The following is a 43066-nucleotide window of genomic DNA, read 5'->3' on the forward strand; positions in this document are numbered from 1 at the left end:
ATCGCTGCGCTCGATCGCAGCTGAGAAGCCCGGCGCATAGCCCAGCCGGAACCGTTCGATCGCCGCCCGGTCGAGCCCGCGCTGGTCCAGGTAGGCGCGCGCCGCAGCGCCGCCCTGGCTGTCGAGCTGGGCCTGGAAGAACCCGGCCGCGGCCTCCATGACCTCGACCAGGGTCTTCTGCTTGAAGACCCGCTCGCGCTCCTGCGGCGTGGCCCGCGGCACTTCCAGACCCGCCTCGCCGGCCAGCGCCTCGACCGCTTCGAGAAAGCCCAGGTTCTGCGACTGCATGACATAGCCGATGACGTCGCCATGGGCGCCGCAGCCGAAGCAGTGGAAGAAACCCTTCTCGTCGTTCACCGTGAAGGACGGCGACTTCTCGTTATGGAACGGGCAGAGGCCGCTGTATTCCCGGCCTTTCTTGACCAGCCGGACCTTGCGGCCGATCACGTCGGGCAACGAGACGCGGATGCGGATCTCGTCGAGGAAGCCGGGCGGGAAGGCCATGTCGTCGGGCGGTCTGGCGGTGGATCAGGCGGCGGTCAGCGCTTCCTTGACGAGGGCGCTCGCCTTCTGGAAATCCATCTCGCCGGCATGGCGTTCCTTGAGCGCCGCCATGGTGCGGCCCATGTCCTTGATCCCGCCGGCGCCGATCTCGCCGATCACGGTCTTGATCGCGGCTTTGGTCGTGGCTTCGTCCATCTGCTGCGGCAGGAAACGTTCGATGACGGCGATCTCGGCCGCTTCCTGGTCCACCAGGTCGGGACGGTTGCCTTGCTTGTAAAGCTCGATGCTCTCGCGGCGCTGCTTGATCATGCCTTGCAGGACGGACAGCACGGCCGGGTCATCGATTCCATCGGGATTGCCGTTGCCCCGCGCCTCGATGTCCTTGTCCTTGAGCTTGGCCTGGACCATGCGCAGGGTGGAGGTCGCCCGCTGGTCGCGCGCCTTCATGGCCTCTTTCACCGCATCGGTCAGGGATTGGCGGATCATCGGCATCGTCCTCAATTAATAAGCGGGGCGGCATTCTATCGTCTTTTGCGGCGATTGGCAGAACCGATTCGGCAAATCTCGTCCGTGCCATTCGGGCGACACCCCGGTATGCGCCGGTTGCGTTGCAATGCTGCCCCCAGCCGCAAAACCGGACGTCGCGCTTGACGCCATTTGCCTCAGGGACTACTCGAAAAGCTCGCCGGGCCATGTTCCCCCGGTGACCCTTAAGAGGTCGGTTTTGCCGCGAGATGCGGTGTCCTCCCTGTCGGCTTTGCCCACGGGGGGTCGACGCGCATCTAAAGGTAAGCACGACCTTTTCGATCGAGGAGCCGTCCCATGTCCGAGACCGTCAGCGCGACGTCGCGCCCACCGCGCCCACCCGGCGCCACCGCCGCCTTGGTGTTGAATGATGGAACGGTCTATTGGGGACGCGGCGTCGGCGCCGTGGGCACCCAGGTGGGCGAGGTCTGCTTCAACACCTCGATCACCGGCTACCAGGAGATCATGACCGATCCGTCCTACGCCGGTCAGATCATCACCTTCACCTTCCCGCACATCGGCAACGTTGGCGCCAATCCCGAGGATACCGAGACCACGACCGCCGCCGCCCGCGGCCTCGTCATCCGCACCGACATCACCGACCCGGCCAACTGGCGCGCCGTACAGGGCTTCGACAACTGGCTGAAGAAGAACAACCTGATCGGCCTCGCCGGCATCGACACCCGCGCGCTGACCCGGCGCATCCGCGACAAGGGTCCGCCGAACGGCGCCATCGTCCATGCGCCCGACGGCAACATCGACATCGACGCGCTGCTGGCCCAGGCCCAGGGCTGGCCGGGGCTCGAAGGCATGGACCTGGCACTGGAAGTCAGCTGCCGGCAGACCTATGCCTGGGAGCAGACGCGCTGGAGCCTCGACGGCGGCTACGGCACACTGGAGGCGCCCAAGCGCCATGTCGTCGCCGTCGACTACGGCGCCAAACACAACATCCTGCGCACCTTGGCGGCGAACGGCTGCCGGGTCACGGTCGTGCCGGCCACCGCCACGGCCGACGAGATCCTGCGCCACGAGCCCGACGGCATCTTCCTGTCGAACGGCCCGGGCGATCCGGCCGCGACCGGCGAATATGCCGTGCCGGTGCTGAAGACCCTGATCGAGACCGGCAAGCCGATCTTCGGCATCTGCCTCGGCCATCAGCTGCTGAGCCTCGCCATCGGCGGCACGACCACCAAGATGTCCAACGGCCATCGCGGCGCCAACCACCCGGTCAAGGACCTGGAGACCGGCAAGGTCGAGATCACCAGCCAGAACCACGGGTTCCGCGTCGTGCCCGAGAGCCTGCCGGTCAACACGGTCGTCACCCACGTCTCGCTGTTCGACGGCACGAACGAGGGTTTCCGCATGACCGACAGGCCGGTCTTCTCGGTACAGCACCATCCCGAGGCCTCGCCGGGGCCTCAGGACAGCAACTACCTGTTCGAGCGCTTCGTGCGCCTGATCGACGACCACTCCGCCGAAACGGGAGCGAAGAAGCATGGCTAAGCGGACCGATATCAAGTCGATCCTGATCATCGGCGCCGGCCCGATCGTCATCGGCCAGGCCTGCGAGTTCGACTATTCCGGCGCCCAGGCGTGCAAGGCGCTGCGCGCCGAGGGCTACCGGATCATCCTGGTCAATTCCAATCCGGCGACGATCATGACCGATCCGGACCTGGCGGACGCAACCTACATCGAGCCGATCACGCCCGAGATGGTCGCCAAGGTGATTGCGGCCGAGCGGCCCGACGCCCTGTTGCCGACCATGGGCGGCCAGACCGCGCTCAACACCGCGCTGGCGCTGGCCAAGGACGGCACCTTGGAACGTTACGGTGTCGAACTGATCGGCGCCAAGGAAGAGGCCATCGCCAAGGCCGAGGATCGCCAGCTGTTCCGCGACGCCATGGACAAGATCGGCCTGAAGTCGCCGAAGTCCCGCGCCGTGAAGACGATCGACGACGCGCGCCTGGTGATGGACGAGATCGGCCTGCCCGCCATCATCCGACCGTCCTTCACGATGGGCGGCACCGGCGGCGGCATCGCCTACAACACCGAAGAATACGAGGACATCGTCAAGGGCGGCCTGCGCGCATCGCCGACCAGCGAAGTGCTGATCGAGGAATCGGTGCTGGGCTGGAAGGAATACGAGATGGAGGTGGTCCGCGACCGCGCGGACAATTGCATCATCATCTGCTCGATCGAGAACATCGATCCGATGGGCGTGCATACCGGCGACAGCATCACGGTCGCCCCCGCTCTGACCTTGACCGACAAAGAATACCAGATGATGCGCGACGCCTCGATCGCGGTGCTGCGCGAGATCGGCGTCGACACCGGCGGCTCGAACGTGCAGTTCGCGGTCAATCCGGCCGACGGGCGCCTGGTCGTCATCGAGATGAACCCCCGCGTCAGCCGGTCCTCGGCGCTCGCGTCGAAGGCGACCGGCTTCCCGATCGCCAAGGTCGCGGCCCTGCTCGCGGTCGGCTACACGCTGGACGAGCTCAGGAACGAGATCACCAAGGTCACCCCGGCCTCGTTCGAGCCGACCATCGACTATGTCGTGACCAAGATCCCGCGCTTCGCCTTCGAGAAGTTCCCGGGCACGGCACCGCTGCTGTCGACCTCGATGAAGTCGGTCGGCGAATGCATGGCGATCGGTCGCAGCTTTGCCGAAAGCGTCCAGAAGGCGCTGCGCTCGCTCGAGACCGGCCTCACCGGCTTCAACGAGATCGTCATCGCCGGCGGCGAGAACAAGGATGCGGTGCGCGCCGCTCTCGCCCAGCCGACGCCGGACCGGTTGCTGGTCATCGCCCAGGCGTTCCGCCACGGCCTGACGGTCGAAGAGATCCACGCCGCCTGCAAGTACGAGCCGTGGTTCCTGCGCCAGATCCAGGCGATCGTCGCGACCGAAGCGACGGTCCGCCAGCATGGCCTGCCCCAGAACGCGTTCGAGTTCCATGCGCTCAAAAAGCAGGGCTTCGGCGATGCGCGCCTGGCCGAGCTGGCCGGCACGACCGAGGCGCACGTGACGGCGCTGCGGCACAAGCTGAACATCCGCCCGGTCTACAAGCGCATAGACACCTGCGCCGCGGAGTTCGCGTCCAACACGCCCTACATGTATTCGACTTACGAGGGCGACGGCCTGTCGCCGGCCGAGAACGAGTCGGATCCGACGGACCGCAAGAAGGTCGTGATCCTGGGCGGCGGTCCGAACCGCATCGGCCAGGGCATCGAGTTCGACTATTGCTGCGTCCATGCCGCCTACAGCCTGCGCGAGGCCGGCATCGAGACCATCATGGTCAATTGCAACCCCGAGACCGTCTCGACCGATTACGACACGTCGGACCGGCTGTATTTCGAGCCGCTTACCGCCGAGGACGTGATCGAGCTGGTGCGGGTCGAGCAATCCAAGGGCACCGTCTTGGGCTGCATCGTGCAGTTCGGCGGCCAGACCCCGCTGAAGCTGGCGGCAGCCCTCGAAGCCGCGGAAATCCCGATCCTTGGGACCTCGCCCGACGCGATCGATCTGGCCGAGGATCGCCGGCGCTTCCAGCATTTCCTGGAGGACCTGCACCTGCTGCAGCCGGAAAACGGCACGGCCTATTCGTCCGACGAAGCCGTGGGCGTGGCCGAGAAGCTGGGCTTCCCGCTGGTGATGCGCCCGTCCTACGTGCTGGGCGGCCGCGCCATGGAGATCGTCCATGGCATGCCGCAGTTGAAGCGCTACATGGAAAATGCCGCCAAGATCTCGTCGACCGGCCCCATCCTGCTCGACCGCTACCTGTCGGACGCGATCGAGGTCGACGTCGATGCACTGTCGGACGGCACGGACGTCTATGTCGCCGGCATCATGGAGCATATCGAAGAGGCCGGCATCCATTCGGGCGACAGCGCCTGCTCGCTGCCGCCCTATTCCCTGTCGGCCGAGATCATCGCCGAGATCGAACGCCAGACCAGCGCCATGGCGCTGAAGCTGGGCGTGGTCGGGCTGATGAACGTCCAATACGCGATCAAGGACGGCACGGTCTTCGTGCTGGAAGTGAACCCGCGCGCGTCCCGCACCGTGCCGTTCGTCGCCAAGGCGACCGGCGTGCAGATCGCCAAGATCGCGGCGCGCGTGATGGCCGGCGAGGCACTGCGCAGCCTGGTCCCGGCGATGCGGCCCGACATCCGCCACGTGGCGGTCAAGGAAGCGGTCTTCCCATTCAACCGCTTCCCCGGCGTCGACCTGTTGCTGGGACCGGAAATGAAGTCGACCGGCGAGGTCATGGGCCTCGATTTCGACTTCGGCCGGGCCTTTGCCAAGTCGCAGCTCGGCTCCGGCGTGTCGCTACCGCTCGCGGGCACCGTGTTCGTCTCGGTGCGCGACCGTGACAAGGCGGGCGTGATCGAACCGTGCCGCAAACTGGTCGAGATGGGCTTCAAGCTGGTCGCGACCAGCGGCACCGGCGCGCTGCTCAAGGACGCAGGACTTCCGGTCGACATCGTCAACAAGGTGCTGGAAGGCCGGCCGCACATCGTCGACCGGATGGTGTCCGGCGGCGTTCAGCTGATCTTCAACACGACCGAGGGCAGCCAGGCGATCAGCGACAGCTTCAGCCTGCGCCGCACCGCGCTGACCCACACCATTCCGTACTACACGACTCTGGCCGGTGCGAAGGCCTCGGTTCATGCGATTCAGGCCTTGAAGAGCGGCAGCCTTGAAGTTGCCGCCCTTCAATCCTATTTTGGTGGGCCGTCCGAGCGGGGTGGGACCCCCGCGTAAGGACGGTTTCTTATTCCCGCATCGCCGAAATTCAGGTCAGGCCGTCGAAGAAATGCAAAGAGTTCCTATGACCGTGGGCGGTTTCAGCCGGATGCAGGATGAACTGCGCCGCCTGAAGACCATTGACCGACCGGCCGTGATCCGGGCGATCGCCGAGGCGCGCGAACATGGCGATCTTTCCGAGAACGCCGAATATCACGCGGCACGCGAACGGCAGTCCTTCATCGAGGGCCGCGTCCTCGAGCTTGAGGACAAGATCTCCCGGGCCGAGGTGATCGACGTGAGCAAGCTGTCGGGCGCCGCCGTCAAGTTCGGCGCGACCGTCGTGCTGGCCGACGAAGAAACCGACGAAGAGACGAAGTACCAGATCGTCGGCGAGGACGAGGCCGACATCAAGCAGGGGCTTCTCTCGGTCACGTCGCCGCTCGGTCGGGCGCTCATCGGCAAGCAGGCCAAGGAGAGCGTCGAGGTGACCACGCCGCGCGGCGCCAAATCCTACGAGATCGTCAAGGTCCTGTTCTGAGACGGGCCGCCCTGCTCCGGCCACTCCCGCCCTGGCGGGAATCCAGGGGCTCGGGCTTGCATCGCTTGCGGCCATGACGGGTCGAACCGGCCTCAAAGAGAGAAGGGGCGCGGACATCGGTCCGCGCCCCCGTCGTCTTGCCCGCCTTCGGCGATCAGTTCTCGTCGATCGCGTCCACGTCGATCGGCACGCCGACCGCGTATTTGCTCGACCGGATGGCGAGCGCCGATTTCACGTGGCTGACGTTGGGTGCGGTCGTAAGCTTGGTGGTGAGGAACTTGTGGTAGTTGTCCCAGTCCGTCGCCACGACCTTCAGCAGGAAATCGGTTTCGCCGGCCAGCATGTGCGCCTCGCGCACTTCCGGCCAGCCGCCGACGAGGTCTTCGAATGCCTTCAGGTCGCCTTCGGCCTGGCTGACCAGCCCGACATGGGCGAACACCGTGACGCCATAGCCCAGCGCGTCGGGTTCGATCGCCGCGTGATAGCCCTTGATGTAGCCCGCCTCTTCCAAAGCCCGGACGCGACGCAGGCAAGGCGGTGCCGAAATCCCGGCGCGCCGCGCCAGTTCCACGTTGGTCATCCGGCCGTCATCCTGCAAATCCCGCAGGATCCGCCGATCGATCCTGTCGAGCTTAATTCGACGCATGTATTGAGCCCCCAAAAAAATTTGGGCAACTATCTTACAAATTGTGCGGCCAAATCAACACATCTGAACCGTGCGCATGGGAGATCGGCGGGGAAAATATCGTGAGCGCGGATGTCTGGCTCCTCTATGACGGCAAGGTCGGGCTGCGCAGCCAATTGGTCGGAGTCGCCGAATCCGTTGGCCTGCCGTTCGAGGAAAAGAAGCTCACGATTCGCTACCCCTGGAAGGGTCTGCCCCCGCTTTTATGGTGGAACGGCACGGCCGCGGCCAGCCGCGCGGGCGACCGCCTGTCCCCACCGTGGCCGCGGCTGGTGATTGCAGCCGGCGGACGCTCGGCCGCCCCGGCGCTGGCGATCCGGCGCAAGAACCAGGGGCGGACCGTGGTCGTGCAGATCCAGGATCCGAAGATCCCGCCGGCCCGCTTCGACCTGATGATCGTGTCCGATCACGACAAGGTGCGCGGGCCGAACGTCATGGTCTCGCTGGGCGCGGTCCATCCGGTGACGCCGGCCAAGCTCGCGGCCGCGGCGGCGCTCTGGGCCCCGCGCCTCGGCCATCTGCCCCATCCGCGCATCGCCGTGGTGATCGGCGGCGACAACGGCGTCTATCGCCTGACGCCGGAAATCATGAACGGCATCGCCGACCAGTTGGAGACCCTGGTCGCGAGCGGGGCCGGGCTGATGATCACGACATCGCGCCGCACCGGGGCTGCAGCCGAGTCGATCCTGCGCGCGCGCGTCCAAGGGCCACAGGTCGAGATCTGGTCCGGCACCGGCGAGAATCCCTATTTCGGCTTTCTGGGCTTGGCCGACCACATCCTGGTGACCGCCGACTCGGTTTCGATGATCACCGAGGCGAGCGCATCGGGCAAACCGGTCCATGTGCTGCCGCTGGAAGGCGGCTCGAAGAAGTTCGAGCGATTCCATCAAGCCATGCGCGTCGCCGGTATCACCCGGCCTTTCGACGGGCGCCTGGACAGCTGGCGCTACACGCCGCAGGACGATACCGGCGCCGCCGGCGCGCGGATCCGCCAGATCATGCAGGACCGTGGGTTATGGCCGACCTGACCCGCCTGCCGGTCCCGCTGCTGCTGCTCGCCGGCACCGTCCTCGCCGGGTTGCTGTTCATGACGTTTCCCGGGCTCGACCTGTGGGTCAGCGGGCTGTTCTGGCGCCCGGACGGCGGCTTTTTCCTGCGCGACTGGGCGCCGTTCCGCGCGATCTACGATACGGTGCCGATCGTCACCTGGGCCTTGGTCATAGGCTTGTTGCTGCTGGCGCTCATCGGCTGGATCCTGGGACGCGCGATCGGCCCGTTCGACCGGCGCACCATCCCGTTCCTGCTGCTCAGCATCGCGATCGGGCCGGGCCTCTTGACCAACACGGTGCTGAAGGACCATTGGGGCCGGGCGCGGCCGAACCAGGTCGTACAGTTCGGCGGCACCAAGCAATTCACGCCCGTCCTGCAGCCGAGCGACCAGTGCGGTCATAATTGCTCGTTTCCATCGGGACACGGCGCCATGGCTTTTTCGCTGGTCGGCCTGGGCTTCCTGCCCGCGACCCGGCGCCGGCGACAATGGGTGACCGGCACCGCGCTCGGCTTCGGGACGCTCGTCGCCCTGGTGCGGATCGGCCAGGGCGGGCATTTCCTGTCGGACAACGTCTTCGCCGCCCTGCTGGTCGGCGCGGTCACCTGGGGCCTGCACCGCTGGGTCGTCGAGGCCGACGGGCTGGACCGGCTCTGGACGCGTCGGCTCGCGCGCCGCCTGACCGCGACGCTGACCGGCACGGTCGACCAACTGCACAACCTGCCCCCCTCGCCGCGCCGGGGCTGGCTCATCGGCGGCAGCGCGGCCCTGGTCGCGATCGTCGTGTCCGTCGCCTGGATCGATCGGCCCTTGGCGCTCTATTTCAAGGCCGACGACGACCGGCTGGTGCTGTGGTTTCGCTGGATCACCCAGTTCGGGCTCGGCTGGGGCTGGCTGGTGATTTCGGCCGTGCTGGGGTTCGGGCTCTGGGCGGCGTCCCGGGCCCCGCGCGCCGGCGCCCTGCGCGAGCGCCTGGTCGCCTGGTCGCTGGTCCCGACGTTCGTATTCCTGTCCGTGCTGGTCAGCGGCCTGGTCGCCGATATCGTCAAGATCATCCTGGGCCGAACGCGGCCGAAGCTGTTGTTCTTGGACGGCAGCTTCGGCCTGACCGGCCTGTCGTTCCGCAGCGACCATTGGTCGTTCCCGTCGGGCCACGTGACCAACGTGGCCGCCCTCGCCGCCGCCCTGACCATGCTGTGGCCACGCCACGTCGCGGCCTATGCGCTGTTCGTGGCGCTGATCGCCTTGAGCCGGATCGCCACGACCCAGCATTTCCTCAGCGACACGATCGGTGCCGCCTTTCTGGCGATTCTGGTGACCGCCTATATCCGCGGCGTCTTCACCCGGTCCGGCTTGGCACTCGCCGATCTCAAGGCCGGGGTGCTGCAGGTTCGATCCGCGGTGTCGTGGCGCCAGCGATTGCTGGGCCGCTAGTCCAAAGCCCGGAACAGGCGCATCATCCGGCCACGCGGCGGAACAGACCGGAAGGACGATGATGCGCCTGCTCGGATTGGGCATCCTTCTCGCCATGATGCTTCCTGGGCCGGCAGCGGCGGATCCTCTGCGCATCGCGCTGATCGAGGATTATGCCGACGCGGCCCGATCGGCGGCGATACAAGGCGAGGAGGGGTTTCGGCTCGGCCTCGACTATGCGACCCACGGCACCCGTGCGGTTGGCGGCCATCCTCTCGCGGTCACCATCGTCCAGAGCCATGGCGCCGAGGATGCGGCGAGCCAACTCGCAGCATCCTATCGGGATGGCAAGGCCGACATCGCCGTGGCCTCGGGGCCATCGGAAGACGTCATCGCGATGTTGTCCGTCGCCGCGTCGTCCAAGCATATCCTGCTCGTCGCCACGGCGCGCGCGGACCTGATCACGGGCGGCAATCGCTACGTCTTCCGCACGGCTGCCAGTGCCGGCCAGCAGGCACTCGCCGAAGCGCTGGCGCTGGCCCGCCCGGAACTCAACCTGTTCGTCGCGGCCGAGGACACACGCGACGGCGCGGACGCGGTGGCGGCGCTCAAGACCCTGTGGGGCGACCATGGCGACGGAGGGTTCCTGATCGGATCCCGGCTGGTTCCGCCGGGCACGACGGACGTCGGCACCCTTCTGAGTGCCGAATTCGACGGGCTGCACGACCTCCATGGCGGCAGGACGCTGCTCACGATCTGGTCCAGCTCACCGCCGATCCAGTCGATCGCCGCGACCGACCCCGGCCGGTTCGGCGTCCGGCTCGCGTTCGGCGGCGACATCGATCCGAATGCGCCGCTGCCGCAGACCCCGATCGAGGGGATCACGTCCTATTTCCACACCATGCCGCACAACCGCGAGAACGACTGGCTGGTCGCGGCTTGGCGGCGCCGCCACCGGACCTATCCCGACGGTGCCGTCGCCGACGGCATGACGGCCGCCCTGGCGCTGGTCTCGGCCCTGCGGGCGGCATCGACCCCGGATGCCGACGCGCTGGTCGCGAGCCTGGAGGGCCTGCATTTCGCGACGCCCAAAGGCGGCATGATCTTCCGCAAGGAAGACCATCAGGCGATGCAGGTCATGTACCAGTTCCGCAGTGCGCCCCATGCCCCGACCGGCGCGCCGGTGCTGGCGCACGAATTCACGATCGCGGAGCTGGCGTCCGCGAGCCCGCTCAGGAGCCCGGATCGGCATAGCCCTTGAAGCCGGTCAGCTTGTAGACCGTCACGTCGCGCGTCGGTCCGCCGGCCGGCACCACCACATGGGCGACCGGGACATGGGCGTCGAACCGGTTGAAGACCTCGTCGAGCGCCGGGCCGGTGCGCTGGGTGATCCACAGATAGTCGCCGCCCGGTGCGGCCGCCAGGCTATCGTCCATCTCGAAGCCGTTCTTCACGTGCCCGGCCGGATTCCACATGCGCATGTCGAACGGATGCGGCTGCATGTAGTAGATCAGCGCCGCCATCAGCTCACGCTGGTCGGCCAGCAGCGGCAGCTCCAGGTGCTGCAGGCGGATCTGCGACAGGCTGGTGCCGAGCGTCTGCCAGCCGCGCACCCGATGCAGCGGATCCTGCTTACCGGACAGCGGGTGGCCGACCGCCGACGCGATGTCGCGCGCGCCCAGCAGCAGCACGCACAGCGTCACATGCAGCACGACGGACCATTGCACCAGGCCGTCGCGGCCCTTCTGGTTCAGATAGGCCACGACCAGGATGGTGGCGGTCAGATAGGTCGGTGCCGACCAGTTCGGCTGGGCGCGCGACAGCATCGCCTCGACCAGCATGATGGCGAGCGTCGGCAGCGCGAAACTCATCAGCAGCAGCGCCCGCCGATCGGCGCCGACCTGTCGCGCCCGGACCGCGATGACGATCAGGGTCGCGAGGAAGATCGGCCCGAACACGGCGAACTGTGCCCCGGCAAACTCGGCGAAAGCCCCCGGGTGCAGGCCGTAGTCGCGTACGTTGGCATTGTCGCGGGTGTGCAGATAGCTGACGAAGCCATTGCTCGCGTTCCAGATGAAATTGGGCGAATAGACCGCGACGGTCAGCAGCAGGCTGAGCAGGAACGGCTTCACGTGGCGCCGTTCGTCCGGCACCAGCACCAGGAAGCCCAGCGCCGACCCCAGCCAGAAGCCCATGGCGTATTTCGACAGCAGGCCCAAGCCGCCGGCGACGCCGACCAGGATCCACCAGCGCCCGCCGTCCGGCTCGCGCGCCCGCACGAAGCCATAGGTCGCGGCCGCCCAGCACAACAGCAGCGGCACGTCGGTCGACACGATCAGCGCCGACAGCGAGACCGCCGGCAAGGTGATGAAGGCGATGGTCGACCAGCCGGCGATACGCGCGTCATAGAGGCGCTTGGCGATGCCATGGACGAACAGGCTGGTGGCGACATAGAGCAGCGGTGCCGAGATCTTGACTGCCAGGTCGGTCGTGCCGAACAGATAGGTCGTCGCCCAGATCAGCCAGGCGATCATCGGCGGCTTGGAATAATAGCCGAACTGGAATTTCTGCGCCCAGACCCAGTATTGCGCCTCGTCGGGATAGAGGTCGATCGGCTGGCCGGCGAGCCAGAGCAGGCGCAGGAACGTGACCGCGCCGACGAGCAGCAGCGCGATACGGAAATTGGGGTCGAGTTCGCGGCGCGGGATGATCGCGGGCTTCGGCTTGGCTGCGACCGCAGGGGCCGTAGCGCTCGGGGATTTTCTGGTTCTCATGGCGGGGCGACCCTACCCGAAAGCGCCGATGTGGCGCCAGCCGGTCCGAAGGTCGCAGCCGCGAGCCCGCCGGCCATAGACCCAGCCTATCGCCCCGATCGCTTCCCCCATGCTAAGAGAGGGGTTTCGGGCCGGCCGGATCATCGCCATATCGCTATGTCCAGGCGACCCAAGCCCTTTTCCAGCAAGCCGGACCTCATGGCGCTCAAGATCGAAACATTCTCGTCGCTCAAGGGCGGCAACAGCTTTTTCAAGGCCGTGACCCATCCGGCGGTCGCGGACCAGACGGCGCGCCTGATCCAACGCCTGGCGGAGGCTCCTTCGGTCGCGATTTACGATCCGCTGGGGTTCGCGACCGGCTTTGCGGCGCTGCGCGATCTGAGCGCGACCAGGATCGGCGGCGTCTTCGTCCAGGCGGTGACCGATCTGGGCCAGGAGCGGCTGGGCCTCGCAACGCAGCCGGTGACCGACCTTGCGCGCTCGAACGCCGATCTGGTGTTCGTGGCCGCATTCGACGCCGAGCGGCTGATCCAGCAGATCGCCCATCTGCTGCCGCCCGGTGCCGAGGTCACGAGCCTGGACGCGCTGCGGCTCGAAGCCGATCTAGTGACCAATCCGCGCAGCTATCTGGATCCGCTGAATTTCGCGACGAATTTCGCCTTCTTCCGCGATCGCGATGGCAGCCATACCCGGATCGTCACCGCGAACTACTGGTCGAACTATGGTGCCAAGCAGACGTCCCTGGCGCTGACCCTGTTCGATGCCGCAGGTCAAGTGCTGGCGCGCTGGCGCGAGCCGCTGGCGCCGGGCCAGTCGGCCGTGGTGATCGACAGCCGCACGGTGCGGGCCCGCTTCGATCTGCCGGCGTTCGAGGGGCAGCTGTTCATCCACGCGATCGGCGGTGCCGGCCACGACGTGGTGAAATACGCGCTCGACACGTTCGAGGAAGACGGCCCGTCGCTGTCGTGCACCCATGACGCCAATGCGTGGCCTGCAGATTTCTACGCCGGCCTGCCGGCGCCGCGCGCCGACGAGCGGGTCGTGCTTTGGGTGCAGAACAGCCTGCCGATCGCCATTCCCGCCGGCGGCATCGCACTCAACCTCATGGGCCATAACGAGGTGGTGACGTTCGACGACGAGGTCGCGCCATTTGCGACCGTGCCGCTCGACGTCGCCAGCCTGCTGCCGGATGCGCGCTGGCCGCAGCAGATCGAGATCGCCGCCGGCAAGTATGTCGTGCGCCCGCGCTACGAAGTGACCCGGGCCGGCCGCACCCGCGTGGCGCACCCGAACGTCGAGCGCACGGACCTGAAGCCCGATCCCAGGATCGCCGAGTTGGGTCCGCTGTTCGGCAAGGGCTTCATCCTGCCCGCCCCGATCCTGCCGCCCGGCCAATGGTCGAGCCACGTGCTGCCGACACCGATGGCACTGACCCAGGCGACCCTGCCGGTCGAGGCGACGCTCTACGACCCGGCCGGCCGGGCAATCGGCACGCACCGGTTCGGCAGCCTGGGGCGCCACGAGTCGGTCGCCCTGGAGCTGGACGGGCTGCTGGCCGGCGGGGGCGACCTGCCGTGGGGCCATGTCGAGCTGACCTATGATTTCGCTGCCGGCAAGGAAGTCGACGGCTGGCTGCATGCCTTGTTCCGCTATCAGGACCGGGCGAGCGGCCATGCCGCTGAAACCAGCTTCGGCGCCCACATCTTCAACACGGTGCTGACCTACAAGGACGAGCCGCAGAGCTATGCCGGCCGGCCGCCCGGGCTGAGCACGCGGCTGTTCCTGCGCCTGGGCCAGGCACCGCTCGACACGATCTGCCATCTGGTCTATCCGGCCTCGACCCCGTGGCATCCGCTGTCCCAGACCGACCTCGCGCTGTTGGACGCGACCGGCCGCGAAGTTGCGCGCCGGCGGGTCGAGATCCCCTGCGGCGGGTCGCTGTTCTGGCGGTACCACGAGACATTCCCGGCGGACGAGCGTACCGCCGCCGGGCCCGAGGCCTATGTCGTGATCCGCGACACGACCTGCCGGCTGTTCGGCTACCATGGGCTTGCCGGCGCGGGCGGGCGGTTCAGTTTGGACCATATGTTTGGGTTCTGATGCGCCCGACCCACAAGACTTAGGCTTTCTGAGCCTTAGTTCTTGCGTTTCAGGCGCAACATTCAATACTCTCCAGAGCGTAGTGGCCTTCGAGAGGCCCCGGAGTTCTCATGTCTGAGCGTCATCACACCAAGGTCCTGATCATCGGCGCCGGCCCCGCTGGCTATACCGCCGCGATCTACGCGGCGCGTGCGAACCTGCAACCGATCATGGTGCAGGGCATGCAGCCCGGCGGACAATTGACGATCACGACCGACGTCGAGAATTACCCGGGCTTCGCCGACGTGATCCAGGGTCCCTGGCTCATGGAGCAGATGCAGAAACAGGCCGAGCATGTCGGCACCAGGATGGTGTTCGACCTCATCACCTCGGTCGATTTCTCCCAGCGCCCGTTCGTCTGCACCGCCGACAGCGGCGACGTGTTCGTGGCCGAGACCGTGGTGATCGCGACCGGCGCCCAGGCGCGCTGGCTGGGTCTGGAGAGCGAGGAGCGCTATCGGGGCTTCGGCGTTTCGGCCTGCGCCACCTGCGACGGGTTCTTCTTCCGCAACAAGAACATCGCCATCGTCGGCGGCGGCAATACCGCGGTCGAGGAAGCGATCTACCTGACCAACCACGCCGACACCGTGACCCTGATCCATCGCCGCGATTCGCTGCGTGCGGAGCGGATCATGCAGGACCGGCTGTTCGCCAATCCGAAGATCCGCGTGATCTGGAACAGTTCCGTCGAGGAAATCGTTGGCGAGCAGAACCCGCCGCGCGTTACGGGCCTGAAGCTGAAGGACACGGTGACCGGAGCGGAAAGCGCCCTGGCCGTCGACGGCTTCTTCGTCGCGATCGGCCATACGCCGGTCACCGACATCTTCAAGGACCAGATCACTCTGGACGCCGACGGCTATATCGTGACCAGGCCGGATTCGACCGCGACCAACATTCCAGGGGTGTTCGCCGCCGGCGACGTCAAGGACAAGATCTATCGTCAGGCGGTCACGGCCGCCGGCATGGGATGCATGGCGGCTCTCGAAGCCGAGAAATTCATCGCGGCTCATGAGTCTCACGGGCACCAGGCCCTCGAGGCGAAGGGCAAGACGGCGCTGCGCGCTGCCGAGTGAATGCGCGCGCGGGGTTGGGAAGCGGGAGGCGTCGGACCGGGGGGTTTTCCGATTTAGCCCGTGCAACTGACGCCAGTTTCGACAGGGGACGGGAATGGATTGGGACAAGCTGCGGGTCTTTCATGCGGTCGCGGAGGCTGGCAGCTTCACCCATGCGGGTGATGCGCTGAACCTCAGCCAGTCGGCGGTCAGCCGGCAGATCAGCGGGCTGGAAGAAAGCCTGCAGGTTCCGTTGTTTCATCGGCACGCGCGCGGCCTGATCCTGACCGAGCAGGGCGAGCTGCTGTACCGCACGGCGCGCGACGTGTTCGCGAAGCTGTCGATGACCGAAGCCATGCTGTCGGAAAGCAAGGACCGGCCCAAGGGTCCGCTCAAGGTGACGACGACGGTCGCCTTCGGTTCGGCCTGGTTGACGCCGCGCATCCGCGAATTCCTGGAGCTCTACCCGGAAATCACCTTGAGCCTGCTGGTCGACGACGGCGAGCTCGATCTGTCGATGCGCGAGGCGGACGTCGCGATCCGCATGGCGCCGCCGCGCCAGCCCGACTTGGTGCAGCGGCACCTGATGACCGTGCGCTCGCACGCCTACGCATCGCCGGACTATCTGAAGAAGCACGGCACGCCGACCCGGCCGGAAGACCTGGACGAGCATCGCGTCGTGATCTACGGCGACGATTCGCGCCCGCCGACGCCCAGCATCAACTGGCTGTCGGAAGTGGGCGCCAAGCCCGGGGCGGAACGCCGGCCGATCCTCAAGGTCAACAACATCTACGGCATCTACCGCGCCGTGCAGAGCGGCCTCGGCATCGGCTCCCTGCCCAATTACATGGGCCAGGAGACGAGCGACCTCATCCGCGTGCTGCCGGAACTGTCGGGACCGACGGTCGAGGCCTATTTCGTCTATCCGGAAGAGCTGCGCCCGTCGAAGCGGATCGCCGTATTCCGCGACTTCCTGATCCGCAAGGTCCAGGAATCCCGCCTGACCTGACGGAATAGCGATGGCCTGATCCATGAAACGCCCGCCCCCTCCGGCGGGTGTTTTCATGTTTGTGGCAAGAGTTCGTCATGAAAGCGTCAAATAACCATCAGGGCGATGCGTTATCCGCAGGGGTGACTTGCCCAATTTAAGGGTGGTTTCCGTAAGCAGACTGCCCAATTATTGCACTGCGGGAACGGCGCGGCGCGACACCAACGCGACACACTTCCCAAGGATTTCGCCGATGGCTCCGGTCGTCGGCACCGAGTTCCCAGGCCCAGCGCTTGGGAAAAGGGTCTTCGGATCCTACGTCTCCCAGACGTGAAGCCTCCCTGTTGACTTACGCCCGGAACCCTAGGGTTTCCGGGCGTATTTTTTTATGCCCGCGTCGACGCTCATTCCCGGTGCCTATCGTCACCCACTTGCGACCACAACCGAAGAATGCGAAACGATCCAGGGACATCACCGCAATTCGTGGATCGAAGCAAACTAGAGGTATCGAATGTCGCAAACTCCGCCGGACGGCCTACCGTGCTATCGCCTGATCACGGGCAAGGATGACGCTGCCTTCTGCCGCCGGATCTCTGAGTTGTTGGCACTGGGGTATGAACTGCACGGCTCCCCGGCCGCCACTTTCAATGGCGACCATGTCATCGTGGCCCAAGCGGTGCTCTGGCCCAAAGCCGGCGGTAACTGAAATCTTTCCGGAGCGCCGCCCGAACGCGCCCCGCGCGCGACGGCCTTTCGATAAAGCGGAAAGGTCATCCTGTCGCGGCTGAAATGTCGAGAAATCTGACACCTCAAATAACACTCGTAAAAAAGTCACCCCCATCACAACAGCTTGGTTAAAGGCGCGATATTTGCTTAACAGATTGTTAATTCATCTGTTTGAGGGAAACATCATGGGTTTCGTCAGGAAGCGGGCTTTCAGTGCGCTGTCTGTCGCGAGCCTCGGCATGCTCGCCGCGTCCAATGCTCACGCTGAATACATCGGCTATGTCTATCAAGACGGCACCAATGTCGTGGCGAGTGGTTCCGGCTCCCTCAACACATCCAGCCTGACTTTTACAGTACAAACGGCCGGCGCCACGACATCCGTCTATACTTCGATAGGATTTCAGACATTCGGCGACGTCTATCATGGCATCAATGTCTACGGGGGGTTTACCGGCCCGACGTCCTTCGGCACCGGCGGCCCGAAGCAGGCGGACAGCTATACGGGGTTCGGCACCGACATTCTGGCGGCGAACAACGAGATCGTCGTGGCACTGGGCTACGTTTCCGGCGAGCAGATTGCGGGCACGGCGGCTTTCGACAACACGACATTGTCCGCTCTCGGCTTCAACAACGGCACCTCCACCTGGACTTGGGGACGCGGCGACGGTGCGGACAGCATGGTTATAGAGGTCGGCACCGCACCTCCGGCCAGCGTCCCCGAACCCGCAAGCCTGGCCCTCCTCGGCGCCGGCTTCGCCGGCCTCGGTCTGTTGCGCAGGCGCCGCAAGACTGCATGACACGTCGCGGTCAGGGCATCGCTAGGCTATGATGCGGAATCGAATCTGCTCGCGAGCGAAGCGATGTCGACATTTCTCTATGACCTCAGCGTGCCGACCTTCCTGCAGACGATACGGTCCATCGGCGGCTTCCTTGGGCGTGCGGCTACGCATTTCGCAGACACGGGTGTCGATCCCGATAGCGTCGTGAACACCCGCCTCTTCGACGACATGGCCCCCTTCCATTTCCAGATCGAAGCGGCATGGCATCACTCCGTGTGGAGGGTCGAGGCTCTGAGGACCGGCACGTTCACCCCTCCCGCCCTGGTTGGACCTGCCCGCTTCGCCGACCTGCAGGCCATGATCGGCAAAGCGGAAATGGCGCTGGAGGCGTTCACTCCCAACGAAATTAACGGGTACGCAGGCAGGCACCTGGACCTTCAGATCGGCCCGCGGAGGCTTGCCTTCACGTCGGAGAGCTTCATCCTCTCCTTCTCACTGCCAAACTTCCATTTCCACGCGGTCACCGCTTACGACATCCTGCGCTCGCGCGGCGTGCCGCTCGGTAAGCGTGACTACGAGGGTCGGCTGCGCACCAGACCACCCTGAGATGGAAATCGGCCTCCGACGACGGTTCACGACCCGGCGTCACGGTCCGGATGCATCGCCCCCGCGACCGGCAGGATCGTGCGGGTGACATAATCGGCGCCCCCGAGCGTCACCAGCACCAGGATCCAGCACAGGCCGCTGATCGCGAAGATCGCGGCCAGCCGGGGCGCCGACGCGAGGCGCATGCAGGTGAGCGCGATCATGGCCGCCATGGCGAAGGCGACGATCAGGGCCGCCGGCATGGCCGCGGGTCCCAGCGGCAGATAGGCGAGCCCGAGCGTCGCGGCCAGCAGGGCCAGGAGCAGCAGCCAGCGCAGGGCGAGCGCTTTCATCCGCCTCTCCCGACCAGGTAGATCAGCGGATAGAGAAACAGCCAGACGATGTCGACGAAGCTCCAATAGAGCCCGACGACCTCGGCCGGCGTATGGTAGCGGGCCGAGAAATCCCCCCGTCGCGTGCGCCTGACGATATAGGCGACGAGCCCGATGCCGATGGCCAGATGGACCAGATGAATGCCGGTGGCGCTGTAATAGAACAGGTAGAAGATCTGGGCACCCGGCGTTTCGGCCAGCGCGAACCCGGCGCCGGGCACCAGATGCTCGTGGAAATCCTCGACATACTCGACCGCCTTCAGCCCAATGAAAGCCAGCCCGAGCGCCATGGTCGCGAGGCAGGCCCAGACCAGGCGCCGCATGTCGCCGACCCGGGCGAGCAGCAGGCCCGCCGTCAGGGTGAAGCTGCTGGTCAGCAGGATGGCCGTGTTGATCGTGCCGATCAGCACGTTGGCATGGCGCACCGCCGCCACGAACCCGGCCGGATACCACAGGCGATAGACCATGTAGGCGAACAACAGCGCGCCGAAGAACAGGATTTCCGTTGCCAAAAACAGCCACATGCCGACGAGGGCGGTGTCGGACTGGTGCCGCAGGTCCTCGTACTGCATGCCGACGGCAGGATGGCCCGCGCGGATCTCAGCCATGCTGCTGTGCGACCTCCGGCGGGGGATAGTTGTATGCCTCCTCGGTCACGGTCGGGATCTCGGCGAAATTCTCGGTCGGCGGCGGCGAGGGCGTGCGCCACTCCAGCCCGGTCGCCCGCCACGGGTTGGCCGGCGCCCGTTCCCCCCAGACCAGCGACCAGGTGAGATAGCCCAGCGGCAGCAGATAGGCCGCGGCCAGGATCGTGCTGCCGGCGGTCGACAGGATGTTCAGGATCTGGAATTCCGGCGCATAGGAATGATAGCGCCGCGGCATGCCCAGGTAGCCGAGGATGAATTGCGGAAAGAAGGTCAGGTTGAAGCCGAAGAAGATCAGGATCGCCGCGACCCGGCCCCACATCTCCGGATAGATCCGGCCGGTGATCTTGGGCCACCAGTAATGCAGCCCGCCGAAGAAGGCCGAGACCATGCCGCCCACCATGATGTAGTGGAAATGGGCGACGATGAAATAGGTCTGGGTCACATGGACGTCGACCACCAGCGACGCCAGGAACAGGCCGGTCAGCCCGCCGATGGTGAAGAGGCCGATGAAACCCAGCGCATATAGCATCGGGGCGTCGAACCGGATCGTGCCCTTGTGCAGCGTGCCCAGCCAGTTGAACACCTTGATCGCCGAAGGCACGGCGACGAGGTAGGACAGGATCGAGAACACCAGGCTGGCATAGAGCGACTGGCCGGCCACGAACATGTGGTGCCCCCAGACGAAGAAGCCGATGACCGCGATCGCGATCGAGGCCCAGGCGATGAACTTGTAGCCGAACACCTTCTTGCGGGCGAAGGTCGTCACGATCTCGCTGACCACGCCCATGCCCGGCAGGATCATGATGTAGACCGCCGGGTGCGAGTAGAACCAGAACAGGTGCTGGAACAGCAGCGGGTCGCCGCCCAGCGCCGGATCGAAGATACCGATGCCGAACAGCCGTTCCAGGCTCAACAGGATCAGGGTCATGGCCAGCACCGGCGTCGCCAGCACCATGATCACGCTGGTCGCGTAGAGCGACCAGAGGAACAGCGGCATGCGAAACCAGGTCATGCCGGGCGCGCGCAGCCGATGGATCGTGATCATGAAGTTGAGCCCGGTCGCGATCGACGAGAAGCCGGAGATGAAGATACCGACCACGGCCGCCACGACATGGCCCTTGGCATAGCTGGTCGAGAGCGGCGTATAGAGCGTCCAGCCGGTATCGACGCCGCCGAAGAACAGCGCATAGAGCGCCACCAGCCCGCCGATCATGAACAGGTACCAGCTGAACAGGTTGAGCCGCGGAAAGGCCAGGTCGCGCGCGCCGATCATCAGCGGCACGATGAAATTGCCCAAGGTGACCGGCACGGCCGGTACGAGGAAGAACCACACCATGATGATGCCGTGCATGGTGAACAGGCGGTTGTAGGTCTCGGCCGAGACCAGCGCCCCTTCGGGCGTCAGCAGGTTGAACCGGATCAGCGCCGCCGCCGCCCCGCCCAGGAAGAAGAAGCCGGTGATCGACGCCAGGTACAACAGGCCGATCCGCTTGTGGTCGTGGGTCAGCAGCCAGGACCGGATCGTCCAGCCGTCGGTCAGGTAGTTTACCGGTTCGGCCACCAGGCGTTCGGCGCTCATGGCTGCTCCTTGGCGGGTGCGCGCGATTTCAGGTAGGCGATCAGTTCGAACAGATCCTCTTCGCCGATCTGTCCGGCATAGGACGGCATCAGCGGCGCGAAGCCCGCGACCCGCTCGCCGTCCGGCTGGATGATCGCGTCACGCAGATAGCGATCGTCGGCCGTCACCATCCGGCCATCCTCGAGCGGCACCGGGCTGCCGTAGAGCCCGTCGAGCACCGGCGCCTTGGCGGTGCTGCCGCCCTCGTGGCAACCGGAACAGCCATAGCGGCGGAACAGCTCGGCCCCGGCGGCCGCCAGCGTCTCGGCCGGCGCCTCGGCGTCGAGCCAATGCTGATAGTCCGGCTGAGTCATGACATCGACCTCCCCGATCATGGCGGCATGGTCGGTGCCGCAGAACTGGGTGCAAAACAGGTGGAAATCGCCGGTCCGGGTCGCCTGGAACCACAGGGTCTCGTAGCGCCCGGGCAGCACGTCGTGCTTGACGCGAAATGCCGGGATCGCGAAATCGTGGATGACGTCCTCCGACGTCATGATCAGCTCGATCGGCGTATCGACCGGAATATGCAGCGCGTTGATCTCGCGCTGGCCGGCTGGATGCTCGATCTTCCACATCCATTGCTTGCCGACGACGTTGAGCTTGAGCGCGCCGCCTGGTGGCTGGTAGAGCCGGACATAGAGGTCGGCGCCCCAGACGAACAGGCCCAGAAACACCAGCAGGGTGGCACTGGTCCAGGCGATCTCGAAGACCCAGCTCTTCTCGGCCAGCGATCCCCGGTCGATCGGGCTGCCGGCGCGGTAGCGCACCACATAGAGCGCCATCAGGCCGAACACGAGCGCCATGACCGCGGTGCTGATGGCGAGCAGCGCCCAGAACAGGTGATCGACCTCGATGCCGCTCGAACTGGCGGCGGGCACGAACCAGCCGCTCATCGCGCCCTGCCCTCGCGCCGGAACGCCAGATAGAGCACGCCGCCGATCGTCGCCACGGTCAGCACGGCCGCCAGGCGCAACAGGTTTAGGATCGCCAGGCTGTAGCGGCCGGTCGTGGGGTCGTAGTGCCAGCAGGTCAGCAGGATCGCCCGGGTCATCGTCGCGACCGCACCGGTCGAGGCATCAAGCAACCCCAGCTTCAGGTCGTTCGCCCGATAACCTACGCCCAGCAGATAGCGCGCGACCCGTCCGTCGGGCGTCACCACGACCACGCCGGCCGGATGGATGAACTGCTTGAAGGACGGATCGAATCGGGCGCGATAGCCCACGGCCTGCTCCAGGCTCGCCAGCGCCGTTTCGGAGCCGGTCAGGAAATGCCAGCCTTCGGCGGCACCCGGGGTCGGGAACTCCATCAGATGCTGGTTCTTCGCCGCGGAGGCATCGGCCGGGGTCTCGGACGGATCGATGCTGACGGCGAGCAGATCATAGTCCTGCCCCGGCACCACGCCCGTCGCCTGGAGCCCGGTCAGCAGATCGCCCAGCACCACGCCGCACAGGTTCGGGCAATGGAAATAGACCAGCGCCAGCAGGGTCGGCCGACCGCGGATGAAATCGCCCAGGCGCACCGGCTCGCCGGCCTCGTCGGCGAGCCTCAGATCGAGCGGCAAGGTCGCACCCGGCTTCTGGTCGTAGGCGATGCCCAGCACGTCGCTCGGATCGGTCGAGGCGAGCGCCGGGCGGGCCAGCAGCAACGCCAGCAGGAGGAGCAGAACCGGCCTCATCGCGGCGCTCCGCCCGCGGGCCATCCGGGAATTCCATCGGCCGCGAGCCTGGCCATCGCGGCCCGGATCGGCACATGCACCACGCCATGGACCCGGTCGACCCAGCCGTAGCCGTCGAGCGCCTTCGCCTCTTCGGCGCGGAACGCCGCCATGTCCCTGGGCGGGCTGGTCTGCAGTTGCGGGTCGGCGAAGACGGGCAGCGGCCCGCCCAGCGAATGGTCCTTGAGCGTCCCGGGAAAGATCCACAACACGGCCAGCAGCGCGAAACCCAGCATGGCCAGCGTGGCGCCGCCCAGGATCAGGACGACGCGCGGCTCCATGTCGCTCGCCTCGCGGCGGGCCGGCGGCAGGACGGGCTCAGACATCGCGCAGCACCTCCCGCGCCTGGCCCATCCGATGGGCGAGCCAGCCCAGCGACAGGCCGGCGAACCCGATCATCGCCGCGAGGTCGATCCACCCGAAGCCGCCGCCGAGCGAGGGCAGCACCAGCCACCAGGCGCGCAACACCTCGACACCGATCAGCAGGGCCGCCGTTCCGGCGACGATACCCCGGCGCCGCTGGGCCGCCGCGGTCAGCAGCAGGAAGAAGGGGAGCAGGAAATGTCCGATCGCGATCAGGCCCGCGACCCAGCCCCATAGGCCTTGGCTGCGGCGCAGGTACCACGGGATCTCCGACGTCAGGTCGGACTGCCACACGATCAGGAACTGCATGAAATCGAGATAGGCCCAGAACACCACCAGGCCGATCAGCAGCCGGCCGAGGTCGGACCATTCGCCAGGGGTCGGGCGTGTCAGGAGTGCTGTCGCCAGCACGGCGATACTCAACCCCAGCAGCCCCTCGCCCGCCATGGTCAGCAGGCCATAGACGCTGGAATTGAACTGCGGATCGAGCGCCATGGTGGTGTCGATGGCGGCAAAGGTCACCGTGAAGGCGAGTAGCGCCAGACCTGGCGGCGCCAGCCGCCGCAGGGAAGCCTCGGCCGTAGCCCCGCGCAAGACGCGCAACGTCAACGCGCCCAGGCCGCACCAGAGGGTCAGATAGACCACGGCCCGGACCGCGAAGAACGGCGCGTTCAGATAGAAGCCCTTGCCGGCCGGCGCCGCATGGGTCAGCCAGGGATAGAGCCGTGCGGCCGTGAACAAGAGCGGCAGCGCCAGCGGCACGATCAGGAACAGCGCCGTCACGCCGGCGATCAGCGCCGGCCGCAGCACATCGCCCCAGCGCCCGCCGGTCAGGCTGTGGATCAGCAGCAAAGCCAGCGAGCCGAGCGGCCAACCGATGAACCAGCTGAATGCCGCGAGCCAGGCGCCGGCGAACGCGCCAGGCGCGATCGTCCAGCCCGCAAGCGCGGCCCCGAGACCCAGCGCACCGAGGACGAATGCAAGGAACCTGGCTGGGGACAGCGTCATTCGAGCGCGCCCCGGGCATCGGGCGGCACGTCGGCCATCGCGGCGTTCCGGCTCGCCTGCAGCGCCTTGACGTAGGCCGCGATGGCCCAGCGATCGGGCGGCCCGATGCGTCCAGCGAAGCCATACATCACGCCATGCCCCCCGGTGACGACGTCATAGAGATGTTGCGGCGACGCCTGGCGCAGCCGGTCGAGATCGAACGAGGGCGGCATCGGAAAACCGCGCTGGACGATCATGCCGTTTCCGGTGCCGGTCGCGCCGTGACAGGCGCTGCAATAGATGTCGTACCGCTCGCGCCCCCGCGTCAGCAGGGACAGGGTGACCGGCGGTGCCGCCACCGGGGCTTCCACGACGGCGACGATCCCGGCCGGCGGTGTCGCCGGGCTGCCGTCGCGCCGCGTGTAATGCTTCTCCTTGGGCTGGTTCGTCATGTCGTCGCACCCGGCGAGCCCGGCGGCCAGCACGAGCAGCAGGGCGAGCGGGCGCCTCATGCCTGCCACTCCGTGATGCGGACGACGTCGAGCGTCGCCAGCACCGGGCGCAGGCGGGCGGCATCGTCGGTCCGGATGGTCACCAGGTAGCCGTCGCGCGACCCGTTGCGAAAGATCGGCGCCGCCGTTCCTGGCACATGGAGGGCCGGCAGCCGGTTCGCGATCAGGAACCCGAAGAAGCCCGCCGCGATCGCCAGCAGCACGCCGATCTCGAAGGCGATCGGCACGAAGGCCGGCCAGGAATTGAGCGGTCGCCCGCCGATATCGATCGGGTATGAGACCGTGCTGGCATAGACCTCCATGCCGAAGCCGCCGATCACGCCGACGAGTGCCGCGATCAGGATGACCAGCGGGATCGCCGACGGCGGACCGGACAGCTTGCCGTCGAGTTCCGGGATCGCATGGGGCGTCACGGCATCGAGCGTCGCGAAGCCTTCGACCTGCAGATGGTCGACCGCGCGCACCAGCGCCGCCTCGCTGGCGAATTCGGCGATCAGCCCGATCATGGCCGCCCCCGACGCTTGGCGATCAACTCGCGCATCTCGAACATCGACAGCACCGGCAGCAGGCGCACGAACAGCAGGAACCCCGCGAAGAACAGCGCGACGGTGCCCGCCAGCGTCGCCCAGTCCCAGAAGGTCGCGTGATAGACACCCCAGGCCGACGGCAGGTTGGTGCGATGCAGGCTGGTGACGACGATCTCGTAGCGCTCCAGCCACATGCCGACGATGACGGCCAGGCTGATGGCCATGACCAGGGGCTGGCTGAGCCGCGCACGGCGCGACCAGAGCAGCTGCGGCGCCAGGATGTTGAACAGGATCGTGGTCCAATAGACCGGCGCGTAGAGGCCGAACGCGCGCTCCATGAACATGGTCACCTCGGCCGGCTCGGCGCCGTAGAACACCGAGAATGCGTCCATCGCATAGGCATAGGCGACGCACAGACTGCTGGTCAGCAGCAGCTTGCCCAGCACGTCCAGGTGGCGCTCGGTGATATAGGCCTCGAGCCGCAGCAGCCGGCGCAGAGGGATGGCCAGGAACAGCACGCTAGCGAAGCCGGACAACACGGCGCCGAACACGAAGAACGGCGGAAACTGCGTCGAGTGCCAGCCCGGCGTCTGGGCGCCCGCGAAATCCAGCCCCACGATGCTGTGCACCGAGACGACGAGCGGTGCCATGATCGCCGCCATCACGCCATAGGCGGCGCGATGATGCTTCCATTGCCGGGCGGTGCCGCGGAAGCCCAGGGCGAGCGAGCCATAGACGATCTGCCCCGTCCGGCCCGCTGCCCGGTCGCGCAGGCTCGCCAGATCCGGCAGCAGTCCCAGGTACCAGAACAGCACCGACGAGACGACATAGGCCAGGATCGCGAAGAAGTCCCATAGCAGCGGGCTGCGGAACTGCGGCCACAGCCCCATGCTGTTCGGGTACGGGAACAGCCAATAGAAGAACCAGGGCCGGCCCAGGTGCAGGATCGGGAAGATGCCGGCGCAGGCGGCCGCGAACAGGGTCATGGATTCGGCGATGCGGTTCAGCGCCGTGCGCCATTCGACCCGCATCAGGAAGAAGAACGCCGAGATGAAGGTGCCGCCGCTGGCGATGCCGATCCACCAGACGTAGTTGATGATGGCGAGGCCCCAAACCACCGGCCAGTCGATGCCCCAGATGCCGATGCCGGCATAGAACAGCCAGCCGACCGCGGCCCCCAGCAGGCCGAGCCCGCCCAGCGCCACGACGAAGCAGGGCAACCACCAGCGCAGCCGCCGGGTCAGCACGATGTCGCAGATCTCGTCGGTCATGCCGGCGGCGGTGACCTCGGGCGCCAGGATTTCCATCGTCATGCCGAGGGCTCCACGATCGCCGGGTTGGCATTGCGGACGCGACCTTCGTAAGTGACGCGCGGCTTGGTATTGAGCTCCCCCAGCAACGCGTAGGCGAGCGGGCTCGCCTTGCGCCGAGCGACGGCGCTCGCCTGGTCGCGGATGTTGCCGAAGCTGATCGCCTGGGTCGGGCAGGCGGCCTGACAGGCAGTCACGACCTCGCCGTCGCGGATCGCCCGATCCTCCTTGTCGGCGTCGATCCGCGCGGCGGCGATGCGCTGGATGCAGAAGCTGCATTTCTCCATGACGCCGCGGGCCCGGACCGAGACCTCCTGGTTGCGTGCCTGGATCGAGCGGACCTCGTCGCGCGCGAAGGCGAAATAGTTGAAGCGGCGGACCTTGTAGGGACAGTTGTTGGAGCAGAACCGCGTGCCGACGCACCGGTTGTAGACCATGACGTTGAGCCCTTCGGCATCATGCACGGTAGCGCCGACCGGGCAGACGACCTCGCACGGTGCCTCCTCGCAATGCATGCACAGCATCGGCTGCAGCAGGACCCGGGGCGCCTCGACCGAGCCTTCGAAATAGCGGTCGATGCGCAGCCAATGCATCTCGCGCTCGCGCAGCACCTCGTCCTTGCCGACGACCGGGACGTTGTTCTCGGCCTGACAGGCGATGACGCAGGCATTGCAGCCGATGCAGGCGTTGAGATCGATGCTCATGCCCCAAGCCATCGTGCCGGCGGGCTGTGGGGGATAGAGGGAGGCCTGCGGGTCGGGCGTCTGCAGGAATTGGCGATCGGCGGTGAAACCCGCAAGCGTGCCGTGGCGCACCACGCCGTCCGGCGCTGCATCGAGCGGGTTGTGATGCTCGGTCGTGGCCAGCGCGTAGGTGCCGCCGGCCTTCTCGACCGACAGCGGCCCGTCGCCGAGGGCCAGGAAATCGAACCCGGCGTTCTTGCCGACAGCGCCGACCTGGCGGCGGCCCCATCCCCGATGGGCCGTGACGCAATCCTCGGCCTGCCCCGGCTGGATCCAGACCGGCACGGTCAACGTGGCACCGCCGGCCGAGAGTTTTACCAGGTCGCCATTGCCGACGCCCAGCCGGCGGGCCAGCGCCGATGCCACCAGCAGCGGGTTGTCCCAGACCAGCTTCGTCAGCGGCCGAGGCAGCTCCTGCAACCAGGCGCTGTTGGCAAAGCGCCCGTCCCAGAGATACGGATCCGGACGCAGCAACAGCGTGATCTGCCGATCCGGCGGCGCCGGCAAGACCGTGGCGCCGGAGCGGAGTGGCGGATCGACGGGCCTGCCCGCGGTGCCCGAAACCACGCCCGACGAGAGCGCTCCGTGCCACGCGTCGTCGCTCAGTTTCGCCCAGGTCGCACGGACGATCGCATACCCGTCCGGCGCCCGGTCGCCGGCCAGCAGGGCCAGAACCTCGTGCGCGCTATGGGCGCCGAACAGCGGCTGGACCTGCGGCTGCAGGATGGTGACCGTGCCGTCATAGGCCCGGGCATCGCTCCAGGCTTCCAGCGGATGGGCTTCGGGCAGATGCCAGGTCGTAGCCTGCGCCGTCTCGTCGAGCTCGACGCCCAGCGACACGCTGAACGGCACCTGCTTCAGCGCTTCGGCGAAGGCGGGCGGCGCCGTGAATACCGGGTTCTCGCCGAGGATCAGCAGGTCCTGGATCCGGCCATCGGCCATGTCGGCGATCAGGTCTCCGAGCGAAGTCGCCTGGTCGATCGGCGCCGCCTCGACCGGTTCGATCAGGTCGAACGTCCGGCCTCGGCCACCCAGCGCCTCGTTCAAGGCATGGACCAGCGCATGGTACTCCGCCGGCTGCTGCGGCCCGATATGGATCAGCGCGCGCCCGGGATGGGCTGCCAGGTCCTGGGCGACGGCGGCCAACCAGGCCGGGGCGCCGGGCTGCGGCGAGCCCTGGCGTAGGATCGCGGCGGCGAGCGCGGTCAGTGCTTGGTGGATCTCGCGCGGTCCCGCGACGAAGCGATGATCGGCCATCACGCCGATGAGGTCGGGTGTGCTCTCGACCGCATAGACCCGGCTCATCGGCCCGGCGACGGGATTGCGCCGACCCGCGACGTCACGCGCATGGCGCAGGTGGCCGGGGGCGGTGCTCAACAGGTCGCTGTCGATCGCCAGGATCACGTCGGCCCGGTCGAGCCGGTAGACCGCTTCGACCGGACGGCCATAGGCCAGGCGCGCGCCCAGACGCACCGCGTCGCGCGACACGGCCTGGCATTGATGCCAGCGCATAAGGGGATATCGACCCTGCAGTGCTGCCAGCTGGGCCACCAAGGTCGGCGAAGTCACAGTGCCGGTCAGAATGCGCAGGCCGTCGCCCTTGCGCTGGTCGATCGCCGTGCGGCGCCGCTCGAATGCCTCCCGGAACGATGCCCAGCCAGCCTGCTGGTTGCCGTGGGACACGCCGTGGGACCGGTCGGGATCATAGAGGCTGAGGATCCTGGCCTGGGCGATCGGATCGACCGCGCCCAGGCTGGCCGGATGCGCCGGATTGCCCACGACCTGCATCGGCCGCCCCGCCTGATGGCGCACGCGGATGCCCGTCGCATAGCCATCCAGCACCGAGGCGGTGGCATATTCGTTCTCGATCCCCGGCACGATGCCGGGTGGCGCCTTGATGCCCGGAATGATCCGGCCCTTGGGATCGCCCGGATCGCAGCCGCCGAGGCCGAGCGCCAGGCTCGCTCCCATCAGCTTCAGTACCTGGCGGCGGTCCGGTCCCTCGGCCAGCACACGGGCGAGGCCGGGAAATTCCGCGGCGACGCGTGCGATGAAGGCTGGATCGCCCTCATGCTCGGCCAGGCTGCGCCAGGTCGGCGTGCGGGCGCTCATCGGTGGCAGATCGAGCAATCGGTCAGGCCGCGCCCGCCGATGTGATATTGCGCCATCAGCGCGTCGGGCGGCGGCGTCGCCGCCGTACGGTGCCAATCGGTATCGAACAGCGCTTCCTTCGGCCGCAGGTTGGGGCCGGGGTCGCGATGGCAATTCACGCAGAATTGCATCTCGAACGTCTGGGCCTTTTCAGTCAGCGCCATCTTGCCGACGTTGCCATGGCAGCTCTGGCACCCGACGCCCTTGGCGATATGGATGCTGTGATTGAAATAGACGTAGTCGGGCAGCGCGTTGACCCGGTTCCACACGATCGGCTGATGCCTGGCGAAGCTGGCGCGCACCGGTTCCAGCAGCTTGGCGCTGGTCCAGATCTGCGAATGGCAGGTCATGCAGGTTTCGGTCGCCGGCATGCCCGCGGTGGCCGACAGCTCGACGCTGGTATGGCAGAATCGGCAATCGAGCCCGAGGCCGGACACATGGTGCTCATGGCTGAACGGCACGGGCTGGTCCAGGACCCAGCCGACTGCGGAGGCATAGTCGGTGCGCGGTGCGAAGAACCACCAGCCCAATCCCGCCAACAGCACCTCCAGGAATACCAGCAGGGCCGCCTTCGCGATCAGGTTGGCGCTCGGCTCGAACACGCCCGCCATCGATAGCCACCCCTACCCCCTTGCCCACCGGCAGAGGCGGGTCGTGCGTTTCACTAACCGGCGAAACGCCTTGGGGGTTCCGGCCGCTGGATCAGTCGGCGACCTGAAGCACGATCTTGCCGCGCGGATGGCCGGTCGCCTGGTATTCCTGGGCGCGCCGCGCCTGGTCGAGATCGAAGATCGTGTCGACCGCGACCTCCACCTTGCCGTCGTCGATCAGGCGGCCGATCTCGGTCAGCTGTCGTCCGTCGGGCTGGGTCATGTAGCGGGCGGTGCGAACCTGCAGCTCCGCCGCCCGCTCCTTCGACGGCTCGGTCAGGGTCGAGATCAGCGCGCCGCCCCGCTTGAGGGCCGACCAGCTGCGCTCCTGCGTCTCGCCACCGATCAGGTCGAGGATCAGATCGAACGGGCCGGCGCTCTCGAAACGCTCCTTCTGATAATCGATCGCCCGTTCCGCCCCCAGTTCACGCACGAAGGCGAGATCGGCCTCCGATGCGGTCGCCGACACGTGGGCACCCACCGCGCGGGCGAACTGGATGGCGAAATGGCCGACGCCACCGCTGCCGCCATGGATCAGCACCTTCTGGCCGGCCTTCAGGTGGCCGTGATTGAACAGACCCTGCCAGGCGGTCAGCGCCGCGAGCGGCACGGCCGCCGCCTCGGTCGGCCCGAGCTTACGGGGCGGATGGGCGGCCTCGCTCTCGGCGACCAGGGCATATTCGGCATAGCCGCCATGGAACAGGCCCAGCATGGCGTACACATGGTCGCCGACCGCGAAACTGTCGACGCCTTCGCCCAGCGCTTCCACCTCGCCATAGATGTCGCGCCCCGGCGTGATCGGCAGCTTTTCAGCCGGGATCGGTGGGAATTTACCTTCGCGGGTCTTGAAGTCGACCGGGTTGACGCTGGCGGCCTGGACGCGGACCAGCAGTTCGCCCCGGCCCGGAACCGGCCGCTCGATGGTCTCGAGTTCCAGCTGCTCGACGCCGCCGAACCCGTGAATGCGGATCGCTTTCATGGTCGCCATGCGATTCTCCTGAATGATCAACGAGGATAGTCCAGAGGCGCCAGCCGCCGGCAGGGCATCTTTTGGCCATGCCGGTCCACGGCGGCGCCGGTAACGGCGCGCCCCTCATGAGACAATGCGCGACAACGCTCCCGGTTCCCCCCGCGGCGAAGGCGGCAAGGCCCCGCGCAGCGAAGCACGGGGCCTCGGGGCCTCATCGGTCGGACATCAGGATGGCGATCAACCGATCGAGGGCTTCCCGTTTGAGGGTGCTATCGGCACCCGCCTTTTTTGCCGGCCTCCGATGCTTTCTCGCGATCGTCGGCGACGTTGCCACTTGGCTTTCCGCTGCCCTGCTGGGGCGAGGACGGCTGGTGGCTGCTGGCTTGGCTATGGCCGCCATGGCTGTGCTCCCCGCCTTTCCTGCCGGCTTCGGAGGCACGTTGCGGATCATCGGCGAATTTGCCGCTGCCGCCGCGGTTCGTACCGGAGCCTTTGCTGATTGCTTGCCATTTCGATCTCTCCTTTTCGGGATGGACGATCCGGTCGCAAGCGATGACCGGATCCCGGACTCAAGGATTGGGATCCGAGATCCGTTCCACCATATTTCACCGTTCAACAAATTGACTGTATAAGAAGAAATACAGACGAATCCGTATCGCAAATATTGTTGATACTTCCGTGTATTCAACCAGAATACGAATCACGCAACCAAATGAATGCCGGCCGGTTCGATGAGAGATATCAAGCGCGGGGGAATCCATGTCTTTGTCCTACGCCCGAACCGACATTCTCGAGATCGTCTATGAAGCCGGCGGTCCGGTCGACGGGCTGCCGGTCATGCTGTTGCACGGCTGGCCTGATGCGCCGCGCGCCTGGAACGGCATTCTGCCGGATCTGCACAAGGCAGGCTTCCGCACCATCGTGCCGTTCCTGCGCGGCAGCGGGCCGACGCGGTTTCTATCGGGCGAAACGGTGCGGTTCGGCCATGGCGTGGCCTTGGCCCAAGACGCGATCGACCTGGCCGACCGGCTGGGCATCGACCGGTTCGCCGTGATCGGCCACGACTGGGGTGCCCGCGCCGCCTATACTCTGGCGGCGCTGTTTTCCGATCGGATCAGCCGCATCGCGGCACTGGCCCTGGCGTTTCAGCCACGCGGCGCGTTCGGCCTGCCGCAATTTCCCCAGGCGCGCCGGTTCTGGTACCAGTGGTTCATGGCGCTCGATCAGGGTGCGGCGGCGGTGCGGGCCGATCCGAAAGGCTTTGCACGTATCCAATGGGACACCTGGAGCCCGCCGGGCTGGTTCGACGAAGCGGAATTCGCCGCCACGGCCGAAAGCTTCGAGAACCCCGATTGGGTCGCGATCACGCTGAACGCCTATCGGGCCCGCTGGCGGCCGGAGGCGACCGACCTTCGCTATGCCGGCCTGCTGCGCCGGCTGGCGACGATCGAGCGCCTGTCGACGCCGACCCTGATGATCCAGGGCGGCGCCGACTGCTGCGACGAGCCAGCCTCGTCGGAGGGTTGGGAACCGTGTTTCGAGGGCGGCTACAAGCGGCTGGTACTCGACGGCGTCGGGCATTTTCCGCAGCGCGAGGCACCGGGCGCTGTCGCCGCCGCAGTGCTCGCCCATCTGATGGTCAACTAGCCCGCTAAGTCGACAGCCCCTCGATCAGCTTGTCCGGGCGGATCGGCAGGTCGCGGATGCGCTGGCCGGTCGCGTGATAGACCGCATTGGCGATGGCCGCCGCCGTGCCGACCATCGGCAATTCGCCGATGCCCTTGGCGCCGAGCGGGTTCACCTCGTCGTCCTGCTCGGCCACCATGATCACCTCGATCTCCGGCACGTCGAGATGCACCGGCACGAGATAGTCGGCGATGGTGGCATTGGTCACCCGGCCGGACCGGGCATCGATCTCGGTCGCCTCGGTCAGTGCCATGCCCACGCCGAACACGATGCCGCCGATCATCTGGCTGCGCGCGGTCTTGGCATTCATGATCCGGCCGGCGGCGAATGCGCCGACATGGCGGCGCACCCGTACCTCGCCCAGGTCCGGGTCGACGCTGACCTCCACGAACTGCGCGCCGAAGGAATGCATGGAGAATTGCTTCTTCTCTTCCCCCGGCTTGGTCGAGCCGGCGCCGTCGAGCGAGGCGCGGCCCTGGCGTCCGAGCAGCGCCTGATAGCTCTCGCCACGCGTCGTGTCCGTAGCGTGGATGATCCTGCCGTCCGCAATGTCCAGGTCCTTGACGTCGATTCCGCTGAGCGGCGAGGACGGATCCTGGCTGGCGAGTTGCAGCGCCTGGGCTCGCACGGCGAGGCAGGCCTCGCGGATCGCTGGGGCGATCGAGGCGATACTCTGCGACCCGCCGGAAACCGGCGCCTGGGGCAGGCTGGTGTCGCCCAGCTCTGCCCGGACCCGCTCGAGCGGCAGGCCCAGGTATTCGGCACCCAGCTGCGCCATCACCGTGTAGGTGCCGGTGCCGATGTCCTGCGACCCGCATTGCACGACCGCCGTCCCGTCCGCATGGAGCCGGACCTTGGCCGCGGCCTCGGACCGGTTGGCCGGATAGGTCGCCGTCGCCATGCCGAAGCCGATCAGAAGCCGACCGTCGCGCATCGAGCGCGGCTTGGCGACCCGGCGATGCCAGTCGAATGCCGCCGCCCCCTGCTCGTAGCAGGCGCGCAGGGTCTTCGACGAGAAGGGCTTGTCCTCGTGCTCGTCCCGCTCGGCGTAGTTCTTCAGTCGAAGCTCGACCGGGTCCATGCCGAGCGCCCAGGCCAGTTCGTCCATGGCGGATTCGAGCGCATAGACGCCGCTGGCCTCGCCGGGCGCGCGCATGAAGGTCGGCAGGCCTTGGTTGACCTTCGACAGACGATGGCTGACCGCGACGTTCGGGCAGGAATAGAGCATCTCGGACGCGAGCGCGACCGGCTCGCTGAACTCCCCGTAGCAGGAGTTCTGCGAGATGCCGTCGTGCAGGACGGCCGTCAGCCGCCCGTCCCGGCCGGCACCCAGCCGCACATGCTGCACCGTCTTTGGCCGGTAACCGTTCGAGGTGAACATCTGCCGGCGGGTCAGCACCAGCTTGACCGGCTTTCCGGTCATTTTCGCGGCCATGGCAGCGAGCGTGATGTGAGGCCAGCTCGATCCCTTGGTGCCGAAGCCGCCACCGACGAACGGGTTGACGACGCGCACCTGATCTTCGGCCAGGCCGAAGAAGCCGGCGACCGCCTTGCGATTGCCGAACACGGACTGGCTGGCGTTGTGCAGGAGCAATTGCCCGCCCTGCCATTCGGCCATGGTCGCGTGCGGCTCCATCGGATTGTGATGCTCGACCGGCGTACGATAGGTCTGGTCGATCTTGACGGCTGCTGCGTCGAAACTCGCCTGCGGGGTCCCGCGCGAGGAATCCGGCGGACGCATGCCGTTGCGGAAGCGCTGCGGCACGGTGGTGCCGGCCGGTGCGTCGCTCATCAGCGGCACGGCCTCATCGCGATTGTAGTGGATCTCGACCAGGACGGCCGCCTGCTGCGCGGCTTCGAACGTGTCGGCGATCACCACGGCCAGATGCTGGCCGTTGAACAGCACCTTGTCGTCCTGCAGCAGCGGAAAGCCCGGCGCCATGTCGCCCGCCTTGGCCAGGTCGAGCCGGGGTGCGTTCTCGTGGGTCATGATCTCGACCACGCCCGGCACGCGGCGCGCCCTGGCGGTATCGATGCTGGCGACTCCCCCGGCCGCGATCGTGCTCTGCACAAGGGCCGCGTAGAGCACCTGTCCCTGGTCGGGCTGGAATTCCGCGGCATAGCGGGCGCCGCCCGTGACCTTCAGCCGGCCATCGACCCGGTTGGCTGTGGTGATCGGGGTCATGTCTGGCCTCCCGCCTGTTCGAGCGCGCAGGCCACAGTGTTCTGCAACAGCCGTACCTTGAACCGATTTTCCGTGAGCGGCGATGCTTCGGCCGTCGACAGCTGGCCCGCGCGGGCCCAGGTGTCGGCCGTGGCCGGGGCGCCGACCAGTGCCTGCTCGACCGCCGGGAGGCGCCAGGGCTTGGTGCCGACGCCGCCGGCAGCGACCCGGGCGGCGCGGATGGTGCCGCCCTGGATGTCGAGCGCAACGGCGGCAGAGGTCAGCGCAAATTCGAACGACGCGCGGTCACGGACCTTGAGATAGTGGGACCGCCGGGTCCAGGCGCCTGCCGGCACCGTGACAGCCAGGATCAGCTCGCCCGGATGCAGCATGGTCTCGATGTCCGGATGGTCGCTCGGCACGAGATGCAGTTCCGTCACCTTGAGGTCCCGCTCGCCGTTCGGGCCGTGCAGATGGACCGTCGCGTCGAGCGCGGCCAGCGCCACGGCTAGGTCGGAGGCGTGGGTCGCGATGCAGTGGCGGCTGCCGCCGAAGATCGCGTGGGTTCGGTGATTGCCCTCGATCGCGGCACAGCCGGTGCCCGGCGCCCGCTTGTTGCAAGGCGAGGCCGTGTCGCGGAAATAGGTGCAGCGCGTCCGCTGCAACAGGTTGCCGCCGATCGTGCCCAGATTGCGGATCTGCGGGGCGGCGCTGGCCAGCAGCGCTTCGGAAATGACCGGATAGTCGCGCAGGACCGCCGGATGGTCGGCAACCTCGCCCATGCGTGCCATGGCGCCGAGGCGCAAGCCCTGGGCCGTGACCAAGATGCCGCCGAGATCGAGCCCTTCCAGGTCGATGAGCGCGCTCGGCCGGCGCACGTCGTCCTTCAGCAGTTGCATCAGGTCGGTTCCGCCGGCGATGTAGTCGGCACCGGGCGCGCGGCCGCGCGCGATGGTGTCGGTGATGCCGCGGCCTTGTTCCAGCGTGAAGGGCTGCATGTTCATGCCCTCCCGCTGGCTTGGCGGATTGCGGTCACGATGTTCGGATAGGCGCCACAGCGACAGATGTTGCCGCTCATCCATTCGCGGATGGAGCGTTCGTCCGTCGGTCGTCCTTCGTTCAGCAGGCCGGCCGCCGACATGATCTGGCCGGGCGTACAATAGCCGCATTGGAAGCCGTCATGCTCGATGAAGGCGGCCTGCAGGGGGTGCAGTTCCTCGCCATTGGCCAAGCCCTCGATGGTCTGCACCTCGCGATGGTCGAGCCGCGCCGCCAACAGCAGGCAGGCGTTCACCCGCTTGCCGTCGAGCAGCACGGTGCAGGCACCGCACGCGCCCATGTCGCAGCCCTTCTTGGTGCCGGTCAGGTGCAAGTGCTCGCGCAGCAGGTCCAGCAGGGTCGTGCGCGGGTCGATGCGGAGTTGCTGGTCCGTGCCGTTCAGCCGGATCGTCACCTGATGGAGTTCCGGCTTTCGGTCCGCGACGGGCGGTGGGGCGGCCAGCGCGTCTCCCAGGCTGGCCTGGCCGGCGACGGCAACCGCCCCGCCCGTGGCTGCCGTGTCGCGCAGGAACTCGCGGCGCGTCAAATTGCGGATCGTCATGCCGATCTCCCATGGTCCCGAAGCGGGTTCGGCATTCAACCCGTCAGACCGCGCCCGGTTCACCGGTGCGACGCATTGGCCCGGTCAGTCGGTCCGTTCGGCGAGATCCCGGCGTGCGTGGCCGACGTCGCTGCCCGTCACGGCGGGCGCGGCATTGCCCCAGGCGTTGCGCACATAGGTCGCGACGGCCGCGACCTGGTCGTCGCTCAGCAGCCAGGCAAAGGACGGCATCGCCGGAGCGGTCGGGGCCGTCTCGGTCGCGACGCTGCGGGTACCGCGCAGCACGACATGCAGCAGCGACGCCGGGTCGCTCGACTGGACGCCGGACGCGCCCGCCAGGGCCGGGAACAGCCCCGGCACGCCGGTGCCCGTCGATGCGTGACAGGCCGAGCATTCGTCGGCATAGATCGCGGCACCCGCCGTCATGACAGTGTCGGACGGCGCTGCAGGAGCCGGCTGGTCCTGGCCCGGCTGGTCCTTCAGATAGACGGCGACGGCCTGCAGGTCGGCGTCCGCCATTTTCGAGCTCGACAGCGCCACTTCCTCCGCCATCGGACCCGAGGCCGCGGCCCCTGCGGTGTGACCGCTCTTCAGATAGGCAACGATCTCCCCGGTCGTCCAATGGCCGAGGCCGCTGCGCGCGTCGTTGGTAATGTTGGGTGCGAACCAGCCTTGCAGCGCATAGCCCTGGAGATGGCTGGCCGACTTGTCGCCGCCCAGGAAATTCTTCGGCGTATGGCAGGCGCCGCAATGCATCGGCCCTTCAACCAGATAGGCGCCGCGATTCCACTCCTCGCTCTTGCCCGCCACCGGCTGGAAGGCGCCAGGCGTGAAATAGAGCGCGTCCCAGGCGGCCATGCCGAGGCGGATACTGAACGGAAACGGCAGCTGGTTGGCGACCACCGGATGATGCGCCGGCGGCACCGAATTCAGATAGGCGCGGATGGTCAACGCATCGTCTCGGCTGAGCTTCGTCATGGAGGGATAGGGCATGGCCGGATAGAGATGGGCCCCGCCGCGCCCGGTGCCTCTGGTCAGCGCACCGACGAACTCGTCGTCGGTCCAGGCGCCGATGCCCGTCTCGCGGTCGGGCGTGATGTTGGGTGCCAGCAGCGTGCCGAACGGCGTCTCGATCGGGCGGCCGCCGGCGAACTGCTGGCTGCTGCCCTGCTGGGTGTGGCAGGCGGCACAGTCGCCGACGATGGTCAGGTAGCGGCCGCGATCGGTCCGGCCGAAATCCTGCGGACCCTCGGCAGCCTCGGTCGCGCGGCAACCGGCGAGCGCCAGAACCGCCAGGACGAGCCGCAGGGCGGTCGGGCTACGCATCGATCGGTCGCCCGGGATTCTTCAGGTATTTCTCGCGGATCGCCTTCGCCGACCAATAGGCCAATGCTGCGACCGTGCCGGTCGGATTGTACCCGGCATTCTGTGGAAAGGCCGAGGCGCCCTGGACGAACAGGTTCGGCACGTCCCAGCTCTGCAGGTATCGATTGAGCGCGCTATTGCCCGGATCGGTGCCCATGATCGCGCCGCCGCACAGGTGCGAGGTCTGGTATTTGGTGATGTCGTAGGGGCCTTTGCGCGGCTGCTTGGCGACCTGGTTCGCCCCCATCGCCTGGATGATCTCGGCATATTTGTCGGTGAGGAACGCGCTCATCCTGAGCTCGTTGTCGTGGAGATCCATGGTCATGCGCAGCAACGGTCGGCCGAACCGATCCTTCCAGGTCGGATCGAGGTCGAGGTAGTTCGTGCGATAGCTGGCGCAGGCGCCATGCACGCCGGTGCCCGCATAGACCGTGCTCAGATAATTATCCTTGACCGCCTGCTTCCATCGGGCGCCCCAGGCGGGCGTGCCCGGCGGCAGTTGCTGGGTCATCTCGATCGGCCGGCCGTTGGTCTGGACCTGCCCCATGTAGCCGCCGCCGACGAAGCCGTGAGGACCATGATCGAAATTGTCGCCGTTGAACTCGTCGATGCACATGCCGATCGAGCCTGACGACACGAACGGGTTGAAATTGAACTTGGCCTTGTCGAAGAAGCCGGTCGCGGTCGACACCGTCTGATGCGAGAAATTGCGCCCGATCTGGCCCCGGCCCGATTTCGGATCGTAAGGCGTGCCGATGCCCGACAGCAGCAGGAGCTGCACGTTGAACAGCTGGAACGCACAGAGCAGCACCAGCTCGGCCGGTTGCTCCCATTCCTCGCCGGAGCTGTCGACGTAGGTGACGCCAGTGGCGCGCTTGCCGCCGCGGTCGAGGTTGATGCGCGTCACCTCGCATTCCATGCGCGCCTCGAAGTTGGGCTTGCGCACCAGCACCGGCAGGATCGTCGTCTGCGGCGTCGCCTTGGAATAATTGCCGCAGCCGAACCATTCGCAGAAGCCGCAATAGGTGCACGGTCCCATCTGGACGCCGAGCGGGTTGGTATAGGCCTGCGAGAGATTGCCGGACGGCTGCGGGAACGGCTTGTAGCCCAGATTCCGGGCGGCCTCGGCGAACAAGGTATGGCTGAACGGCTGCTTTTGCGCCGGGGTCGGATAGGGCCGCGAGCGCGGTCCCTCGAACGGGTTGCCGCCGTTCTGGAGCGCGCCTTTCAGATTGCCGGCGGTGCCCGACGTGCCGCACAGATATTCGAACCGGTCGTAGTGCGGCTCCAGCTCGTCGTAGCCGATGCCCCAGTCCTGGATCGTCATGTCTTCGGGCAGAACCTTCGCGCCATAGCGCTGGGTCACATGGGACTTGAAGGCGAAGTCGGTGGGTGCGAAACGCCAGGTCTCGGCATTCCAATGCACCCCGGCGCCGCCGGCGCCGTTGCCCAGCATGAAGGCGCCCCAGCTGCGCACCGGCAACGCCGTCTGGTCGAGATTGTTGCGGAACGTCAGCGAGGCCTGCGCCGGCCGCAGGAACAGCTCGTGGCGCAGGCGATAGCGCAGCTCGTCGGGCGAATAGGACGGCGGGAAGTCGGACGCCGTATCGCGCCATGGCCCGCGCTCGATCGCGACCACGTCGAGCCCGGCGTCGGTCAGTTCCTGAGCCAGGATCGAGCCGGTCCAGCCCAGCCCGATGATGACGACATCCTTGGCCGGCAGCTTGCGGCTCATAGCGACCAGTCCGGATGCAGGCCGATGCCGATCGGCGGATGGGGATAGCGCTCGTTATGGCGGTCGACCCAGTCCCGATAGTCGTAGCGGGCGCCAGGGAAGCCGATCATCTTCCAGGACGCCATGTCCTTGTTGCCGCCATAGATCGGGTCGGCGAAGAAGCCCTGCCGGGTGTCCTTGAGCAGCTGGTCGAAGAAGTCCGACCCGCTCCTGCCTTCGATCTTGATCGAGCCGTTCTCGAGGTTGCCGATGACCTCGTCCTGCTTGTCGCCGGCCAGCCTCGCGAACGGCAGATCGCCGTAGCTCGCCCGGCAATGGCGATCGAGGGCGGCCAGGGCCAGGCGGTATTGCTGGGCCGGCGTGACCGGAGACTGCGGCCCCTGCTGCTTGGTGCCCGGCTGGAACGGCGCGCCCATGTAGAGCCCGTCGAACCGGCCGTAGGGACCGGCAAGCTGCCGGTCGATGAAGATGGCGCAACCGGCATCCTTGCCGCCCGGTGTCTCCGGGTCGGGCGGGATGAGGCGATCGGCCAGCGCCTCGACCGCCGCCCCCTCGGCCGGCGTGAAATAGACCCAGGGCCCCGGCATCACCCGCGTCGGCGGATCCGACTTGCCGGGCGTCCAGGGCAAGGCGCCACGGATGATCGAGGCGAATGAGGATTTCGGCAGGATGAACAGGGCGACCGCCGAGGTCGCGAGGAGGTGCCGGCGGCTGATGATACGCACGAAAACCTCCGGGCTGGTTTGCCTGCTGTGCCAACAGGCAGCCGGAGGGACTGGTTCCCCTTCAGGCGGCCCGCACCGCCGCCATGAAGGTCGCGACTTCCGATCGCAGGCGCTCTGCCTGCTGGGACAGCTCGGTGGCCGCCCCCAGCACCTGGCTCGCGGCCGCACCGGTCTCGGTCGCCGCGGCGGAAACCGTGCCGATGCTGTCGGCGACCTGCTGGGTGCCGCCGGCCGCCTGCTGGACGTTGCGCGTGATTTCGCCGGTCGCGGCGCCCTGCTCCTCGATGGCCGCCGCGATCGCCGCCGTGACCTGGCTGATGTCGGTGATGATCGTGCCGATGCTGCCGATCTCGTCGGCCGTGTTCTTGGTCGCACCCTGGATCGCCGTGACCTGGGCCTGGATGTCGTCGGTCGCCTGGGCGGTCTGGTTGGCCAGGGTCTTGACCTCGGATGCCACCACAGCAAAGCCCTTGCCGGCATCGCCGGCCCGCGCCGCCTCGATCGTCGCATTCAGGGCCAGCAGGTTGGTCTGGCTGGCGATACCCTGGATCAGGCGCACCACTTCGCCGATCTTCTGGGCCGCTGCGGCAAGTCCACCGACCGCCTGGCTCGTCCGGCCCGCCTGGTCGACCGCCTGGCTCGCGATGGCCGAGGATTGGGTCACCTGGCGGCCGATCTCGCCGATGGACGCCGACAATTCCTCCGATGCCGCGGCCACGGTCTGCACGTTGGCCGCAGTCTCTTCGATCGAGGATGCCACGACCGCGCTCTGCCGTGTCGCCCGTTCGGCCGTGTTCGACATGGTTTCGGCCGCGGACTGCAGTTCGGTCGACGACGAGGCGACGGCATCGACGATCCCCTTGACGCTGCGCTCGAACCCGTCCGCCATCCGGTTCATGGCCGCCCGCTGTTCCGCCTCGGCATTCGCCTTCTGCGCTTCCTGCTCGGCACGCAGCCGATCGGCCTCGATCATGCTTTCCTTGAAGACGGCGACGGCGTTCGCCATGTCGCCAATCTCGTCATGGCGATGGGTGCCGGGGATCCGGGTCGCCTTGTCGCCCGCCGCCAACCGCTTCATGACCTGCGTCATGCCCTGGATCGGTCGCGAGATCCCGGCCCTCAGCCAAAAGGCGATACCGATCGACAGCAGGATTCCGACCGCCGACAGGATGAGGCTGAGCACGCTGCCGCGGTGGCCGGCACTGTCGAACGCTTCGTCGGACGCTTCGGCGTTTTTCTTCTGGATTTCGCGGTACTCCACCAGCGCTTCCGTCATCTTCTCGCGGGCGCCGTCGATCTTGCCGTCGAGCGTCCGGATGGCCGGTGTCAGGTCCGGCGTCTTTTCGAGTTCCGGCAGCATCTCGGCTTCGAAGATCCTGATGATTTCCTGCAGGCCGACGCGCGCATTCCGCAGCAAATCCTTTTCCCGGCCCTCGGCAGCCGTCCGGTCGAGCTTGGACAGCGTGTCGGTGACCCGGGCCTTCTGAACCGCCCAGTCCTTGCGAGTCTGGGCGAGATCCCGATTGATCTCCGCATCGGCCACGACCGTGTAGAGTTCGCCGCCGGCGCCCGCCAGCTCGGTGACATCGAGCGCGATATTCACGCTTTCCATCCCCCGGTCCTGCAACGCGCGCTGATCCTGCAGCGTGACGTAGAAGGCGCCCGACAGCGCCAGGAAGATCAACACCGTGAGCGCTGCACCGAGCAGGAGCTTGCCGGATAGCGTCAATCTCATTTCGATCTCCCGGGGTAGGCCACGTCGCTTTCGGATGGAAAACGGCCCTGGCTCGGCTCCAGCACGGTCGCAAGCGAGCCGAGGACGACCGCGGCAGCTCGTCCGACGAATTTAGTCCGCCGTGCTTTCGGCTGCAAACGGATCGTTTCGGCACCCGGGGCGGCTGCCTGGCCCTGGCCGCGTGGAACCTTGCGATACCGCGCGCATTGGACCCAGGATCAGTTCTTCGAACCAAAGGCTCCCACCTTCATGCCAACGCATCCCGCCCGCGCCGGCCCGTCGCGGTGAGCAGCATCCTGCACGAGTATGTGATGCCGCTGATCCGCGAGCATGGCGTGCTCGCGATCGGCGGCATCACCATGATCGAGAGCATGGGCATCCCGGCCCCGGGCGAAAGCGCCGTGATCGCGGCGGCCATCTATGCCACGACCACCCATCAGTTCGGCATCGTCCCCCTGGTCGCCTCGGCGGCGGCCGGCGCCATCATCGGCGACAACATCGGCTACCTGATCGGCCGCGGCATCGGCTTCCGACTGATCCATCGTTACGGCCGCAAGATCGGGCTGACCGAACCGCGCATCAAGCTCGGCCGCTACCTGTTCCTGCGCCACGGCAGCAAGGTCGTGTTCTTCGGCCGTTTCGTCGCCGTGCTGCGCACCTTCACGTCGCTGCTCGCCGGCGCCAACCGGATGGACTGGAAGCGGTTCCTGCTGGCGAATGCTTTGGGTGGGATCTTCTGGGCCTCGCTCTACGGCTTCGGCGCCTATGCGCTGGGCCACGAGATCCGCCGGCTCGAAGCCCCGCTCGCCATCGGCCTGGGCGTCGTCGCCGCCGTCGTCATCGGCGCGATCATCGTCCTGCTGCGCCGCCACGAAGCGCGGCTCCAGCAGGAAGCCGAGCAGGCGATCACGGACTAGCCCCGAGAGTGTCGAGACACACCCTCACCCGTGGTCCGCGTCCTTGTCCCAG

The 43066-nt window shown here is 66.9% G+C and carries 39 protein-coding genes; 14 read left to right on the forward strand and 25 right to left on the reverse strand.

The genetic code is table 11. The features are described 5' to 3' along the window. A partial coding sequence (locus VGV37_RS01705; RefSeq protein WP_326877874.1) for a CHC2 zinc finger domain-containing protein occupies nt 1-504 on the reverse strand: 504 nt, incomplete at its 3' end. A gap of 24 nt (nt 505-528) precedes the next feature. Further along, the gene (locus tag VGV37_RS01710; protein ID WP_326877875.1) at nt 529-990 is read right to left on the reverse strand and encodes a GatB/YqeY domain-containing protein; all 462 of its coding nucleotides are present in this window, start codon (nt 988-990) and stop codon (nt 529-531) included. Between the two features lie 336 nt (nt 991-1326). On the opposite strand from VGV37_RS01710, the gene carA reads away from it, so the two are divergent. Genes carA through greA form a run of 3 tightly spaced genes read left to right on the forward strand, consistent with a single transcriptional unit; the run spans nt 1327 to nt 6314 of the window. After that, entirely contained in the window at nt 1327-2532 is a 1206-nt protein-coding gene (gene carA / locus VGV37_RS01715) for a glutamine-hydrolyzing carbamoyl-phosphate synthase small subunit (protein WP_326877876.1), read from the forward strand. Beyond that, on the forward strand, nt 2525-5791 hold the full coding sequence (gene carB, locus VGV37_RS01720; RefSeq protein ID WP_326877877.1) for a carbamoyl-phosphate synthase large subunit: 3267 nt from the start codon (nt 2525-2527) through the stop codon (nt 5789-5791). Before carA ends, carB begins: the two co-directional genes overlap by 8 nt. Before the next feature lie 52 nt (nt 5792-5843). Then, nucleotides 5844-6314 (forward strand): transcription elongation factor GreA, encoded by a 471-nt coding sequence (gene greA, locus VGV37_RS01725; RefSeq protein WP_326877911.1) that lies wholly within the window; start codon nt 5844-5846, stop codon nt 6312-6314. A gap of 154 nt (nt 6315-6468) precedes the next feature. Here the strand turns inward: greA and VGV37_RS01730 are convergent, their stop codons facing one another. Further along, nucleotides 6469-6960, reverse strand: coding sequence for an Lrp/AsnC family transcriptional regulator (locus VGV37_RS01730; protein WP_326877878.1), 492 nt, complete (start codon nt 6958-6960; stop codon nt 6469-6471). Nucleotides 6961-7061: 101 nt separating this feature from the next. Between VGV37_RS01730 and VGV37_RS01735 the strand changes: the two genes are divergently transcribed. Genes VGV37_RS01735 through VGV37_RS01745 form a run of 3 tightly spaced genes read left to right on the forward strand, consistent with a single transcriptional unit; the run spans nt 7062 to nt 10721 of the window. Beyond that, nucleotides 7062-8027 carry a mitochondrial fission ELM1 family protein gene (locus VGV37_RS01735; protein WP_326877879.1) on the forward strand — a complete coding sequence of 322 codons (966 nt, stop codon included), beginning with the start codon at nt 7062-7064 and terminating at the stop codon, nt 8025-8027. Continuing rightward, entirely contained in the window at nt 8015-9481 is a 1467-nt protein-coding gene (locus tag VGV37_RS01740) for a phosphatase PAP2 family protein (protein WP_326877880.1), read from the forward strand. The genes VGV37_RS01735 and VGV37_RS01740 overlap by 13 nt, the downstream gene beginning before the upstream one ends. 58 nt (nt 9482-9539) lie before the next feature. Continuing rightward, nucleotides 9540-10721: an ABC transporter substrate-binding protein gene (locus VGV37_RS01745; RefSeq protein WP_326877881.1), complete on the forward strand. Its 1182-nt coding sequence runs from the start codon at nt 9540-9542 to the stop codon at nt 10719-10721. Here VGV37_RS01745 and VGV37_RS01750 read toward each other — a convergent pair. Further along, a complete protein-coding gene (locus VGV37_RS01750) occupies nt 10693-12234 on the reverse strand; it encodes a glycosyltransferase family 39 protein (RefSeq protein WP_326877882.1) in 1542 nt (513 codons plus the stop codon). The genes VGV37_RS01745 and VGV37_RS01750 overlap by 29 nt on opposite strands. Before the next feature lie 156 nt (nt 12235-12390). On the opposite strand from VGV37_RS01750, the gene VGV37_RS01755 reads away from it, so the two are divergent. The 6 genes from VGV37_RS01755 (at nt 12391) to VGV37_RS01780 (ending at nt 18524) form a co-directional block, all read left to right on the forward strand. Next, nucleotides 12391-14334 (forward strand): hypothetical protein, encoded by a 1944-nt coding sequence (locus VGV37_RS01755; protein WP_326877883.1) that lies wholly within the window; start codon nt 12391-12393, stop codon nt 14332-14334. A gap of 110 nt (nt 14335-14444) precedes the next feature. After that, nucleotides 14445-15446 carry a thioredoxin-disulfide reductase gene (trxB, locus tag VGV37_RS01760; RefSeq protein WP_326877884.1) on the forward strand — a complete coding sequence of 334 codons (1002 nt, stop codon included), beginning with the start codon at nt 14445-14447 and terminating at the stop codon, nt 15444-15446. 94 nt (nt 15447-15540) lie between these two features. Continuing rightward, nucleotides 15541-16434, forward strand: coding sequence for a LysR family transcriptional regulator (locus tag VGV37_RS01765; protein WP_326877885.1), 894 nt, complete (start codon nt 15541-15543; stop codon nt 16432-16434). Between the two features lie 490 nt (nt 16435-16924). Next, on the forward strand, nt 16925-17119 hold the full coding sequence (locus VGV37_RS01770) for a DUF1737 domain-containing protein (protein ID WP_326877886.1): 195 nt from the start codon (nt 16925-16927) through the stop codon (nt 17117-17119). A gap of 205 nt (nt 17120-17324) precedes the next feature. Continuing rightward, nucleotides 17325-17936: a VPLPA-CTERM sorting domain-containing protein gene (locus VGV37_RS01775; protein WP_326877887.1), complete on the forward strand. Its 612-nt coding sequence runs from the start codon at nt 17325-17327 to the stop codon at nt 17934-17936. Between the two features lie 63 nt (nt 17937-17999). Continuing rightward, the gene (locus tag VGV37_RS01780; protein WP_326877888.1) at nt 18000-18524 is read left to right on the forward strand and encodes a DUF1993 domain-containing protein; all 525 of its coding nucleotides are present in this window, start codon (nt 18000-18002) and stop codon (nt 18522-18524) included. A 26-nt stretch (nt 18525-18550) separates the two neighbouring features. Here the strand turns inward: VGV37_RS01780 and VGV37_RS01785 are convergent, their stop codons facing one another. The 14 genes from VGV37_RS01785 to VGV37_RS01850 form a co-directional block, all read right to left on the reverse strand. Continuing rightward, nucleotides 18551-18856: a hypothetical protein gene (locus VGV37_RS01785; RefSeq protein WP_326877889.1), complete on the reverse strand. Its 306-nt coding sequence runs from the start codon at nt 18854-18856 to the stop codon at nt 18551-18553. Beyond that, nucleotides 18853-19503 (reverse strand): cytochrome c oxidase subunit 3, encoded by a 651-nt coding sequence (locus VGV37_RS01790; protein WP_326877890.1) that lies wholly within the window; start codon nt 19501-19503, stop codon nt 18853-18855. The genes VGV37_RS01785 and VGV37_RS01790 overlap by 4 nt, the downstream gene beginning before the upstream one ends. Beyond that, entirely contained in the window at nt 19496-21121 is a 1626-nt protein-coding gene (gene ctaD / locus VGV37_RS01795; RefSeq protein WP_326877891.1) for a cytochrome c oxidase subunit I, read from the reverse strand. Before ctaD ends, VGV37_RS01790 begins: the two co-directional genes overlap by 8 nt. Beyond that, complete coding sequence (gene coxB, locus VGV37_RS01800) at nt 21118-22053, reverse strand: cytochrome c oxidase subunit II (RefSeq protein WP_326877892.1); 936 nt, start codon at nt 22051-22053, stop codon at nt 21118-21120. The genes ctaD and coxB overlap by 4 nt, the downstream gene beginning before the upstream one ends. Then, complete coding sequence (locus VGV37_RS01805) at nt 22050-22835, reverse strand: SCO family protein (RefSeq protein WP_326877893.1); 786 nt, start codon at nt 22833-22835, stop codon at nt 22050-22052. Before VGV37_RS01805 ends, coxB begins: the two co-directional genes overlap by 4 nt. After that, a complete protein-coding gene (locus VGV37_RS01810) occupies nt 22832-23200 on the reverse strand; it encodes a hypothetical protein (RefSeq protein ID WP_326877894.1) in 369 nt (122 codons plus the stop codon). Before VGV37_RS01810 ends, VGV37_RS01805 begins: the two co-directional genes overlap by 4 nt. Further along, on the reverse strand, nt 23193-24245 hold the full coding sequence (locus VGV37_RS01815) for a hypothetical protein (RefSeq protein WP_326877895.1): 1053 nt from the start codon (nt 24243-24245) through the stop codon (nt 23193-23195). The genes VGV37_RS01810 and VGV37_RS01815 overlap by 8 nt, the downstream gene beginning before the upstream one ends. Further along, nucleotides 24242-24736 carry a cytochrome c gene (locus VGV37_RS01820; RefSeq protein WP_326877896.1) on the reverse strand — a complete coding sequence of 165 codons (495 nt, stop codon included), beginning with the start codon at nt 24734-24736 and terminating at the stop codon, nt 24242-24244. Before VGV37_RS01820 ends, VGV37_RS01815 begins: the two co-directional genes overlap by 4 nt. Then, nucleotides 24733-25242, reverse strand: a complete 510-nt coding sequence (locus tag VGV37_RS01825; protein WP_326877897.1) for a DUF3341 domain-containing protein — start codon at nt 25240-25242, stop codon at nt 24733-24735. Before VGV37_RS01825 ends, VGV37_RS01820 begins: the two co-directional genes overlap by 4 nt. Then, nucleotides 25239-26576 (reverse strand): NrfD/PsrC family molybdoenzyme membrane anchor subunit, encoded by a 1338-nt coding sequence (nrfD, locus tag VGV37_RS01830; RefSeq protein WP_326877898.1) that lies wholly within the window; start codon nt 26574-26576, stop codon nt 25239-25241. Before nrfD ends, VGV37_RS01825 begins: the two co-directional genes overlap by 4 nt. Continuing rightward, on the reverse strand, nt 26573-29428 hold the full coding sequence (locus VGV37_RS01835) for a TAT-variant-translocated molybdopterin oxidoreductase (RefSeq protein WP_326877899.1): 2856 nt from the start codon (nt 29426-29428) through the stop codon (nt 26573-26575). The genes nrfD and VGV37_RS01835 overlap by 4 nt, the downstream gene beginning before the upstream one ends. Then, the gene (locus VGV37_RS01840; RefSeq protein ID WP_326877900.1) at nt 29425-30078 is read right to left on the reverse strand and encodes a cytochrome C; all 654 of its coding nucleotides are present in this window, start codon (nt 30076-30078) and stop codon (nt 29425-29427) included. The genes VGV37_RS01835 and VGV37_RS01840 overlap by 4 nt, the downstream gene beginning before the upstream one ends. Before the next feature lie 91 nt (nt 30079-30169). Then, a complete protein-coding gene (locus VGV37_RS01845; RefSeq protein WP_326877901.1) occupies nt 30170-31105 on the reverse strand; it encodes an NADP-dependent oxidoreductase in 936 nt (311 codons plus the stop codon). A gap of 251 nt (nt 31106-31356) precedes the next feature. After that, nucleotides 31357-31587 (reverse strand): general stress protein, encoded by a 231-nt coding sequence (locus tag VGV37_RS01850; protein WP_414637897.1) that lies wholly within the window; start codon nt 31585-31587, stop codon nt 31357-31359. Between the two features lie 259 nt (nt 31588-31846). Here VGV37_RS01850 and VGV37_RS01855 point away from each other — a divergent pair, with 259 nt between their 5' ends. Beyond that, nucleotides 31847-32734, forward strand: a complete 888-nt coding sequence (locus tag VGV37_RS01855) for an alpha/beta hydrolase (protein ID WP_326877902.1) — start codon at nt 31847-31849, stop codon at nt 32732-32734. Nucleotides 32735-32738: 4 nt separating this feature from the next. Here VGV37_RS01855 and VGV37_RS01860 read toward each other — a convergent pair whose 3' ends face one another. The 7 genes from VGV37_RS01860 to VGV37_RS01890 form a co-directional block, all read right to left on the reverse strand. Beyond that, nucleotides 32739-34958, reverse strand: coding sequence for a xanthine dehydrogenase family protein molybdopterin-binding subunit (locus VGV37_RS01860; protein ID WP_326877903.1), 2220 nt, complete (start codon nt 34956-34958; stop codon nt 32739-32741). Further along, the gene (locus VGV37_RS01865) at nt 34955-35935 is read right to left on the reverse strand and encodes a xanthine dehydrogenase family protein subunit M (RefSeq protein ID WP_326877904.1); all 981 of its coding nucleotides are present in this window, start codon (nt 35933-35935) and stop codon (nt 34955-34957) included. Before VGV37_RS01865 ends, VGV37_RS01860 begins: the two co-directional genes overlap by 4 nt. A 2-nt stretch (nt 35936-35937) precedes the next feature. Beyond that, the gene (locus VGV37_RS01870) at nt 35938-36537 is read right to left on the reverse strand and encodes a (2Fe-2S)-binding protein (RefSeq protein WP_326877905.1); all 600 of its coding nucleotides are present in this window, start codon (nt 36535-36537) and stop codon (nt 35938-35940) included. 84 nt (nt 36538-36621) lie between these two features. Beyond that, complete coding sequence (locus VGV37_RS01875) at nt 36622-37863, reverse strand: c-type cytochrome (protein WP_326877906.1); 1242 nt, start codon at nt 37861-37863, stop codon at nt 36622-36624. Beyond that, complete coding sequence (locus tag VGV37_RS01880; RefSeq protein ID WP_414637896.1) at nt 37856-39358, reverse strand: GMC family oxidoreductase; 1503 nt, start codon at nt 39356-39358, stop codon at nt 37856-37858. Before VGV37_RS01880 ends, VGV37_RS01875 begins: the two co-directional genes overlap by 8 nt. Before the next feature lie 275 nt (nt 39359-39633). Further along, nucleotides 39634-40362, reverse strand: a complete 729-nt coding sequence (locus tag VGV37_RS01885) for a gluconate 2-dehydrogenase subunit 3 family protein (protein ID WP_326877908.1) — start codon at nt 40360-40362, stop codon at nt 39634-39636. A 61-nt stretch (nt 40363-40423) separates the two neighbouring features. Next, the gene (locus tag VGV37_RS01890) at nt 40424-42097 is read right to left on the reverse strand and encodes a methyl-accepting chemotaxis protein (RefSeq protein WP_326877909.1); all 1674 of its coding nucleotides are present in this window, start codon (nt 42095-42097) and stop codon (nt 40424-40426) included. 284 nt (nt 42098-42381) lie between these two features. Here VGV37_RS01890 and VGV37_RS01895 point away from each other — a divergent pair, with 284 nt between their 5' ends. Further along, complete coding sequence (locus tag VGV37_RS01895) at nt 42382-43014, forward strand: DedA family protein (protein WP_326877910.1); 633 nt, start codon at nt 42382-42384, stop codon at nt 43012-43014. Nucleotides 43015-43066: the final 52 nt, after the last annotated feature.

Origin of the sequence: Aliidongia sp., assembly GCF_035943795.1 — a bacterium.
Taxonomy (GTDB): domain Bacteria; phylum Pseudomonadota; class Alphaproteobacteria; order ATCC43930; family CGMCC-115725; genus Aliidongia.

Bases quoted from the DNA above. Each gene is read 5' to 3' on its own strand.
- VGV37_RS01710 (WP_326877875.1), bottom strand. From the start codon at position 990: ATGATCCGCCAATCCCTGACCGATGCGGTGAAAGAGGCCATGAAGGCG.
- carA (WP_326877876.1), top strand. From the start codon at position 1,327: ATGTCCGAGACCGTCAGCGCGACGTCGCGCCCACCGCGCCCACCCGGC.
- carB (WP_326877877.1), top strand. From the start codon at position 2,525: ATGGCTAAGCGGACCGATATCAAGTCGATCCTGATCATCGGCGCCGGC.
- greA (WP_326877911.1), top strand. From the start codon at position 5,844: ATGCAAAGAGTTCCTATGACCGTGGGCGGTTTCAGCCGGATGCAGGAT.
- VGV37_RS01730 (WP_326877878.1), bottom strand. From the start codon at position 6,960: ATGCGTCGAATTAAGCTCGACAGGATCGATCGGCGGATCCTGCGGGAT.
- VGV37_RS01740 (WP_326877880.1), top strand. From the start codon at position 8,015: ATGGCCGACCTGACCCGCCTGCCGGTCCCGCTGCTGCTGCTCGCCGGC.
- VGV37_RS01745 (WP_326877881.1), top strand. From the start codon at position 9,540: ATGATGCGCCTGCTCGGATTGGGCATCCTTCTCGCCATGATGCTTCCT.
- VGV37_RS01750 (WP_326877882.1), bottom strand. From the start codon at position 12,234: ATGAGAACCAGAAAATCCCCGAGCGCTACGGCCCCTGCGGTCGCAGCC.
- VGV37_RS01755 (WP_326877883.1), top strand. From the start codon at position 12,391: ATGTCCAGGCGACCCAAGCCCTTTTCCAGCAAGCCGGACCTCATGGCG.
- trxB (WP_326877884.1), top strand. From the start codon at position 14,445: ATGTCTGAGCGTCATCACACCAAGGTCCTGATCATCGGCGCCGGCCCC.
- VGV37_RS01765 (WP_326877885.1), top strand. From the start codon at position 15,541: ATGGATTGGGACAAGCTGCGGGTCTTTCATGCGGTCGCGGAGGCTGGC.
- VGV37_RS01770 (WP_326877886.1), top strand. From the start codon at position 16,925: ATGTCGCAAACTCCGCCGGACGGCCTACCGTGCTATCGCCTGATCACG.
- VGV37_RS01775 (WP_326877887.1), top strand. From the start codon at position 17,325: ATGGGTTTCGTCAGGAAGCGGGCTTTCAGTGCGCTGTCTGTCGCGAGC.
- VGV37_RS01780 (WP_326877888.1), top strand. From the start codon at position 18,000: ATGTCGACATTTCTCTATGACCTCAGCGTGCCGACCTTCCTGCAGACG.
- VGV37_RS01785 (WP_326877889.1), bottom strand. From the start codon at position 18,856: ATGAAAGCGCTCGCCCTGCGCTGGCTGCTGCTCCTGGCCCTGCTGGCC.
- VGV37_RS01790 (WP_326877890.1), bottom strand. From the start codon at position 19,503: ATGGCTGAGATCCGCGCGGGCCATCCTGCCGTCGGCATGCAGTACGAG.
- ctaD (WP_326877891.1), bottom strand. From the start codon at position 21,121: ATGAGCGCCGAACGCCTGGTGGCCGAACCGGTAAACTACCTGACCGAC.
- coxB (WP_326877892.1), bottom strand. From the start codon at position 22,053: ATGAGCGGCTGGTTCGTGCCCGCCGCCAGTTCGAGCGGCATCGAGGTC.
- VGV37_RS01805 (WP_326877893.1), bottom strand. From the start codon at position 22,835: ATGAGGCCGGTTCTGCTCCTCCTGCTGGCGTTGCTGCTGGCCCGCCCG.
- VGV37_RS01810 (WP_326877894.1), bottom strand. From the start codon at position 23,200: ATGTCTGAGCCCGTCCTGCCGCCGGCCCGCCGCGAGGCGAGCGACATG.
- VGV37_RS01815 (WP_326877895.1), bottom strand. From the start codon at position 24,245: ATGACGCTGTCCCCAGCCAGGTTCCTTGCATTCGTCCTCGGTGCGCTG.
- VGV37_RS01820 (WP_326877896.1), bottom strand. From the start codon at position 24,736: ATGAGGCGCCCGCTCGCCCTGCTGCTCGTGCTGGCCGCCGGGCTCGCC.
- VGV37_RS01825 (WP_326877897.1), bottom strand. From the start codon at position 25,242: ATGATCGGGCTGATCGCCGAATTCGCCAGCGAGGCGGCGCTGGTGCGC.
- nrfD (WP_326877898.1), bottom strand. From the start codon at position 26,576: ATGACGATGGAAATCCTGGCGCCCGAGGTCACCGCCGCCGGCATGACC.
- VGV37_RS01835 (WP_326877899.1), bottom strand. From the start codon at position 29,428: ATGAGCGCCCGCACGCCGACCTGGCGCAGCCTGGCCGAGCATGAGGGC.
- VGV37_RS01840 (WP_326877900.1), bottom strand. From the start codon at position 30,078: ATGGCGGGCGTGTTCGAGCCGAGCGCCAACCTGATCGCGAAGGCGGCC.
- VGV37_RS01845 (WP_326877901.1), bottom strand. From the start codon at position 31,105: ATGGCGACCATGAAAGCGATCCGCATTCACGGGTTCGGCGGCGTCGAG.
- VGV37_RS01855 (WP_326877902.1), top strand. From the start codon at position 31,847: ATGTCTTTGTCCTACGCCCGAACCGACATTCTCGAGATCGTCTATGAA.
- VGV37_RS01860 (WP_326877903.1), bottom strand. From the start codon at position 34,958: ATGACCCCGATCACCACAGCCAACCGGGTCGATGGCCGGCTGAAGGTC.
- VGV37_RS01865 (WP_326877904.1), bottom strand. From the start codon at position 35,935: ATGCAGCCCTTCACGCTGGAACAAGGCCGCGGCATCACCGACACCATC.
- VGV37_RS01870 (WP_326877905.1), bottom strand. From the start codon at position 36,537: ATGACGATCCGCAATTTGACGCGCCGCGAGTTCCTGCGCGACACGGCA.
- VGV37_RS01875 (WP_326877906.1), bottom strand. From the start codon at position 37,863: ATGCGTAGCCCGACCGCCCTGCGGCTCGTCCTGGCGGTTCTGGCGCTC.
- VGV37_RS01880 (WP_414637896.1), bottom strand. From the start codon at position 39,358: ATGCTGGGCAACGGCGCCGGCGGCGCCGGGGTGCATTGGAATGCCGAG.
- VGV37_RS01890 (WP_326877909.1), bottom strand. From the start codon at position 42,097: ATGAGATTGACGCTATCCGGCAAGCTCCTGCTCGGTGCAGCGCTCACG.